Genomic DNA, 55,991 nt, shown 5'->3' on the forward strand with positions numbered 1-55,991 from the left:
GGTCGTTGATGCAGGCCGAGCGCTTCCGCCAAACCGGCAACCGTGACGGCGGCGCCGCTCGCAAGGCGGCTGAAGAGGTCCAACTCGTGCGCGGCGGCCAGAGTCTTGAAGGCCCAGAAACCGGTCGAAAGCGCCATCAGTGGGACAGCGGAAGGAAGCTCTTGCTTGGTGACGATTGGTCGGTCGGCCGCGCGCAGCCCTGTCTCGCCCGGGATCGAACCGGGCTGGTGGGCAAGTGTTGTCGTGCGCGTAGCAGAGCGCTGATGGTTGGGCATGGCACTCTCCCCAAATGTTGACGATTGGTCCGCAGCTTCCGAGCCGCGCGGTGATCTCGACGGCGCGGGTTTCGAAAATGCCGCCGATCGAATGGTCCACCAGCACGCGGCGGCGGCCTTGTGCTCGCAAGGCCGCGCCGATGGGGCGCAATAGGGTCAGCCCTGGCGACCGGCGTAGGATCGGCCCCGTGGTCCGGCAGATCGATGGCATGGACCCGAATGTCCCTCAACAGCTCGGGGGACAAATCCGCGATTGCCCGACCTCTTGAGACGGATAATTGCCAAGTCTTGAGGGCCGCGACTGTGGTTTTCGGCACAGACCAAGGTAGTCGCACGCTCGACGGGTGATGGATTCGAGTCTCCGCTCGAGGCATTTCAGCCTCCCATAGCCGGCCATCCGCTTCTTCCCTTGCCGCCGAAGCAATGGTAAGGAGGCTAGAGGACCGATAGAAGTGCCAATTCATGGATTCTTGGCCAGTCCAATTCCAATTGGCATGACGACACTTGCAAGGCGCTACCGCTAAGCCAGCGCAGGACGCAGGAGGACTGGTGGCAGGCTGAATTCCAGTGCCTGCGTCAGACCAATTCCAGTTGCTGAACAATGACCGCCTTTCACATAAGCCTGGTCGGGCGCAAGAATCTCAGCGGCGAGATTTATCGTCAGATACGGCGCGCCGTTCTGGATCGACGGCTGCGGCCCGGCGACCCTCTGCCGCCTGGCCGCGAACTGGCGCGGACGCTTGCCGTGTCGCGTGCCACCGTGACCGTGGTTTATGAACGGCTCGCCGGAAGGGTTCGTGACATCCCGGCAGGGGTCTGGGACGTTCATCAGCGAATTGGTCGTGCCGGCCGGGCGAGAAAAGACCGGACGCCGATCTACCGGCGTGCTCCAGCCACGCCAGATCTGGGAGGCGATAGCCCCACCACCCGCATTCGAGCCGGTTCGGTTCGACTTTCACGCCGGGTTTTGCGATGCTTCGCTGTTTCCGCACGGGGCGTGGCGGCGGTCGGTGGTTTGGGCGCTGCGTTCGGGCGAAGCGACCGCCGGCACTTACGAGCATCCCGCCGGACATCACGATCTCAGGGTCGCAATCGCCAGGCACATAGGCATCTCCCGAGGGATCGGGGCGGCTGCGGACGACATCATTGTCACAAACGGTACGCAGCAGGCACTGGATGTCCTGGCCCGCGTCCTGCTGGCACCGGGCGATGCAATTGCCATTGAAGACCCGGGCTACGGTCCTCCGAGGCATTTGTTCAAGGCCTTGGGTATTCGTGTGGTCGGTGTACCGGTGGATCGCCAGGGCCTGGTCGTTGATGCGCTACCGCGCGGAGTCCGAGCCGTGTATGTCACGCCGTCTCATCAATTTCCGCTTTCGGTGACGATGACGCTGCCGCGCCGGCAGGCGCTGCTGGCCTGGGCCGAGCGAAATAACGCGGCCATCATCGAAGACGACTACGACAGCGAGTTCCGTTTCGGAGGCCGTCCCCTCGAGCCGTTGCAGACGCTCGACGCAAAAGGCCGGGTCATCTACGTCGGCTCCTTCTCGAAGACAATGCTGCCGACGCTTCGGCTGGGCTTCATATTGACGCCGCCATCGCTGCGAGCGGCCGTGCACAAAGCGAAATTCGTCAGCGACTGGCATTCATCGACCCCGGCGCAAGCAGCGCTCGCGCGTTTCATCGATGAGGGCGCCTTTGCGCGTCACATCCGTCGGGTGAACGCGATCTACCGGGAACGGCACCAGATCATCGCGGACGCCATCGCCAATGATTTTGCCGGGCATCTCGAGCTCATCCCATCGACAACGGGGCTCCATCTCACCGCTCTTGCCCGGAAAATGTCGGCGGACCGGATCGCCGAGGTCGCCCGCCGCGCAGCCGATCGCAGCGTCGCCGTCCAGATCCTGTCACGGTTCGCCGTGAACGCCATACCGCGAGCCGGCATCATGCTGGGGTATGGCGCCATTCCGACGCCCCGCATCGAAGAAGGGTTGCATTTGCTGCGCGCCTGTTTCGACAGTGAACCGCCCTGACCTTCGATTTATCTACGCCACGCGTGGTTGAGCTGGCCTGGGTTTGGCCACGGTGGCGAGTACGATGCCGGTGACGATGAAGGCCGCGCCGACCAGATCGTAATCGTGCAAGCCCTCGCCGAGCAGCAGATAGGCTAACACAGCGACGAACACCGTCTGCAGGTAGAGCAGCATGCTCGCTCGGCTCGCGCCGAGCGTTTCCACGCTTTTGTTGTAGAGATAGTACATCAAGGCGCCGCCCGGACCTGCCAGATAGGCGAGCGCGAGAATGCTGTGGACGTCCATGGCGGAGCGTTCGTCGTTGAACAATTCCCACACATGGAACGGCAAGGCGACCAGCGCACCAGCGCCGAGCAGCAGCACGACCATCGGCAGGAGTTCGATGCCGAATTTGGCACGGCGCAAAAGCACGGTGTACAGGCCCCAGCAGAACGCGCTGCCGACGATCCACAGCTCGCCGGCGTTGAACTTGAGTTGCAGCAGCGCCGTCAGGTTGCCGTGGGCAACGATGAAAATCATCCCGGCGAGCGCAACCAGCGCGCCTAGCGACTTCCACAGCCCGAGCGGCTCGCCAAGCACGAAACGGGCGAGCACCATCGTCATGACAGGCGACAGCGCCATGATGATGCCGGCCGTGGTGGCGTCGGTGTCGTTGAGGCCATGGTAGATCATACCTTGGCACAGGGTGAGGCCGATCGCCCCCACCGCGACGACCTCCACGACGCGCGTTCGCAACAGTCCGATCATCGCGTCGTGATGACGGTGCACGATCGGCAGCAGGATGGCGCAGGCAAGCGTCAGCCGCCAGAAGCAGAGGCCCCAGGGTGGCATTTCAGGCGCCACCCATTTGGCCGCGATATAGACGCCAGCCGAAAGCAGCCAGCACAGGACGGCGGCCGGATAGCCGGTCACGGAGGGCACGACCTCGGGTTGCGCGACGTGATGCGCTATCGGCATTGCCTGCATGTCATGCCCTCCCCTTCGATGACGTCGGCCCCATGCGACAATATAGCCTGCGCGGTTGGGTCGTGCATCCGTTTTGAAGGGCGAAAGGAATCCGCACTCGACCGCACGCCTGATACAGGCCCTGTTCCGATCGTGGGGCGCCCGGTGCTCGCTCCCATCCAGGCGCGGTCGAAATGTGAGCGACAGATAGAACCAGTGCACAATTGCGATAAGATGTTTCACCATTCCGGTTTTCGAGGTCCAATGTCTGAAGTGGACTGGCTCAGCCATCTCTTGCAAATCATCACCGTTACCGGCCAGCTCGAGGTCCGCTGCGCCTACGGTGCGCCGTGGCGCATTGCCTGGAGCAAGGCTGCCGCAAACGAAATTCCCTACCATGTCATCGTCAGGGGCCGGGCCATTTTGGAGGATCCGGACACGAGAGCAGCAAGGGAGCTGGTGAGTGGAGATATTGTGCTGCTGCCTCACGGCGCGGCGCATGTGCTGCACGACGGCAGCGGGCAAATACCAATCCCTACCCAGCAACGGCGGGGGGCTGCCGGATGGATGCTGAGCGAGAATGATGGCCAGGGCGAGCAACTGGATCTGCTGTGTGGGCGATTTTTTATCGCACCACCCCATGATCGGCTGGTCCGCAACTACCTGCCTGCGGATCTGGTGGCGCGGTCCAAGGACGGCGATGAAGAAAACGGCATCGGCTCCGCCTCCAGCCAACTGGCCGGCCTGGTGACGCTGATGCGAATGGAGTCCGCCGGAGACAGAGCCGGAGGACGCGCCATTCTCAACGCGCTTTCTTCGGCCCTGTTCACACTGGTACTGCGCGCGGCGAGCCAATCCGGGAAAGCCCCCGAAGGCTTGTTGGCCCTGGCCGGCAATCCCCGGCTTGCTCCAGCCATTTCCGCGATGTTCGCCGATGCGGCACGGCCCTGGAAACTGCCCGATCTGGCCGAATTGTGCGGGATGTCGCGCGCTACGTTCATGCGCCAGTTCCAGGACAAGCTGGGTCGCTCCGCGCTCGATTTGTTGACCGATCTCCGCATGAGCCTGGCCGCCAACGAGTTGAAGAAGCCGGCGATCAGCACCGAGGCCGTGGCCGAGACCGTCGGGTATCAATCCGTTTCGGCGTTCCGGCGTGTTTTCGCCGAAAGGACGGGGATGACGCCGGGGGAGTGGCGGCGACTGGCGCACAAGGGCGAGTAAGACGCGCGGTCCGGAATCGAGAAAGCGCAATTTGATCCTTTCGCGCATCACATTGAGCTAATTCAGCCTCGAAATAATCATTCTTCCCCGTAGATTAGGCTCCGCAATCACTTGATAAGGGAGCCATCCAATGAACTGCCTCGCCACCACCGGACCCGCAACCCGCGTAGCCGCCCAGATCTTCGCGCAAACCGGGAAGAGCGAAAACGCTTTCGCGACGAATGCCGTCATCGAAACGATCCTAAGCCGCAGCGCCGCCAAGTACTACGATCCCGCTGCCACCCTGAGCGACGACCAAATCCGCGACCTGGTGCGTATCGGCACGTCCGCGCCAACCTCCTTCCACCTGCAGAACTGGCGCTTCATCGCCGTACGCTCGCCGGAAGCCAAGGCACGGCTGCGCCCGATCGCCTGGAATCAGCCGGCGATCACCGATGCGGCCATGACCTTCATCATCATCGGCAGGCTGGCCGATGCCAGCACCGTCCCAGCCCGCCTGGCGCCCGTGGTGGAGGCCGGCATCATGCCGGCGCACCTGGTGCCGGAATGGGAGATCCCCGCTCGCGGTTTGTATGACGATCAGCCGCGGCGCCAGCGCGACGAGGCGGTACGCTCCGCGACCTTTGGCACCGCGGCGATCATCTACACGGCCCGGTCGCTGGGCCTGGGTTCGACGCCGATGATCGGTTTCGACGCCGAGGCCGTGCACCGCGAGTTCGGCCTGGCCGAAGACGAAGTGCCGGTGATGCTGCTGACCGTCGGCCCGGAGCGAGCCGGCAACTGGCCGCAGAAGCCGCGCATGCCGGTGGCCGATGTCCTGGACTTTGCATAATCCCCAGCAACTCCAGATCTTACGGAGACAAGGATGGCAAGAACTGCCGCTCTCGTGGAAGGCGCCGCGCCAATGGCTGATTGCGTGAGAGATCGAAGACCTTCCACGCCCGTAAATTACCCCGAACCAACAAATGTCTGAGGAGACAATTCCCATGAAAGCGATCGTAGTGACGGACCAGGCTGCAGGAACGGCCGGGATGAAGGTGGTGCAGCGGCCCGAGCCGCAGGCGGCGATAAACGATGTCGTCGTCGAGATCCATGCGTCGGGGTTCGTCCCGACCGAGCTGACGTGGCCCTCGACCTGGACCGATCGCGTCGACGGCGACCGGACGCCATCGATCCCCGGGCACGAGCTGGCCGGGGTGGTCACCGCCCTGGGCTACGGTACGACAGGCCTGTCGGTGGGCCAGCGGGTGTTCGGCCTCGCCGACTGGTATCGCGACGGCACCCTGGCGGAGTATATCGCTATCGAGGCCCGCAACCTCGCGCCATTGCCGGGCGATGTCGACTTCACGGTGGGCGCTAGCCTGCCGATCTCGGGCCTGACCGCGTGGCAGGGACTGTTTCAGCACGGCCGTCTTCAGGCGGGGCAGAGCGTCCTTGCGCATGGCGCGGCCGGCGCCGTCGGGTCGATGGTGACGCAGCTCGCACGAGAGGCCGGCGCCTACGTCATTGGCACCGGACGCTCTGCCGACCGCCAGAAGGCGCTCGACTTCGGCGCAAACGAATTCGTCGACCTCGAGAACGACGCCCTCGAAGACGTGCGCGGCGTCGATCTGGTGTTCGATGTCATCGGCGGCGACATCCAGAAGCGGTCCGCGGCGCTGATCCGAGCCGGAGGCACGATGGTGACTGTCGTCGGCCCGGCCGAGGCGAGGCCCGTGGATGGCCTGGCGGTCGACTTCGTCGTCGAAGCCGATCGTGCCCAGCTGAGCGAGATCGTCCAGCGGGTGCGGAACGGACGGCTGCGGACGAACATCGGCAAAGTCGCTCCTCTCGACGAGGCGATCGCCGCCTTCAACTCGACCGAGCGACGCGCGGGGAAAACGGTCATCCGCGTTCGCCCGTGAGGTCTTGGGGGAGAGAGGGACGGTTCCTCTCTCCCCGATTTCGTCCAGACGGGCGGCCCCGGATAGGTTGCGAGCAGCGATATCTCATGTCGGCCCCGCCGGTTTCGGTGTCGCATTCTGTTGGCCCGCCGGGCCGCCGACCGGCAGACATACCCAGAATGTTGATTTCGAGGCGGGACGAAGATGTTCGTCCCGCTATTCGAGATACGGCGCCAGTACATCTTCGATCCATTTCATGAATGCGCGGACGCGGCGCGACAGATTGCTGCGATGTGCTACGACGAAGGACACGGGGATCGCCCGGCGACGCAAATCGGGCATGATCTCCACCAGCGCTCCACTCTTCAAGTATTGGCCAATCCCCAGAAGCGGCGCTTGAATCAGGCCAAGGCCGGCGACGGCGGCAGCGTCGTAGGTCTGCGCGCTGTTGACGTGTAGCGCGCCTGGCAACTGACGCGTCGAGTAGCCGTCGCCGTCCGGATATTCCCATCCATGCGGTCTCGCGCCCAGCATCGTCGAAAAATGAATTGTCCGATGTTCCTGGCGCTGGAGGTCGTCCAGCGACCGAGGGACGCCATAGCGCGCCAGATAAGCGGGACTGGCGGCGTTGACCATGCGCAACAGGCCCAGCGGGCGGGCAATCAGCGTCTCGTCTCCGATGGGACCAAGTCGCAAGACGCAGTCAAACCCCTCTTGAACCAGATCGACTTGCCGGTCGGTACTCGACACCTCCAGCTCCAACTCGGGGTGAGCCGCCATGAACTCCGGCAAGGCCGGCACGATCGTCGTGCGCGCCACTTCGGTCGGAAGATCGACCCGTAAGCGCCCGCGAAGCGCCACGCGATCGCCGGCGAACATCGAGTGCAGATCATCGACTTCAGCCAGCAGATCGCGGGCACGGGCATGAAACGCGCGCCCGTCCTCCGTCAGGCGCACGCTGCGCGTGGTGCGGTGCAGGAGCCTGGCACCGACGTCTTCTTCCAGCTTCCGGACCGCCGTCGAGGCCCTCCCCTTCTGGATGCCCAGGCTATCGGCCGCGCGGGTGAAGCTGCCCATTTCCGCTACCGTTATGAAAATGAGGACGTGCTCGAGATTCTGCATTTTCGTACCTCTATTGTTTTTTATAAAGAGAACAGTTGGTTCATTTTCTCGGTGTTTATCACACTCAGGAGGCACAGTAAGTTTCGGATATGGGATCTCCCCATCGGAGAACGACAAGTGTCCGAAACCATGAACCCGCGTCAGGCAGCCGAAACCGTGACCTTGCATCGCGCCCTGTGGGCCGGCCGGATCATGAGCGCGTTTGTCGTTATCGCTCTGGTGGCAGACGGCACCATTCAGCTTTTCGCGCCGGCACAGATCGCGGGCATGTTGCAGGAAACCGGGTTCGCGATGGACCTGACCCGTGTCATGGGCCCGATCATACTCGCCTGCGCCATTCTTTACGCCATTCCGGCCACCGCCGTCCTCGGCGCGATCCTGGTGACGGGCTTTCTGGGCGGTGCCATCTGCGCCCACGTCCGCATTGGTGAGTTGGGATCGCCGCCGGAGATCATTTCCCTGTTTCTGGGCGCGCTGGCGTGGGGCGGCCTCTATCTGCGCGATCCCCGAGTCCGGGCCATTCTACCGCTCATCCATTGAACCAACCGGGGCAGTGCCCTGTCCCTCGACATCAGGAGAAAACACATGTTTCTAGTACTGGGAATCACGGGAAAAGTTGGCGGCGCAACGGCAGAACATCTGTTGGCGCACCGCAAGGATGTACGCGCGCTCGTCCGCAATCGCGAGAAGGCGGCCAACTGGGCGAACAAGGGCGTGGAGCTGGTGGAGGGCGATTGGAATGATCCGGCAGCCATCGAGCAAGCGCTCGGAGGCGTCGAAGGCGCGTTCGTCATGTTGCCCCCTGTCTGGGCGCCCTCGCCCGATTACAAGGAAGCAAAGGGCGTGATTGCAAACTATGTCGAGGCGCTTACCAAGGCAGCGCCGCCGCGCGTGGTTGCGCTTTCGTCGATGGGCGCGAACCGAACCAGCGGGCACGGGGTGATCACGGCCCTGTCGCTTCTGGAGCAAGGTCTTCGCGACCTGAAATCGCCAATCGCATTTGTGCGCGCCGGCGGGTTCTTCGAAAACTTCCTCTACGGCTTGCAGGTCGCGCAGGGCGGAACGCTACCGGTCTACTACAATCCGACAAACCGGAAATCGACCATGGTCGCGACGAACGACATCGGCGCGGAGGTCGCATCCGTTTTGACCGGGCCGGCGTGGTCAGGGCAGCGCGTCATCGAGGTTGGTTCGATGGTCACCGCCGATGACGTCGCGGGGCAGTTGGGTGAAGTCCTCAATCGCGACGTGAAAGCCTTTGCAATCCCGCGTGCACGCTGGGCGGAAGCCTTCGAGCAATTTGGCATCCCCAAGGGCCGCTCCGGACCTGCCGAAGAAATGTTCGAGGCCGTGAACGCGGGATGGATGGACCTCGGCGCCGCGAGTACGGAGCACGTAGCCGGTACGACGCCCGCACGAGATGTGTTCGAGGCTGCACAGAACGCCGCCAAGGCGTAAGTCCGGGAGAGACGGAGACTTCCCGCTTCTGCACCGCACCTCATGTGGTTCAATTTCGCGCATTTGTTTTCGATCTCACTGCTCCCGCTATCCACTGCTTGGATGGCGGTGAGCGAACTCGAGCCGCAGCCCGTAGCCTTTTACGCAGCCGCCTTCTCTCTGGTGAATGCAACCTACATCGGGCTGATCTGGGAGCTGCTCGATCGGCGAAGCAGCGTCAAGATTTCGCCCAAAGTACGCAGGCTCATGCGCGTCCGATCCTTTACGACCTTGGCCCTCTTCGGCGTGGCTGCAATGATTGCGCTGAAGTACCCCCTTGCGGGCTTGGGTCTCTGCATCTGCTGTCTGCTCGGCTATTTGAATCCCCAACCGCCAATGGCTGAAACGCGGCGAAACTGACAAAAGTAGGCCTAACTCCGCAGCATTTTTGCGATTTCACAGCGCTGCTCGCGCATCACACATCAGGGTGTCCCCGTTCCTGCAGCACCCAAGTGTTGCCATCTGGATCCGAGAAGCCCGCGAAGCTGGCATAGTCTCGGTGGTTGGGGTCGAAACCTGGGGCGAACGCCCCACCCCAGCCGTCGATCGGAGCCTTGTGCTTGAGTTCGCTGACTTCGACTCCGCGTTCGAGCAACCGGCTTCGCGCAGTCTCAATATCCGTAACGACAAGATAGATGTTGCGAAGCGACCCTGCGGGCGCGTCCGTAACGCCTCTGCCGAATTGTATTGAGCAGTGGGAGCCAGGCGGCGTGAGCTGGACCACACGGAAGGTGGTGTTCGGCGCATAGTCGACATCGAGCGCAAAGCCGACCCGGTCCACATAAAACCGGAGCGCACGATCGATATCGCTTATCGGCAGTGTGACAACCTCAAGCGATAATGTTCCGAACGCGGCTGTGCCAGACTTCATAGTCCGTCCCCTTCGATTAGCTTACAAATCGATGACTAGATCACGGGTCGGTTGCGAGCAGCAAATGAGAAGGTTGCCGTCGGCCGGCCTTTCAAGCGGTTCAGGCTCATAGGCGATCGCGCCTGATATCAACCCACTTTCGCAGTTGTGACAAACACCGGTTCGGCATGACCACCGGGAGGGAACGTCACAGGCCTCTGCCAGCTCCAGAATGCTCCGGTACACTGAAGGGTTCCAATGGGCGGCTACACCACTTCGAGCGAAGGAGACCAGCGGACCGGCATCGGTGTCGCCTTCCGGCAGATGTGGCGCGCGCCGCTCGCTGGCAACAACACCGGGGTTCAGCGGCTCGCTCCCGTTGAAGATCTCGATACGAACGCGATCCGGGGCGACGCCCGATGCAGCTAGCGCCTCTTTCATGTCTGCCATGAAGTCGACAGGTCCGCAGAGATAGACGTCGGCGTCCTGCGGGATACTGACACTATTGAAGACCAATGATGATAGGTGGCCGGTTGCATCAAAATCGACGCCGAGTCTGTCGACCGGGTCTGGCCTGCTATAGCAGACATAACTGCGACCATGGGGGAGACTGGCCATCAGACGGCGGACTTCGGCTGCAAAAGGATGGTGCCGTCTGTCGCGAGCCGCGTATAGCCAGAGGACCTGCCGCGTGTCCCGGGCTGCCGCCAGCGCGTATAGTATTGCCAGAAGAGGTGTCGCGCCGATGCCTGCGCTGAGCAGTACCACGGGACTCTGCCCAGGCTGCAATGTAAAGCTTCCGCGCGGCGAGCTTACGTCGACAAGATCGCCTATCCGCACATGATCCCGCAGAAAAAGGCCGGCCGTCCCGTGCGGTTCGATCTTGACGCTGATTCTGTAGCGCTCTTCCGAGAGTGGGCCCGAGAGCGAGTAGCTGCGAAATAGCGCAGCACTGGAACGGGTCGGGCGAAGGCGCAGCACGATATATTGACCAGGTAGAGCGGGCGGGAGCGGCTTTCCATCGGGATGCCGCATCGACAGAGAGACGACGTCCACGGACTCCTGCTCTAGATCAGCCACCGCGAGCGGCTGAAATCCGGGAGCAGCAGGGTGTAACGCGGCTGGCGGAGCGAGCCCGGCATTGCCGCTCTCTACGCCGGTCGATTGGCTGCGCAGCAAAGCCTCAAAAGAACCCCGCCATCCTGGCGAAAGCGCTTTGATCCGCGCCGCGCGCTCCAATTCGACGCGGGGATGTTCCGGTGAATAAAGCAGTGCATTCAGCTCAGCGACGGTTACCCGTTCATTCGCTTCGCCCACCTTGAGGATTTCGTCGCCCGCTCCTACCTCGCCTTCTTGCAGAACTCGGAAGTAGAATCCTGGCCGGCCGCTGGAAGTCAGCAATGCCGGCATTCGGGGCTCGTCCATGCGGATGCCAACCCGGTAGCATGTGACGCGAGGTTGAGTGACCTCGAAAAGCGCGCCTCCAATACGAAATCGATCTCCGATGCAAACTGCATCGTCTGGCAAGCCCTCGACCGTGAAGTTTTCGCCGAACTGACCATAGACGAAGTCGGTCCTGTTCAGGTGCTTCTGCCAGTAGCGATATGATGCGATTTGATAGACGAAGACGGCCCGCTGCTCGCCCCCGTGCCCGGCGAGGTCGCCCTGACCATCACCGTCCAAATTCAATCGGCCAACGCGACAACGTCCGGCTACCGGGTTTTTGAAAATGCCGGTGTATACGGTGCGGTCATTCCAAGAGATGTTGCGCGGAAGCCCCACGTTCACGGACAATAGTCGCGCCATGCTCCGCTCCGTTTAATCGCGACCGGTAGCTAGCCGCCGGCAATCATTTCGGGGCCTCCACCAGGTGCCCGCTCCAACTCGGCCACATCGAGATTTCGATCAGGACCGTGAGGGACGACCGTCTGGCCAGACTCGAGATGAAGCTGAACGTCGTCGAGGAAGACCGAAACTATGTCCGGCTCAAACGACACAAGGTTGGCAATGCGGCGGACTTCGGGATAGGCGTCGGTGTAGGACCATGCCGCCTGACGAGCGTCGCCAATAGAATAATAGCTGCAGAGCCCTTTGTAGGGACAGAACGTCTGAAGCTTTACCGCTGTGAGGGAGGACTCGTGGATGTCATCACGAGGGACATACCAGCGTGGAGCGAACCCGGATTCGTACAGGCCCAATGGATGCCTGGTATCCGCAACGACGCGGTCGTTGTAGCGGACCACGAGGTGACGAGAACTCTGTCGAATATCTATGCGATGGTATGGGTCGGCAGCATGACCCAGGATTCGTTCGTCTTCTTCATAGAAGGCATCCATGGCGCGCCATGCGAACGCCAATCGTCCCTGGAGTTCTGTTGCATGGGCAGGGAGGTTCGTGTGTTGCCACGCTCCTCTGGCCGCCACGTGTTGCTCGCCTACCCGGACAGTGTACCATGAAGTAGACCCAAGATCAGGATGTTGGGTGATCTGCTCTGTCCGCTCCAACACATGTGCTGAAATGTCGGACTCCGGAAAATAAGCTACCGGGTAGCGGGCGGGTTCAAACAGTAGGAGAACGTCGTCGCTTTCGGCAACCCAAACCCCGCCAAACAATACGCGCATGCGCCGGCGCAGCCGTTCCACATATAACATTCTCTTGGGCAACGCTTCGGGGACGAGAAACCGACCGATGGCTCCCGTCGAGAGAGGACCTTGTTGCCAAGACAGTCCCACTGCTCAGTTCCCGATATCGCGGCAGAGCCGCAAATAGCTATTTGCAACGTAAGTCCGAGAAATTGGTTCCACCACCGATCGCAAACTTCCAGAGCGGCTCGCGCGCTCGGAAATTCGCACCCACTTCGCGGAAGACGGCTAGGCGACTGCAAGCCGGCTGAGGGACGGCCGTTCGCACGCTATATGGGTCGATCAAATCGGCGCGGCGCAGCAGCAATCGGCCATTCAACCACCCCAGCGATTGTCCACTTTGGCAGGCGCATTGCCTATAACCTGCCAGTCCGCTTTCGGCCCCGAAATGCGACATTCACACTCGTCTCGGCAACCGCACCTTCCCGCCCCGCGCTCCCCTCACGCGGTCTTCTGCGTCACCAGCCCCAGTTCCTCGACCATCGCCTGGCGCATCAGGAATTTCTGCGGCTTGCCGGTCACCGTCATCGGCAATTCGGCGCGGAAGCGGATGTGGCGCGGAACCTTGTAATGCGCGATCTGGCCGGCGCAGAAGGCCTTGATCTCCTGCTCGGTGGCGATCTGGCCGGGCTTGAGCACAATCCAGGCGCAGAGCTCCTCGCCGTATTTGGCGTCGGGAATGCCGAACACCTGCACCTCCCTGACCTTGGGGTGCCGGTAGAGGAACTCCTCGACCTCGCGCGGATAGACGTTCTCGCCGCCGCGGATGACCATGTCCTTGACCCGGCCGACGATGTTGCAATAGCCCTCGGCATCGATCGTGGCGAGGTCGCCCGTATGCATCCAGCCGTCGGCATCGATCGCCTCGCGGGTCTTGTCCTCGTCGTCCCAATAGCCCTTCATCACGGAATAGCCGCGTGTGCAGAGTTCGCCCGGCGCACCGACGGCAACGGTTGCGCCATCGGCATCGACGGCCTTGACCTCGACATGGGGATGAACGCGCCCGACAGTCGAGACGCGTTTTTCCAAGGGGTCGTCGACGCTGCTCTGGAAGGAGACCGGGCTGGTCTCGGTCATGCCGTAGGCGATGGTCACTTCGGACATATGCATCAGCGACACCACCTTCTTCATCACCTCGATCGGGCATGGCGAGCCGGCCATGATGCCGGTGCGCAGGCTGGACAGGTCGAAGGCGGCGAAATCGGGATGGTCGAGCAGGCCGACGAACATGGTCGGCACGCCGTAGAGGCCGGTGCAGCGCTCCTGCGCCACGGCGTTCAGTGTCGCGCCGGCATCGAAGCCCTCGCCGGGAAAGACCATGGTCGCGCCCTTGGTGACGCAGCCCATCGTGCCCATCGACATGCCAAAGCAATGGTAGAGCGGCACGGGAATGCAGAGCCGGTCGTCCACCGTCAACCTGATCGCCGAGGTGACGAAATTGCCGTTGTTGAGGATGTTGTTGTGGGTCAGCGTCGCGCCCTTGGGTGCGCCCGTGGTGCCGCTGGTGAACTGGATGTTGATGGCGTCGTCCGGCTTCAGCCCCTCGGAGATGCGGTCGAGGCTGTCATGCTCGTCGCGCCCCGCCATCGCCAGCACATCGGCGAAATTGAACATGCCGGGCGAGTTCTCCTCGCCCATGCGGATGACGATCCGGAGCGCCGGCAGTTTCTGTGCCCTGAGCTTGCCGGGCGTGGCCGTCGCGATCTCCGGCGCCAGCGTCTCGATCATGCCGAGATAATCCGAGGTCTTGAAGCTGGCCGCGGTGACCAGAGCCTTGCAGCCGACCTTGTTCAGCGCATAGTCCAGCTCGGTGAGCCGGTAGGCCGGGTTGATGTTGACCAGGATCAGGCCGATGCGGGCGGTGGCGAATTGCGTCACCAGCCATTCCCAGCGGTTGGGCGACCAGATGCCGACGCGATCTCCCTTTTCGAGGCCCAGCGCCAGGAAACCGGCGGCCAGCGCATCCACCGTGTCGGACAGCTCGCTCCAGGTGAAGCGCTTGTCCTGGCCGACGAAGACGGCGGCATCGAGCGTGCCGTATTTGCCGGCCGTGTCGGAGAACAGTGCGGGAATGGTCTTGTCGAGCAGCGGCACGCCACGCTCACCCGAGACGTGCGCCTTGCCGTCGACGGGCGCGACAAAGACGCTGCCGGCGCGCGCCCCGCGTCCGCGCAAACTGGTGGCGTTCTTCAGCTCGTCGAGATTGACCGGCATCGCTCTCTCCTCCCAGAACATCCGAGCCTATCAGCCTGCCGGGACGGTGGAAATCCCGCCGAAGGTAGGGCCAAGCTTCGAAGGCGGACCGCGCCGCCTTCCACGGTCATAAGAATGGCAGGGTCGTGAGAATGGCGCAGAACGAAAAACCCCGCCTCGAAGGGCGGGGGGCGCAAATCATCACCATAGCAAGAACAAAATTTGTCCGCCGCCAGCTATCCCTTCACCGAGGCCATGCTGGCCGCTATGTCGCGCAGCATCGTCTCGTCGGCCGTGGAACGCGTCTTTCGCGATGCGACAAGACACGCCTGCGACCGCAGCACGACGCCGTCGACCAGCACCTTGAGATGGTTGGCGCGCAGCGTCGAGCCGGTGGTGGTGATGTCGACGATGACATCGGCAAGGCCGGCCGCCGGCGCGCCCTCCGTGGCGCCCAGGCTCTCGACGATGCGATAGACCTGGATACCGTGCTTCTGCGAGAAGAATTGCTGGGTCAGCCGCCAGTATTTGGTGGCGATCCTGAGCCGCCTTCCGTGACGCTGGCGGAAATCGGCGGCGACATCATCGAGGTCGGCCATGGTCTCGACGTCGAGCCAGATGTCGGGCACGGCCACCACGACATCGGCATGGCCGAAGCCGAGACGGGCGACGATTTCGGCGCGCGCCTCCCAGTCGGCGAGGTTCTCGCGCACGAGGTCCTCGCCGGTGATGCCGAGATCGACGGCACCTTGCCCGATCTCGCCCGATATTTCGGAGGCGGACAGGAAAACGACCTCGACATTGTCCATGCCTTCGACGCGGGCGTGATATTTGCGCTCGTCACCGGGCAGGCTGATGGCGAGGCCGGCTTTCGCCAGCACCTCCAGCGCCTGCTCCTTCAACCGGCCCTTGGACGGGATCGCCAGCGTGATCATGGCGCGTGCTCCCGCAATGCCTCGATGCGGTCGAGCCAGACCGAGAAGCCGACGCCGGGGATCGGCGTCTTGGCGCCGAGCAGCGTCAGCAGCCGGTCGTAGCGGCCGCCGCCGGCCAGCGGCCTGTCACCATCTTGCGCCGCGATCTCGAAGACGAGGCCCGTGTAATAATCGAGCGGCCGGCCGAAGGCCGCGTCATAGCGGATCTTTTGTGCCGGCAGGCCATTCGCCTCGACGGCCTTGGCGCGCGCCGCGAACTTTTCCAGCGCGGCTCCCAGCGAAAGCCCGGCGGCACCGGCAAAACTCTCGAGCGCCTGGGCCGCGCCGTCGAGCGGCACGTCGATCGCCAGAAAGGTCTTCAGCGCCGCGAAGGCTTCGTTGGACAGCCGCACGCTGCGCAGCTCGGCCTTTTCGATCAGCCGCCGCGCGATATCGGCCGGCGCGCGTCCGGCCGAAGCCGACAGGCCGGCCTGTTCCATGCCGCCGGCTATATGCGCGGAGAGACCGTCCAGGTCACCGTCGAGCACAAGTGCCGCGACCGGGCCGGAGAGCTGGCTGTTGCGCGGCGGGTTGGCGAGATCGGCAAGGGCTGCCTCCAGCATCGGCGCCGAGCCGAAGGCGCGGGCGAGCCGCATGCGCCAGCCGCGCGGCAGGCCGAGAGCCGCCAGCACCGCCTCGAAAATCGCCTGGTCGCCGAGTGTGATCGCGAGCGGCTGGCCCGGCAGCGCCAGGGACAGCAGTGCATGCGCATCGGCCACCGAACGGGCGTCGGCCGCAGCCGTGTCGCGGTCGCCGAGATCCTCGATGCCGGCCTGGAAGAACTCGTTGCCGCCTTCGCGGCGCTGGCGGAACACTTCGCCCAGATAGGAGTAGCGACGCGGCGTACCGGCCTGGCTGGCGATATGATCGAGGCAGACGGGAATGGTGAATTCCGGCCGCAGGCAGAGCGTCTGCCCGGTCTCGCTTTCGGTCAGGAAAATGCGGCGGCGCAAATCCTCGCCGGCCATATCGAGAAACGGATCGGCCGGCTGCAGCACGGCGACCTCCACCGCATGCGTGTCGCGGGTCGCGAAGAGGCCGGCGATGTCGGCCGCGATGGCGGGATAGCGGGAGGTCAATTTGCAAACCTCAGCGCTGTACGACCCTCTGGTCCCAAACCGGAGACGCCAATGATCCAGGTCAAGGCTGGTGCTCTACGGCGCCCCCCTCTGCCCTGCCGGGCATCTCCCCCTCTAGGGGGGAGATTGGCTGCTTCGCAGCTGGTGCCCTTCTTGGAATCCTGAAAATTGGCGAAAGCCATGGTGACAGCCGATCTCCCCCCTTGAGGGGGAGATGTCCGGCAGGACAGAGGGGGGCGCCGTAGAACGCGGCCTCTATTTGCCACGCGCCCTCTCCTCAGCCTGCGCCGCCAGGATCTTTCTCACCTGCGCCACCAGCTCGCTTTCCGCCACCGTGACCTGCGCCGGGCGGGCGGCACGCCATTCGGCGTTATCGGTGATCTCGGCCGACAGGCGCGCGCCTTCGATCAGGTCCTTGATCTGCAATTCGCCCTTGGCGCGCTCGTCGCCGCCCTGGATGATCGCGACCGGGCAGCCGCGACGGTCGGCATATTTGAGCTGCGCCTTCATGCCGGCGCCGCCGAGATACATTTCGGAGCGGATGCCGGCGGCACGCAGCTCGCCCACCATCTTCTGGTAGCGGCCGAGGCTTTCGGTATCCCTGTCCATCACCAGCACGACGACCGGCGCGATCACATCGGCGCTGTCGAGCTTGCCGAGGTTCTTCAGCGCCGTCATCAGCCTGGAAACGCCGATGGAGAAGCCGGTCGCAGGCACCGGCTCGCCGCGGAAGCGCGACACCAGCCCGTCATAGCGCCCGCCGCCGCCGACCGAACCGAAGCGCACGATCTGGCCATCCTCGTTGGGAATCTCGGCCAAGAGCTCGGCTTCGAAGACCGGGCCGGTGTAATATTCGAGGCCGCGGACGACGGAGCGGTCCATAGCGACGCGATCTTCGCCGTATCCCGCCGCCCTGACCAGGGCCTCGATGGTCGCGAGCTCGCCAACGCCCTCCTGGTAGACGGCGTTCCCACTGACGCTGGCATCCTGGCCGGCCTGCGCATTTCGAGCGGTCGCCTGAAGAACCGCCTCGGCTTGCGTATCATTCAGCCCGGCGCCTTTGGCGAAGTCGCCCTCGCCTTCCTTGCCGCCGTCCCAGCGCCCTGGTCCCAAGAGAAGCCGCACGCCTTCCGGCCCGAGCTTGTCCAGCTTGTCGATCGCCCGCAGCACGGTCAGCCGACGACTCGTATTCCCTTCACCTCCGAGGCCGATCGCCTCGAGCACGCCGTCCAGCACCTTGCGGTTGTTGACGCGGATGACGTAGTCGCCGCGCTTGATGCCGAGCGCTTCCATCACATCGGCCATCATCATCGCCATCTCGGCGTCGGCCGCGACGCCCGGCGTGCCGATCGTGTCGGCGTCGAACTGCATGAACTGGCGGAAGCGGCCGGGACCGGGCTTCTCGTTGCGGAACACCCAGCCGGAACGGTAGCTGCGATAGGGTTTTGGCAGGCGCTCGAAATTCTCGGCGACGAAACGCGCCGTCGGCGCGGTCAGGTCGTAGCGCAGCGACAGCCACTGGTCGTCATCGTCCTGGAAGGAGAACACGCCTTCGTTCGGCCGGTCCTGGTCGGGCAGGAATTTTCCGAGCGCATCGGTGTATTCGATCAGCGGCTGGTCGGCGGGTTCGAAACCGTAGAGTTCGTAGACCGAGCGGATGGTCGCCATCATCTTCTCGACGGCGCGGATATCTTCGGCGCTGCGGTCGGCAAAACCGCGCGGCAGCCGCGCTTTCGTCTTTTCCGATTTGTCGGCCATGGATTCGCCCGGTGTTCCGTGTTGCTGAAAACTCAACAGCGTTGCGATTTTCGCAACGGGCGTGTCCTAACCGAACAGGTCCTACCGGGCAAGGCCGGTGGCAGGCGCTGTCTCCATGCATGCGAGAAGGCACGCGGGCGTTCGCCGAAACAAAAACGCACCGAAAATGAAACAATCCCGCCATCGGCGCGGCATCGTGCCGACATAATCGAGGCCGATACAGCGCACCGCAATGGAGGGGTTCGGGACATGATGAGCGCGGTGGAATTTCACGACAACAGGGATGCGGGCGACATGCCGGCACGCCTGCGCGCCGCAGATGTCCAAGCTCCCAGCATGATCGGCCAGCCGGCCGGACCGTTCGAGGTACACGCCGATACCGGACCTTCCCTGCGCGACGCATTGGTGACCGGCCTGCTGGTGATCTATCCAACCGTCGCCACCGTGGTCGCGATCGTCGCCGACCTGTTCCTGGGAAGTGCCAACGGCGCCTGAGGCTATTTCGGCCGTTTGAAAGCCTTCCGTTCTTTCTCGACCTCTTTGCGGCACACACACCCCTCGAGATGATCGTTGACCAGGCCCATCGCCTGCATGAAGGCGTAGACCGTGGTCGGGCCGACGAAGGTCCAGCCGCGCTTCTTCAGATCCTTGGAAATGCGGATCGAGACCGCCGTGGTCGGATTGGCGCGCAGATGGGCGAGGTCGACCACCTGCGGCCGTTCCTCCCTGCCGGGTTCGAACTTCCAGAACCAGGCAGCGAGCGAGCCGAATTCATCGGCCATTTCGCGGGCGCGTTTGGCGTTGTTGATGGTCGAGACGATCTTGCCGCGATGGCGGATGATGCCGGCATCGCCGAGCAGGCGCTCGACGTCCTTGTCGGTGAAGGCGGCGACTTTGTCGAAATCGAATCCGGCGAAAGCGGCGCGAAAATTCTCGCGCTTGCGCAGGATGGTCAGCCAGGACAGGCCCGACTGGAAGCCTTCGAGACAGATCTTCTCGAACAGCCGGCGGTCGTCCGCCACCGGGCGGCCCCATTCATGGTCATGGTAATGCAGGTAGTCGGGCAGATTGCCGTGCCAGAAGCAGCGCGCGACACCGTCGGGTCCGGCGAGAAGGCCGGTTCTTTCCTTGTCCATGGCGAGAATTCCATTCGTTAACGCGCTGGTTGCGCTGCTTTACCTTGGCTTTACCAGATTCCTGAACGCGGCGGTAACCACACCAAAAGGTTTACCGACAGTTCCGCATTTTACACATTCCGATTCATGTTTCGGTTGCTGTTCCCGCGCCAATGATCGCTGAACCGGGAGGTGGTTTCCACCCGGTTTGTCAGACGATCAAGGTGCTTTCCCGATGAAGAGAGTTTTGTTTTCCGTGCTCGGCGCCGTGGCTGCGTTTGCCGCAGGCGTCACACCTTCCACGGCCGGAGACCGCTATGCCGACAGACCGCCGGTGATGGTGAGCCCCGACCTTTCCGCCCCCTGGGTGCTGCAGCTTGGCCAAGCGCCGGGGATCGTGCGGCAGAACCGGCAGGTCGCGCAGCAGCCGCGCCCGCGTTATGCGCAGCCCGACCGCGTGCAAACGGCGGCCGTGCAGGCCCCGGCCAAGCGCATGGTCGCGCGCCCGCAGATCAATCCGATCTACCTGCCGCAGGAAGTCGCCTATGACGGCTCCCAGAAGCCGGGCACCATCGTCATCGATACGACCCAGAACTTCCTCTATCTGGTCGAAAAGAACGGCAAGGCGCGGCGCTATGGCGTCGGCACCGGCAAGCCGGGCTTCGAATGGTCGGGCACGCACAAGATCACCAACAAGCGGGTCTGGCCGGACTGGCGCCCGCCGGCCGCGATGATCAAGCGCGAGGCCGCCAAGGGGCGTTACCTGCCAACCTACCTGGCCGGGGGCATGGAGAACCCGCTCGGCGCGCGCGCGCTCTATCTCGGTAGTACGGAATATCGCATCCACGGCACCAACCAGCCCTGGACGATCGGCGGCGCCGTGTCGTCGGGCTGCATCCGCATGCGCAACGAGGATGTCGTCGACCTTTATGAACGGGTCGATGTCGGAACCACTGTCGAGGTGATATAATAGTTGCTGCGAATCACCCGATCCGGAAGCGCAGCGCTTCCCGGGATCGGAAGGAATAACGGGGGACGGGCCGTATGGGGATGCGGCCGGTCAGAAAGGGCGGCACGGGAAACCGTGCTGCCCTTTCCGTTTCGGACGAAGCACTGCCGCGCCCGCACGTCGCGCAAAAGGCATGACGGTTCGCATTCGTGCTGCCATTGCCGCTGTTCTTTTGCTATGGCAAGGCAACGCTCAGGTCAGAAGAGTCCGATCATGTCACTGTCCGACGACAGCCGCTATCTCAAGGGCGGCCCGGTTGCCCGGCGCATCATCGCCGCCGTGCGCGAGGATGCGGCGATCGCAAGGGCCGAAGGGTTCCCGCCCAAACTGGTGTCGATCACCGTCGGCGATACGGCGGCGGTGGATGTCTATGTACGAAACCAGCGCGCCAAGGCAGAGCTGGCGGACATCGATTTCGACGAACGGCGCTTTCCCGCCACCATCACCGCGGGCGAACTGGAAGCGGCGATCCACGGCCTGAACGCCGATCCGCGCGTTACCGGCATCATCATCCAGCGGCCGGTGCCGGCACATATCCCGATCAGGACGTTGCAGGCGGCGGTGCATCCGCTGAAGGACGTCGAAGGCATGCATCCGGCCTCGATCGGCAACATCGTCTACAACCAGCTCGATCTGGCGCCCTGCACGGCGGCCGCCTCGGTCGAGTTGCTCAAGGAAACCGGCCTCGACCTCAAGGGCCTGGAAGTGGTGATGGTCGGCCACTCCGAGATCGTCGGCAAGCCGATCGCCTTCCTCTTGATGAGCGAAGGCGCGACGGTCACGGTCTGCCACCACATGACGCGCTCGGTCGCCGCGCACGCGCGCCGCGCTGATGCGCTGTTCGTCGCCGTCGGCAAGCCGCGCCTGATCAAGGCCGACATGGTAAAGCCGGGTGCGGCCGTCATCGACATCGGCATCAATTCCGAGACGCTGCCGGACGGTTCCACCCGTATCGTCGGCGACGTCGACACCGACAGCGTGAAGGACGTGGCCTCCTGGATCACTCCGGTGCCGGGCGGCGTCGGTCCGATCACCGTTGCGATCCTGCTGCGCAACACGATGGTGGCGCTCAGCCGCCAGCGCGCGCTCTACGAGGCGACCTACGGCACGATCGACAGGCTGGCGGCCGAATAACGCCGGGGCGGCCCCTACTCAGCGGCGATCAGGCCGGGTTCCGCGACACCTTCCGGCCTCGGCCCGCCATAGGCCCAGTCGAGCAGCTTGATCGTATGCACCACCGGCAGCTTCGCGGCAGACGCGATCTGCGTTATGCAGCCGATATTGCCGGTGGCGACGACCGAAGCGCCGGTAGCCTCGATGTTTTTCACCTTGCGGTCGCGCAGCCTGGCCGAAATCTCCGGCTGCAGGATGTTGTATGTGCCGGCCGAACCGCAGCACAAATGCCCTTCGCGCGGCTCGCGCACGATGAAACCGGCTTTGGCCAGCAATTCCCTAGGCTGGCGGGTGATCTTCTGGCCGTGCTGCATCGAACAGGCCGAATGATAGGCGACGACCGTGCCCGGCTTGCGCACCGGTTCGGGCAGGTCGATGGCGGTCAGGTATTCGGTAATGTCCTTGGCCAGCGCGGAGACACGTGCAGCCTTTTCGGCGTAGGCCGGATCAAGCCGCAGCATGAAACCGTAATCCTTGATGGTCGTGCCGCAGCCCGACGCGGTGATGATGATGGCATCGATCCCGCCTTGTTCAATCGCGCGGGTCCAGGCATCAACATTTTGCCTTGCAGAAGCAAGGGCGGCTTGCTCGCGGCCCATGTGATGGACGAGCGCGCCGCAACAGCCCTCGCCCGGCGGCACCACGACCTCGACGCCAAGCCGCGTCAGCAGTGAAATGGTCGTGTCGTTGATGGCGGGATCGAGCACCGATTGCGCGCAACCGGTGAGGATGGCGACGCGGCCCCTCTTCGCCCCCTGCCCGGTATGGGTGCCCGGCGAAGCCATCGGCGATGCTCCCGGGATCGATTCCGGCGCGAGCTTGAGCATTGCGCCAAGCGGCTTCAATGCCGGGATCTTCTCGAACAGGCCGATGAACGGCTTGCCCAGTTTCGCCAATTTGAGCGCGGCGCGAAAACGCCGGGGATAGGGCAGGACGAAGGCCAGCATGGCGCGGGTCAGGCGATCGAGCAGCGGCCGCCTATAGGTCTGCTGGATATGGGCGCGGGCATGGTCGACCAGATGCATGTAGTTGACGCCAGACGGGCAGGTGGTCATGCAGGCGAGGCAGGAAAGGCAGCGATCGATATGGGTGACGATCTCTTTGTCGGCCGGGCGGCCGTTTTCCAGCATGTCCTTGATCAGGTAGATGCGCCCGCGCGGTGAATCGAGCTCGTTGCCCAGCGTCACATAGGTTGGACAGGTGGCGGTGCAGAAGCCGCAATGCACGCATTTACGCAGGATTTTTTCCGACTCGGCGACATGCGGGTCGGCAAGCTGGGCAAGCGAAAAATTGGTCTGCATCTCTGATGTCCTAGGCCATGCGGCCGGGATTGAGGATGTTCTTGGGGTCGAATTCCTGCTTCAGCCGCTGGCTGAGCGCAGCCAGCGCCGGAGCCTGCGGCTCGAACACCGGCAGAGCGGCGCGATGCGAAGGAGCCGCGCGCACCAATGTCGCATGACCGCCGCCATGTTTTCTCAGAAGTCCGCGCAGCAGCGTCGCTTCCGGGTCACCCTCCTCCATGCGCAGCCACACCAGTCCGCCCTGCCAGTCATAGAAGGCGCTGACGGCAGCCTGCATGCGCAGCGTGAAAACCATCTGGTGCGCCTGGGCAGGCGCCATCGATACGCGCCAGACCGGTTTGTCGCTGTTGTCCGCGAAAGGCCTGCAATCGCGCACGTCACGCCACAAGGCAGCCGACGCTTCGCTGGAAATCTCTTCGAGTGGTCCGGCATTTCCGAGCAACGTCTTCAGCGCGGCGATGCGATAGACGACGGAGGGGCCAAAACCTTCCACCCGCAGCAGCGTGGCCGCATCATTGCCGAGCGCACCTGCGGCAACCCGTGCGGCAATCCGCTCCGGAACGTGCGCGGCGCTCGATACTTCAGCACTGGAGCCGAGCGCCAGGGCCATGGCCGCGGCGGCCGCATCGTCGAGCAGGCCGCGGATGGCGAGCGTAACCTCGGTCTCGGCCGACGGCAGCACCTTGAAGGTGACGTCGGTGAACACGGCCAGCGTGCCCCAACTGTTGGCCATCAGCTTGGACAAGTCATAACCGGTGACGTTCTTCACCACGCGGCCCCCCGATTTGAAGGCCTCGCCGCGCCCGGAAACCACATGGATGCCCAGGATGTGATCGCGCGCCGCCCCCGCTTTCAGCCGGCGCGGGCCGGAGAGGTTCACTGCAAGCGCACCACCAAGCGTGCCCTTGCCCGGCTCGCCGCCGAGCAGCGGGCCGTAGTCCATCGGCTCGAAAGCGAGTTGCTGGCCGTTTTGCGCCAGCAGCGTCTCGATTTCGGCCAGCGGCGTGCCGGCCTTTGCGGACAGCACCAGTTCGGCTGGTTCATAGAGCGTGACCCCGGCGAGCCTCGACAGGTCGAGCGTGTGCTCCGTCTGCAGCGGACGGCCGATGCCGCGCTTGGAGCCGTGACCGAGGATTTCGAGCGGCGAGCCTTCCGCCGCCGCCCAGGCGACGGTGGAGAGGACTTCGGAAGGGGTGATGGGAGTGAAGGTGGTCATGGCGCCGATGCGCAATATGCGGGAATGCCGCGTTCCTTCGCGCCCCCCTCTGTCCTGCCGGACATCTCCCCCTCAAGGGGGGAGATTGGATGCCGGGCCGGGTTTCGCCAATCTCCAGCGTTGGCGGAAGGGCGAAGCGACGAAGCTGCCAATGTCCCCCCTTGAGGGGGAGATGTCCGGCAGGACAGAGGGGGGTGTTCACGCGCCAACATAGATCCCTCAAAACCTCGGAATGTCCGGAAACGCCATCTGTCCGCGATGCACATGCATGCGCCCCAGCTCCGCGCAGCGGCGCAGCTGCGGAAAGACCTTGCCCGGATTGAGCAGATGGTTGGGATCGAAGGCGCATTTGACCCGCATCTGCTGGTCGAGGTCGATCCCGTTGAACATTTCCGGCATCAGGTCGCGTTTCTCGACGCCCACCCCATGCTCGCCGGTCAAGACGCCGCCGACCTTGACGCACAGCCGCAAAATGTCGGCGCCGAAACTCTCGGCTTTGTCGAGTTCGCCCGGCACGTTGGCGTCATAGAGGATCAGCGGGTGCAAATTGCCGTCGCCGGCATGGAAGACATTGGCGACGCCGAGCCCGTATTTTTCGGAGAGCTCGCGCATGCCGGCCAGCACGCGCGGCAGTTCCTTGCGCGGGATGGTGCCGTCCATGCAGTAGTAGTCGGGCGAGATACGGCCGACCGCGGGGAAGGCTGCCTTGCGCCCTGCCCAGAAGCTCAATCGCTCCTGCTCCGACTGCGAAATGCGGCAGGTGGTCGAACCGTTGCGGATGGCGATCGCCTCGACCGCGGTGATGAGATGATCGACCTCGACGCTGGGCCCATCGAGCTCGACGATCAGCAGAGCCTCGACATCCAGGGGATATCCGGCATGGACGAAATCCTCCGCCGCATGAATCGCCGGACGGTCCATCATCTCCATGCCGCCCGGAATGATGCCGGCGCCGATAATGTCGGCGACGCATTGGCCACCCTGCTCGCTGGTCGGGAAGCCGATCAGCAGCGCACGTGCCGTCTCCGGCTTCTTCAAAATGCGCACGATGACTTCGGTGACGACGCCCAGCAGGCCTTCGGAGCCGGTCATGACGCCGAGCAGGTCGTAGCCTTCCGCGTCCAGATGCCTGCCGCCGAGCCGCACCACCTCGCCGCTCATCAGCACCATCTCGATGCCGAGCACATTGTTGGCGGTCAGGCCGTATTTGAGGCAGTGCACGCCGCCGGAATTTTCGGCGACATTGCCGCCGATCGAGCAGGCGATCTGGGAAGATGGGTCGGGGGCGTAGTAAAAACCCTCCTGCTCGACGGCGGTGGTGATGCCGAGATTGGTGACGCCCGGCTGGGCGACGACGATGCGATTGGGGAAATCGATCTCGATAATGCGGTTGAAGCGGCTCATGACCAGGAGCACCGCGTCCTCCAGCGGCAGCGCGCCGCCCGACAGCGAGGTGCCGGAGCCGCGCGGCACGACGCGGATGTTGCGGTCATTGCAGTATTTCAGCACGCGCGAAACCTGTGCCACCGTTTCGGGAAGCACCACGACCAATGGCAATTGCCGGTAGGCGGTCAGGCCATCGCTCTCGAAGGCGCGCATTTCGTTGGCCGCGTCGACCACACCCTCGCCCGGCACGATAATGCGCATGTCGGCGACGATCTCGCCGCGCCGGCGCATCGTGGCGTCGTCTGGCTTGGGCATGGCAAGGCCGGACATCGGCAGCCTCATCTCGCGTGACTGGTCAAAATCTTTTACCAGTGAAGGGCGTCGGTTGCAAACCCCGCTTTGACCGAGAGCGGACACGGACGCAACGGACGCCTTCCGTAGCGGCAATCTGCCGCTGGCGCGCTTTACCCTGTGGGAAGTAAAGGCGCGCCTACTCGCCCGGATGTTTCGTCGGCTCGGAATGCATGCGCCGCACCCGCCGCACGCCCCACCAGACCAGCAGGATGGCGAGCGGCACGCACGCCGCCGTGACCACTTCGGGCGCGAAGGCATGGCCGAAGATCGAGGCGCCCTTGGCGACATAGCCGACGAGGCCGACGACATAGTAGGAAACGGCCGCGACCGACAGGCCTTCGACGGTCTGCTGCAGGCGCAGTTGCAACCGGGCGCGATTGTTCATCGAGGCGAGCAGGTCGCGGTTCTGCTTCTCGACCTCGACATCGACCCAGGTGCGCAGCAGCGTGGTGGCGCGCGTCAGCTTGCGCGACAGGTTGGCCTGACGCTCCTCGACCGAACGGCAGGTGCGCATGGCAGGCGCCATGCGCCGCCGCAGGAACCCCGCCCAGGTGTCATATCCCTGTACGGCTTCTTCCTCGAGCGCTTCCAGCCTTTCGCCGACGATGCCGTCATAGGCACGGCTGGCGCCGAAGCGGTAGAGGCTCGACGCCGCATCGGCTTCCAACTCAGCCGCGAGTTCGGTCAGGTCGGCAAGCAATTTCTGGCTGTCGCGGGTCTCGGCGAGTTTCATCTCCAGCGTGATCTGGGCCAGCCTGTCCTCGATACGGCGGGCGCGACCGGACAAGGCCAGCGCCAACGGCAGGCCGAGCATGGCGAGCGTGCGGTAGGTCTCGATGTCGATCAGCCGCTGCGACAAGGCGCCGGTACTGGCCGGCGTCAGGGCGCGGTCAAGGATCAGCATACGGGTCAGGCCGTCGCCATCCTGGCGGAAATCGGTGACGATTGCTGCATTGCCGCGTTCGACCAGCGAATAGCAGAGGCTGGTCGGATCGAAGCCGGCGATCGACCGCTCGCCCGCCTGCGTCCATTTGCGGATCTCGAGCCGGATGCCTGAAATAACGGTTCCGGGTGGAGAAAATCCGTTGCCGAACGGCGAATCCTCCTGGCCCTTGCCGCCTTCGGCAAGCGGCCCTTCCCACAGATAGGTGGAGAATTCGGTATGCCGCTCCCAGCGCAACGAGCCCTGGCCCCATCTCATGGCGTGATGGCGGGCCTGACGGTCGGGCGCGGCTATGCCGAGCCGGCGCGACAGCTCGGAAAGCACCGAATGATCGACGCCGGCGCCACCCTCGGTCATGAAGGCAAGCTGGATCAGCACACGCGGCTTCTCGACCAGCGGGTGCGGACGGGCATGGACTTCGCCCAGCGCGCCGGGCCGTCCCTCATGCGCCGGAAAGCCGAGCACGCTGCCCTTGGCGCGCGGCTGAAATTCGAGATTGGACGGGTCGTGCGACACGGCTTGTTCCCCGGGTTTCTTTGAACCCTCTTGCAGTTGCGTCCTCTAGAGCCAATAGGCTCCTGACGCAAACAGCAAAGTTTAGCCGAAGACGATATGGGCGCGAGCGGGGAAGCCGACACGCTTCGACCAATTGGATAAATAATTTGACCAGTTGGCGACGCTGGCTTTATCTTGCGTGACACCGGTTCAACACTCCCAGGCATGCCGTTGAGCGACATTTTTTCCAGGATCGAGCACTCGCGAACCGCCGACGAGGTGGTGCAGCAGATCGAAAGCCTCGTCCTCGAAGGCGTGCTGCGCACCGGCGACCGGCTGCCTGGCGAGCGCGAGCTGGCACGCCAGTTCGATGTGTCCCGGCCGATCCTGCGCGACGCGCTGAAGGCGCTCGAGGGACGCGGCCTTTTGACGACGCGGCCGGGCGGCGGCACATATGTAGCCGACATCATCGGCCAGCTGTTCACCAAGCCGGTGGCGGACCTGATCTCGACGCATCGCAAGGCGGTGGCCGATTACCTGGAATATCGCCGCGAGGTGGAGGGGATCGCCGCCGAATATGCGGCGCGGCGCGCCACGCCGGAGGACCTGGCCCTGCTCGACCGCATCATGGCACGCATGGACGAAGCGCACCGCACCGGGGATTTCGACGACGAAGCCGAGATCGACGTCGAATTCCATCATGCGATCTGCGAATGCGCGCACAACATCCTGCTCCTGCATACGCTGCGCTCCTGCTACAGGCTGCTGTCGCAAGGCGTGTTCCAGAACCGGTTGCTGGTGTTCACCGTGCCCGGCGCGCGCGATGCGCTGCTGGCCCAGCACCGGGCGATCCACATCGCGGTCAAGGCCGGCGACCCGGCCGGCGCGCGGCAGGCGGCGATGGACCACATGATCTATGTCGAGCGGTCGATGGCGCAAGCCGAGCGCAGCGGCGACTGGCAGCGCGTATCGCGGCTCAGGCTCAGGCAACGCTCTGAAGCCGGCGGTGCCGAACCGGCGCGCAAACGCTCCTGAACGATATCGATCAAGCGGGGACACGATGAGCGACATTCTCACCATTGCCGACCTCAAGGACCTGGCGCGACGGCGCGTGCCCAGGATGTTCTTCGAGTATGCCGATTCCGGCGCATGGACCGAGAGCACCTACCGGGCCAACGAGGACGACTTCCAGAAAATCAAGTTCCGCCAGCGCGTGCTGGTCGACATGAGCAACCGCTCACTGGAATCGACCATGATCGGCGAGAAGGTGGCCATGCCGGTGGCGCTGGCCCCAACCGGCCTGACCGGCATGCAGCATGCCGACGGCGAGATGCTGGCGGCGCAGGCGGCCGAGGAATTCGGCGTGCCGTTCACGCTGTCGACGATGAGCATCTGCTCGATCGAGGATGTCGCGTCGGTGACGAAGAAGCCGTTCTGGTTCCAGCTTTACGTGCTGCGCGATAAGGACTTCGTGCTCGACCTGATCGACCGGGCAAAAGCGGCGAAATGCTCGGCGTTGGTGCTGACGCTCGACCTGCAGATCCTCGGCCAACGGCACAAGGATGTCCGCAACGGACTTTCGGCGCCGCCCAAGATGACGCTGGCCAACATCGCCAACATCGCGGTCCGTCCGCGCTGGTGGATGGGCATGGCCGGCACGAAGCGCCGCACGTTCCGCAACATCGTCGGCCACGCCAAGGGCGTCGGCGACGTGGCTTCGCTGGCGTCATGGACGACGGAGCAGTTCGACCCGCATCTGTCGTGGAAGGATGTCGCCTGGATCAAGGAACGCTGGGGCGGCAAGCTGATCCTGAAAGGCATTCTCGACAAGGAAGACGCATTGATGGCCGCTGAAACGGGCGCCGACGCGATCGTCGTTTCCAACCATGGCGGGCGTCAGTTGGACGGCGCATCCTCGTCGATCATGGCGCTGGAGGAAATCGCGGACGCGGTCGGCGACAGGATCGAGGTGCACATGGATGGCGGCATCCGCTCCGGCCAGGACGTGCTGAAGGCACTGTGCCTCGGCGCCAGGGGCACCTATATCGGCCGGCCGTTTCTCTACGGCCTGGGCGCGCTCGGCAAGGAAGGCGTTACCAAGGCGCTGGAAATCATCCGTAAGGAGATGGACATCACACTGGCCCTGTGCGGAAAACGTCTGGTGACCGACATGGGCAAGGACCAGATCCGGCGCTAGCCAGGTCGGCGACGGCCTGATCACGGAGACAGCGATACGTTGGCAGAACCCGACATTCATTTCCTGGACGCGCGCGGACCGGACGGCATGCGTCTCTACGCAATCGGCGATGTCCATGGCCGGCTCGATTTGCTGGCCGCCATGCATCAGCGGATCGAGAGCGAGCTCGAATGGAAGCCGGCTCGCGACTGGCGCGTCATCCACCTCGGCGACTATGTCGACCGTGGGCCGGACTCCAAGGACGTCGTCGATTTCCTGATCGAGGCGCGCAAACGCGATCCGCGAAACCTGATGCTTGCCGGCAATCACGATCTCGGATTTCTCGATTTTCTCGATACCCCTGACCCGGACGGGCTTTTCATGCGCTATGGCGGGGTCCAGACGGCGCTATCCTACGGTGTGCCCCTCGCGGCCGACGCCGGCTGGTTCGGCAGGATGGAGACGATGAGACGGGGGCATCAGGCTCTGCTCGAAGCAGTACCGCAACACCATATCGATTTCCTGCGTTCGCTACCCTTCTCAATCAGCTTCGGCGACTTCTTCTTCTGCCATGCCGGCATCCGGCCAGGCGTTGCCCTGGAGAACCAGAATCCGCAGGATCTGATCTGGATCCGCGACGTTTTCCACGATCACGCCGGCCTTTTCCCGAAGATCGTGGTGCACGGCCACACGCCCGTTCCCGAGGCGGAGGTCATGGCCAACCGCGTCAATGTCGATACGCTCGCCTGGCAATCAGGCATGCTGAGCGCGCTCGTTGTCGAGGACGCCGACAAACGCATTCTGACAATGACAATAAGGGAAGCTTGAGTGGCGCGCGTCGCGGAAACGACGCGAACGGTCCGGCTATTCAGCGCAGCGAAGCGGTGACGCCGTAGCCGTCGACGGCGTTGTGGTTGTTGGCGGCATCGGCCGCATAGATGCCGAGACCGCAAATCACGATGGCGGACATCATGGCAAAGGACAGAAGCGCTGCTTTCACGGACGTCATCTCTTGTTGAGCTTCCTGCATCTGTGCACGAGGCGGTTACCAATGCGTTGAAACCGAAAATACGTCTCAAAGTTTCGACGATTTCGCGCTTCTAGGCACGTTCTGTATCGGCGGTGTGTCGCACGGGCCACACAAAGGTCCGTCGCGGTTGCACCGGTGATGCAGAGCGCGCGCCTTCTAGGATGGCGGGCGTACACAAGCCAAGGACGAAACCGGTTTTCCCCAGGCGGATTCACCGCCGCGTGCCAATTATGCCACGCCCTGGTCCGCAGAGATGATGCTCAGATCGTCGCCACCCATGCGCGGGCGATGGCAAGGCCGGCAGCATCGGCATCCGGTCCGTTACGGGCCATTTCGCCCTCGAGCTTGCCGGCCCAGTCGGGGTGGCGCGCTGCAATGATCGGCGCGAAAGAGGTGCTCCAGTCCTTCACCAGCGGCCGATCGGCCTCGAAGTGGAACTGGAAGCCGTAGACGGCGCGGCCGACGCGGAACGCCTGGTTCTCGGCGACATCATTGCCGGCGAGCCGCACGGCGTTTTCAGGCAGCACGAAGGTGTCGTCGTGCCATTGGAAGATCGGGAACTTTTCCGGAAGCTCGGCCAGCACCGGATCGGCCTTGGCGTCCGGCGTCAGCGAAACGCCGCGCCAGCCGAATTCGTTGGCGCCGCCGATGCGGTTCTCGCCGCCGAAGGCGCGGGCAACCAGCTGGCTGCCGAGGCAGATGCCGAGCACCGCGCGGTTCTTGCCGGCGAAATCGCGGGTCAGTTCGAGCAGCGCCGGAAAATAGGGATATTCCTCATCGGCCAGCGCGTTCTGGCCGCCGCCGAGCACCACCATGGCGTCGTGGCCGTTCGCATCATCCGGCAGCGGATCGCCCTTGTAAGGAAGGCGGATGTCGAGATCGGCACCGGCTTCCGCAAGTGCCGCGCCGACCTGGCCGAGGCCGGTGTTGTCGTAGTTCTGGACCACCAGCACCCGCATCGCAAAACCCTGCTGACGTGAAAACGATGCGACGAGCGATATCATGGCGCCGGCATTTCAGCCAAGATGCGGGCGCGCGGAGAAAACTATGCCACTGCAAAACCGGGTCGATCCGTTCGGCGCTATCCACGCCGTGCCCGAGCGCGGCCTGTTCATGGGCAATCGCGGCATCATCCACGATCCCGAGACCAGGACGCTGTTGAAAAAACGCTGGGCGCTTCACGCCTGGATCATCTGCGTCTGCGACTTCGGCGACGTGCGGCGCGAGCCGATGGGCCGCAACCGGCGACGTGATGATCTATCGGGACCCAAGGCGGGCTGGACGGAACTGTTCTTCCTCGACGAGGTGACGGCGCTGGCGGCGGGCCATCGGCCCTGCTTCTTCTGCCGGCGCGAACGGGCCAGGGATTTTGTGGGTCGCTTCGGCGAAGCCTTCGGCATAACGGAGCCGCGCGCGCCGCAGGTCGACAAGCGGCTGCACAAGGAGCGGCTGGCCGCGGGCGGCAAGCCGCCGGTGGTGGAGGCTGACGAGCTTGCAGGCCTGCCCGACGGCACGATGGTCGAGGGTGGAGGCAATGCCTACGCCTTGCGTCGCGGCAAGGCGCTGCGCTGGTCGTTCGCAGGATATTGCGGAGCGCAGGATTTCAACGACCTCGCTCATCGGTCGCTACGGCTGCTGACGCCGCCGACCACGATCGGGGTGCTGAGGCGAGGCTACGAACCCGTCTGGCATCCTTCCGCCAAGGCTTGACGGCAACCGCCGGCTCGCCCATTCCTCGGCCATGCGCGCCAATTACAAGATGCAACGCCTGTTCGTGCCCGACGATCTCGGGCCGGAGATCGAGTTCGACGCCGGCCACCAGCAGAGCCATTATCTTCTGCATGTGCTGCGGCTTGGCGAGGGCGCCGAGATCCTGTTGTTCAACGGCCGCGACGGCGAATGGTCGGCGGCCATCGCGGCCAAATCCAAGAAGGCGGTGAAGCTGAGGGTGCTGGCGCGGCAACGGCCGCAGCCGCCGCTGCCCGATCTCGTCTATTGCTTCGCGCCGCTGAAGCAAGGCCGGCTCGACTATCTGGTGCAAAAGGCTGTCGAAATGGGCGCCGGCGTGCTGCAGCCGGTCATCACCCAGCACACGCAAGTGGCCAAACCCTCCATCGACCGCTTGCGCGCCAATGTCGTCGAGGCGGCCGAGCAGTGCGGCATACTTGCGGTGCCGCAGGTGCGGGAAGCGGAAAAGTTCGAACGCCTGCTGACCGGCTGGGACACGGAGCGGCGGCTGGTCTTCTGCGACGAGGACGCTTCGACCAACAATCCCCTGCCCGCGCTGCAAGCGGTAAGCGAAAGGAAGCTCGGCCTGCTGGTCGGGCCGGAAGGCGGATTTTCCGATGAGGAGCGCAAGCTGTTGCGCGCTCTGCCTTTCGTTACTGCCATTCCGCTCGGCCCGCGCATCCTGCGCGCCGATACGGCCGCCGTGGCCGCACTGGCGGTGATGCAGGCCACAATCGGCGATTGGTGAGGGTTTCTTCCTCCCCTCTTGTGGAGATGGGAAGAGCCGCATCGTTCAATTCCTGTTGACCTCTGGCTCAGGATTTTTCGCTTGATCGGCTACTGACATTTCGTCCATCTAGCGCCGGCGGTCTTCCGGCCGCCCTGCAGTGCCGCGCGTCGACGCGCAAAGGCCGCTGTAGTACTTTGATTTTGGCGCATATCCCGAAAATCGAGGTCGATTTCGGGATCATAGCGCCGCAGGGGCTTGATGATGGCGCGCGACACAACCGATTTCCGGCCGATCGAAGGCATGGACGAACTCGTCGCGCATCTGGCCGAGGGCAACAAGCCGCGGAACAAGTGGCGCATCGGCACCGAGCACGAGAAATTCCCGTTCTACGTCGACGGCAACGGGCCCGTGCCCTATGGCGGCGAGCGCGGCATACGCGCCATCCTCGAAGGCATGCAGTCAAAGCTCGGCTGGGACCCCATCATCGATGACGGCCGCATCATCGGCCTGGTCGAGCCGACCGGCCAGGGCGCGATTTCGCTGGAGCCCGGCGGCCAATTCGAACTCTCCGGCGCGCCGCTGGAGACGATCCACCAGACCTGCCGCGAGGGCAATGCCCACCTGGCGCAGGTGCGCGAGATCGCCGAGCCGATGGGCATCCGCTTCCTTGGCCTTGGCGGCAGCCCGAAATGGTCGCTGGCCGAGACGCCGAAAATGCCGAAGTCGCGCTACGAGATCATGACGCGCTACATGCCCAAGGTCGGCACCAAGGGCCTCGACATGATGTACCGCACCTGCACGATCCAGGTTAATCTCGACTTCGAGAGCGAGGTGGACATGCGGCGCAAGATGCAGGTGTCGCTGAAGCTGCAGCCGCTGTCGACGGCGCTGTTCGCCAATTCGCCCTTCACGGAAAGCCGGCCGAACGGCTTGCAGAGCTGGCGCGGCGACATCTGGCGCGACACCGACAACCAACGCTCGGGCCTGCTCGAATTCTGCTTCTCGCCCGATTTCGGTTTTGCCGACTATGTCGAATGGGCACTCGACGTGCCGATGTATTTCGTCATCCGCGACGGCCAGTACCACGACATGACGCACGTCACCTTCCGTCAGTTCATGGCCGGGGCCGTCCGCAATGAAATCCCGGACGGATTGCCGACGATGGGCGACTGGGCTAACCATCTGTCGACGCTCTTCCCCGACGTGCGGCTGAAGCGCTTTCTCGAGATGCGCGGCGCCGATGGCGGGCCGTGGCGGCGCATCTGCGCCCTTCCGGCCTTCTGGGTCGGGCTGCTTTATGACGAGGCAGCGCTCGATGCGGCGGAGGCGCTGACCTCGAGCTGGACCTACGGGGAAGTGCTGGCGATGCGCAACGCCGTGCCCGAACAAGGCATTTCGGCGCCGTTCCGCAACGCCACGTTGCGCGACATCGCTCGCGACGTGCTTACCATCTCGCGCATGGGGCTGAAGAACCGCGGCAAGAAGAACCGCGACGGCTATGACGAGACCTCGTTCCTCAACACGCTCGACGAGGTCGTGGCGCGCGGCACCACCAGCGCCGAGGAGATGCTGTCGGCCTACCACACACGCTGGGGCGGCTCGATCGAGCCGGTGTTCATGGAATACGCCTATTGACCCTCGGCTTTGAGGCGGCCGAGCTCCTGCAAAAGCCGCTTCAATCGGCGGTGGAAACGAATTAGGCTTCTCCGGCGGGGATTTCCGGAGGAGAGACCAATGCCTTCCTTGTTCGACATGCTGGCACAAGCCCAGAACGGCAGCGGCATGCAGGCGCTTGCCCAACAATACGGGCTCTCGATGCAGCAGACACAATCTGCGGTGGAGGCGTTGCTGCCTGCCTTTTCGCAAGGACTGAGGCGCAACACCGCCGATCCCTATGGGCTCGGCGCCTTCATGACGGCGATGGCGAGCGGCCAGCACGCCAAGTATTTCGAGGACGCGACCCGGGCCTTCTCGCCGCAAGGCATCAATGAGGGCAACGGCATTCTGGGGCATCTGTTCGGCTCGAAGGATCTGTCGCGCGCGGTTGCCGGCCAGGCGGCGCAAGCGACCGGTATCAGCCAGCAGGTGCTGCAACAGATGTTGCCGGCCCTGGCCTCGATGATGATGGGCGGGCTGTTCAAGCAGACCACCAATCAGTTGGCCGGGGGGCAGATGCAGGCGGCCAGCGGCTTCGGCGCCGCCGGCAGCAATCCGCTGGGCGAGATCATCGAGCAGATGATGCGCCAGGGAGGCGGCCTGGGCGGCGCCCAGGCGCCGGCGCCGCAGCCGAGCCCGCCATCGCGAGACCCGATGGACAACCCGCTTGGCAAGGTGCTGCAGGACATGTTCGGCGGCGGCGCGCCACAGCCGCAAAGCCGATCCCAGCCACAACCGCAGCAGACACAGAACCCCTTTGGCGACAATCCGCTCGGCAAGGTGCTGCAGGACATGTTCGGCGGTGGCGCGCAGCCGCCGCAGGACCAGCCTCAGCCGCAGCAGACCCAGAGCCCCTATGGCGACAGTCCGCTAGGCAAGATCTTCGAGGAGATGCTGCGGCAAGATGGCGGTGCATCAGGCGGCGAGCAGCCGGCGCCGCAGCCCCAAGCTCGGCGGCAGCCCCAGGCGCCGCAGCCGCAGGCCAATCCGAGCGGCAGGCCGACGAACCCGTTCGACGATCTGTTTGGCAAGATGTTCGAGACCGGAGCGCAGCAGCGCGACGACTACCAGAAAGGCATGGAGTCGATTTTCGACCAGTTCAAGCGCGGCATGGATCGGCGGTAGCCGTCGCCCAGGTTTTGGCTTTTGCCTCGCGCAAAAAGAAAGCCCGGTCCTTGGGAGGACCGGGCAGCGTGCAGGCAGGCCGGCGGGGGACCGGCAGGGAGTGGGAAGCCTGCATGAACCTTGGTCGCGCTGACTGATGAAAAGGTTCAGCGGGACCGAAATTCAACCGATCAGGCCACCCTGCGGGCGATGTCCTCGATGGTTTCGACGCGATCGCTGGCGATTTCGCGCAGCATCGCCGTCGGATCGCGGCCAAACGGCACGTCGATGGCGACGTGCAGGTCGGCGCGCGTCAGGCCGATATCGGCAAGCTCGGCGTCCGACATCTCGCCGAGGCGATAGAAGGCACGGCGGTTTTTCCAGGCCTGGTAGACATTGGAGACCGCATTGATCGCGCGCGTCGCAACGGCCGGACGCGTGGTGATGCGCGAGGTCTCGGTGGCGAAATCAAACGTAACCATGTCGGTCTCCTTCAGACTCGAACGGGCAAAACCAGGCGATCGGCGCTGGCGACAGCGGCCGTTCCGGCTTCGATTCACATGCCTTCATGTGGACATCAGTAATTTGCCATTGCTCGATTGATTAATCCAACGAATGTTTCTAATCTTAAGCATCAACACTAGTGATGGATCATGCCGATGAAAGCGCCGCTCGATCTAGATCAGTTGCAGACCTTCATCTCGATCGCCGACACTGGCAGTTTCACCCGGGCGGCCGAAGAGGTGCACCGCACCCAGTCGGCGGTGTCGATGCAGATGCGCCGGCTAGAGGAGCGGATCGGCAAGCCGCTGTTCGAAAAGGAAGGGCGCAGCAACAGACTGACGGAGGAAGGCGACAAGCTGCTTTCCTACGCAAGACGGCTGCTCTATCTCAACCGCGAAACGCTGGCCGCCTTCGACGACCGGCGGCTCGAAGGCACGATCCGGATCGGTACGCCGGACGACTACGCCGACCGTTTCCTGCCCGAGATCATGGCGCGCTTCACGCGTTCCAATCCACGCGTCGAACTGACCGTCGTCTGCGAACCGACGCCGGGGCTGGTCGAACACATCAAGCGCGGCAATCTCGACCTGGCGCTGGTGACGCATAACGACGTGCGCGGCCAGTCCGAGGTGGTGCGGCGCGAACCGCTGCTGTGGGTCACCTCGGCCAACCATGCCACGCACGAGCAGGAAACGCTGCCTATGGCCTTTGGCCGGCCAAACTGTATCTGGCGACGCGCCGCCGTCGACGTGCTTGACCAGCAGAACCGCGACTATCGTATCCTGTTCACCAGCTTTTCCGCAACGGTCATCACCGCCGCGGTGTTGTCGGGCCTGGCGATCTCAGTGCTGCCGGAATGCGCGCTCAGGCCCGGCATGCGGGTGCTGGGCGAGGCCGACGGCTTCGGCGCCCTGCCCGACTGCCGTATCGGCATCATGCGCGGCCAAACCTCGCGGCCGGAGATCGTCGATGCACTGGCCCGGCACATTTCCGAAAGCCTGGACAACATCTCGGTGCCGCTTGGCGAAGAGGCGGGAACGTTCGATTTCGCGGCACTCGCCTTCAGCAAGATGCGGCGAACCAAGCCGAACCAGATCCTGCCGGGCTGGTAAGCGATCAGACGCACCTGAACGCCGACCTGAAAACAGCCAGCTTGACGCCGGCGCGCAACCACCCCCCAATCGGCCGATGAGCGAAGCAGCATCCGAATCACGCAGCAACGCCACCGAATATACGGTGAGCGAAATATCAGGCGCCCTGAAGCGCACGGTCGAGGATGCCTTCGGCAATGTGCGGGTGCGCGGTGAAATCTCGGGTTATCGCGGGCCGCACTCCTCCGGCCATGCCTATTTCACGCTGAAGGACGACCGCGCGCGGCTCGACGCCGTGGTGTGGAAGGGCACGATGGGCCGGCTGAAATTCCGCCCCGAAGAAGGAATGGAGGTGATCGCCACCGGCAGGCTCACCACCTATCCCGGCAAATCCAACTACCAGATCGTCATCGACAATCTGGAACCGGCGGGCGCCGGAGCCTTGATGGCGCTGCTGGAGGAGCGCAAGCGCCGGCTGCAGGCCGAAGGACTGTTCGAGGGGGGCCGCAAGCGGTTGCTGCCCTTCATGCCGCGCGTCATCGGCGTCGTCACCTCGCCGACGGGTGCCGTCATCCGCGACATCATCCACCGGATCAAGGATCGTTTTCCGCTGCATGTGCTCGTCTGGCCGGTGCGGGTGCAAGGCGAAACCGCGGGCGCCGAGGTGACCGCCGCCGTCGCCGGTTTCAACGCGCTGGCAAGGGATGGCACCATCGAGCGCCCGGACCTGCTGATCGTGGCGCGCGGCGGCGGCAGCCTCGAGGACTTGTGGGGCTTCAACGACGAGGCGCTGGCCCGCGCCGTCGCCGCCTCCGCCATTCCGGTGATTTCGGCCGTCGGCCACGAAACCGACTGGACGCTGATCGACCTCGTCGCGGATGTGAGAGCGCCGACGCCAACAGGGGCGGCCGAAATCGCCGTCCCGGTGAAGGCCGACCTCGAAGCGACGCTCGCCAGTCTCGGCGCACGGCTCAAGGCTGCGGTTTCGCGCAATTTCGAGCGCAAGCGCCAGTCCGTGCGCGCGGCGGCGCGTGCGCTGCCCTCGCCCGATCAGTTGCTGGCGCTGCCACGTCGTCGCCTCGACGAGGCGGCGAGCCGGCTCGGGCGCGGCCTCATGGTTTCGACCGAACGCAAGCGGGGACGCTTCCTCGCCCTGAAACTGACGCCGGCAATGCTGTCGCAGCGAATCGCCGAGGCGCGGCGGACCAACGAGCGCAATCTCCTGCGGGCACAGGGCGCGTTGCGCACGCTGACGAGAGCCCGGCGCGCGGAGCTCAATCGCGCCGCCGATCAATTGCCGAAATGCGCCCGGGCGTCGCTACAGCGGCACCGGCAGCAATTGGCGGCGCTGCAGGGCCGCATCACCATAGAGCCCACGGCGCGGCGGCAGCGGACCCAAAGGGATTTCCTGACCGCGCTGACGCGGCGCAGCACGCATGCGGCATCGCTGAGGCTGGAGCGGCTGCGCAGTCGCGTCGCCCAGGCCGACCGCTTGCTGGCGACGCTGTCGCACAAGGCCGTGCTGGCACGCGGCTTCGCCCTGGTGAAGGATGCCGACGGCGCCGTCGTCAAGCGTGCGGCGGAATTGTCGGCGGGGATGGCGCTGTCCCTGGAGTTCGCCGACGGGACGGCGGATGCGGTCGCGACCAGCGGCTCGGCGCGGCCACGACCGGCCGCCAAAACCGCGATCAAGGCCAAGGAGCCCGGCAGCCAGGGCTCCCTATTCTGAACCGTGACATGACAGACAATCCGCATCATCACAAAACGCCCTCCGGCAAGCCGCGCGCGCGAAGCTTCGGCATCGGCTTCGACGGCACGCCCGGCCCGTTCAACGCGATCACCGACGTGGCTGGAGTGTCGGTCGGCTATTCCACGCTGATTTCAGGCGACGGCCCGCTCGTCGTAGGCCAGGGACCGGTGCGCACCGGCGTGACCGCGATCCTGCCCAGGCCGCGGGCCGACCTTGCCACACCGGTCTTCGCCGGCATCTTCAGCCAGAACGGCAACGGCGAACTGACCGGCTCGCATATCGTCGAGGAGACCGGCGCCTTCAACTTCCCCATCACCGTCACCAACACGCATTCCTGCGGCGTTTCGCGCGACGGTACGCTGCGCTGGATGAGCAAGGTGCTGCCAGCCGCACTCGACAGCGGCTGGGGACTGCCGGTGGCAGCTGAAACCTATGACGGCTTCCTCAACGACATCAACGGCCACCACGTGACATCAGGGCATGTTGCCGAGGCGCTCGACGGTGCCGCCAGCGGACCGATCGAGGAAGGCAGCGTCGGCGGCGGCACCGGCATGATCGCCTTCGGCTTCAAGGCCGGTTCGGGCACCGCGTCGCGCATCACCGAATGGCAAGGGCGTGCCTATACCGTCGGCGCCTTCGTGCAGGCGAATTTCGGCAAGCGGCGCAATTTCACGCTTCGAGGCCTGCGCGCCGGGCCGGAGCTCGTCGAACCCGCGATCCGCGAAGGCACGCCACGTGCCGAAAAAGGCTCGATCATCGCCGTTATTGCCACCGACGCACCGTTCCTGCCGCATCAGATGAAGCGGCTGGCCCGCCGTGTGCCGCTCGGCGTCGCCATGACCGGCGGCTTCGGCTATCACAGTTCCGGCGACATCTTCCTCGCCTTCTCTACCGCCAATCCCGACGCGGCCCTGGCGCCGCCGGGCCGGATCGCTCGCGCCGAGTTCATCCCCGACAGCGACATCGATCCGTTCTTCGATGCCGTGATCCAGGGCGTCGAGGAAGCCGTCCTCAATGCGATGGTCGCCAACGAGGACATGACCGGCCGCGACGGCAATTTCGTGCCGGCGCTGCCGAAGGCGTGGCTGAAGGAGAAATTCGGCTGAGACAAATACGCGGACCGAATGGTCCGCGTATTCATACAGGATTGCTCCTGAATTATTCCGCAGCCTTGCTCGCGGCCTGCTGGTGCTCGTCGGCCTCGGCCGCTTCCTCGAGCCGGGAGGCGATGAGTTCCTGGATATCGCCGACTTCTTCCTGGATATCCTCCAGCGGTATGCCGACCTCGGCCGCCTTGGCAGCGCATTCCCTGGCCAGCGTCTCGGCCTGCTTCTCGATCCTGGCGTGGGACTGGCAATGGACTTTTTCGCCAATCCATCCCTGCAAGAATTCGATGGCGTGCTCACTCATATTGCTTTTCCCTGGCGGCGAAGCCGGTTGGTAATCATAAACGTCGGCATCCGGTGAAGGATGCATGTCCCCATTCCAGCCGAGTCGCCACCGGACGGCAAGCCGATGTCGTCCAAGGTCCACAGAGCCAAAGGAAATAGAGGATTGAAGAACATTTTCTGTTTCTGGGGGGCGGGTATCGTTTGGCGGGAATCCTGTCCCGCCTCGAGAGGCTGCTTCTACTTGCTTCTTACGGTTTTCAGGTCCGTTTGCATCTCAATGGCTGTCACAACAGCTGCCCGATGACGTTGCCGTTTCCAGGCACAAGCCATCGAAGCCGCCGCTATATAGTGACATCCCCATGCAATGTCGACTCTCTCCGCCGCCTTGCATGGAAGCCCCGCGAAAGCCGCATAGGTCACCGTGCCGATCAGAAGGTCTCGACCCAGGGCCTGAGCTCGAGTTCCCAGGTCCAGGCGCTGCGGTTCTGGCGATGGATGCCGAGATAGGCCTCGGCGATCGCGTCCGGCGATAGCCGTCGATCCTGCGGGTCGGGAGCCTCTCCCGGCACGGTCGAGGCAATGGCACCATCGATGACGAAATGCGCGACATGGATGTTCTTGGGGGCCAGTTCGCGAGCCATGGATTGCGCCAGTCCACGCAAGCCGAATTTGGGCATCGCGAAACCGGCCGAGCCGGCGAATCCCTTGACGCTTGCCGTCGCGCCGGTGAAGAAGATCGAGCCCGAGCCTTGCAAAAGCAGCCGGTTGGCTGCTTGCTGGCCAACCAGGAAGCCGCCATAGGCCCCCACCAGCAAGGCCTGCCTGACAGCCTCTGGATCGAGTTCGGCTATCGGGCCACGGGCGCGTCCGCTGGCATTGAAGACCACGAGCGACAGCGGGCCGGCCTTGTCAGCGACCTCGAACAGGCGCTGCACCGACGCGGCATCGGAGACATCAGTTGCCACGGCTTGGGCGCCGGTCTGCGCCAGCAACGGGTCGAGCTTCTCGACGTTGCGGGCGGCCAGCACGACACGAAAACCTTCCCTTGCGAGAAGGCGCGCAAGCGAGGCGCTCAATCCGGATCCCGCTCCGGCAATGACGGCGACATTGGATGTCATGAGCATCTCTCTTTCGCGGTGGTGACTGGATTGGACAGCGTTGCGCCTTCCCAAGTGGAACGCAAGAGAAAGCATTTCCAAGAAAATGGGGTGTCGTCGTGGCGCGCTTCCCAGGCCGCAAAAACTGTTCCCGGCAAAGAAAAATGGCCGGGCGCGAAGACGGCCCGGCCAGAAAGAAGGTCATAACCTTCAGAGGGGAACACCGTTCGGAGGAATGGGAGGAAACCTCGAACGATAATTTTATCTTGAGCCCATTTTCGCGCGCTGGCGACGAATAGAATTCTAAAATTTTGCCGCCCTACAAAAATTTCTACCTGCCGAATGGCTCAGCCTGCCCGGGTCTCGGCTCAAACAGATCGGCATAATGACGCCGCGCAACGTCGGGATGGGAGCGCAGCCTGCTCTTCAGCACATTGGTTCCGACATCGCGAAACAGCGGATTGTCGGGATCGCTGGCCGGCCCGCGCGCCTGCGCCGCCAGTTCCTCGGGAAGCTCGAGCAGCGGTATCGTGGCATCGAGCTTGGCGCTGAAGAAGAACGGCACCGAGATGCGTTCGACGCCGGCGGGCGGCGTCACGACGCGATGCACGGTGGCTCTCAAATAGCCGTTCGAGGCGAGCTCCAGCAGCTCGCCGATGTTGACGACGAGCGTTCCGGGAATCGGATCCACGTCCACCCAGCTTCCGTCATAGTCTACCTGCAGGCCCTTGTTGTCGTCCTGGAGCAGCAGCGTCAGGAAGCCGCCATCCTTATGCGCGCCGACGCCCTGGTCGCCGCCGGTCGCTTCGCGGCCGGGGTAGCGCACGATCTTCATGCGATGATTGGGTTCGCCGCCATAGATCGGATCGAAAGCGTCCTCGGCCTGGTCGAGCGACAGCGCGAAGGCCTTGAGCAGACGAATGGCCACGGCCGTCGCCTTCGCCTGCCAGGCCAGCAGCGCCGGCTTCAGCTCCGGCAACGCCGACGGCCACTGGTTCGGCCCCTGCAGCCGCGTCCAGGCAGGAATTCCCGGGCCTTGCGCGATGGGCGGGCGCTCGACGCCGATGTCGAGCTGCTCGCGCCAGTCGGCCTTGCCCTTGGTCAGTTCGCCGCCAGCGCGGGTATAACCGCGGAACTGCGAGGAATTGATCATCTCTATCGACAGCTTGTCGGCTTCCGGCAAGGCAAAGAAACGCCGCGAAGCGGCGAGCGTCTCGCTGATGTCGGCCCATGGGATGCCGTGGCCCGCCAAATAGAAAAAACCGATATCGCGCGCGTCGGAGCGCAGATCCGCCAGAAACGTCCGGCGCTCCGACGCGCCTTGTTCGAGACGGCTCAGATCGAGCACGGGCACTATTCTGGGCATGTCAGCTCCTTTCCGGGTTCTTTCCGGGTGCTGCTTGAAAACTTCGCCCGGAAAACCGGGCCCGTGGATGTGCTGCTCCTTTTCCAGCGGCCGAAGCCGCCATCGATGCCCCAAATCTCACGGAGTTCAGTGCGCCGGGAAAGGAACGATCGGCTTTTCGATGCCGCCGGGACGAACAATTTTTCTATTTGGGCGGGCAGCCTGACGATGAGCGCGATCATTGCGCGAAACAGCGGCGTGTCATTTCAGGCACAGCGCGAAGCTGTCATTGGCCCTTGAACGGCCGCGCGGGAGGCGCGTAACATCGTGGCACTTGAATTTGAGTCTGTTTCATTCGTCCGGGCTAAAGTCCGGATCGGTTTGGACAGGTCCTTGAACACGCAAGCAATCGGCAGCGCGGCGGGGCGCGGCAAATCGTTTGCCCATGTGGCGCAAGCCTCCTGGGGCAAGGGCCCTGGCACCTTGCTGCGTATCATGCGCATGACGCTGCGCCACCCTTGGCAGGTCGCCATCACCATCGTCTCGACCTTCATCGCCGCGACGCTGCAGCTTTTCATTCCGCGCCTGCTGGGACACGCCATCGACCAGGCGCAGGGCGTGGTGGCTGCCGGTGCAAATACCGGGCCGAGCAGGCGCTGTGGAATACGGCGCTGACGCTGCTCGTCGTCAGCATCCTGCGCGGCCAAGGCTGAGCGCTCCTACGGTCAGTTCCGTTCGATGGGGCGGGAAGGGTTCCGGCTGTTCCGGATCACCCTGGCATGAAACAGTCGGTTCCTGACGCATCAGCATCCCGATCCGCAAGGCAGTGAAACTGGGCGAGGACAAACCCACGCTTGTTGCGGCGGAGCAATCCTCTTTGTCTCGGTCCTCAAACGATCAGATCGTCAATTCTGATCGGCAAGTCGCGGATCCGCTTGCCGGTCGCGTGGTAGACAGCGCTGGCGACGGCAGCGGCGGTGCCGACATTGCCGAGTTCGCCCAGGCCCTTCACACCAGCCGGATTGACCTCATGGTCGATCTCCGGAACCAGTATGACGTCAAGGTCCCTGACATCGGCATTCACCGGGACCAGATAATCCTGCAGGTCGCGGTTCACATAGCGGGCATAGCGGGTATCGATCTCGGTCGCCTCATGCAGGGCCTGGCCAATGCCCCAGATCATGCCTCCCATCAGCTGGCTGCGCGCGGTGCGCGTGTTCATGATGCGCCCGGCGGCGAACGCACCGACAATGCGCGGCACACGGATTTCGCGCGTGTAGCTGTTGATGTGCACCTCCACGAATTCGGCCCCGAACGCATATTTCACCGAATCCGCGTCGGACTCGCCGCCATGGAATTCCGACTGGCCGGCATAGAGTTTTTTGAGCGCTTCGGGGGTCGAGCCCTTCGGCGCGAATTCGGCATATTCCTCGATGGCGCCTACCTGCATGGCCTTGAATATATCGGCGGTGCTTGCCGACGCCCCGCCCTTGGTGAGGATCCGTCCCTCGTGGAGGTCCAGTTCCTCATTGTGCGAGCCTGCAAGAGGGCCACCCTCCGCGACCGCTGCGGCGAACAATTTCGTGCGCACAGCATCACACGCCTTGAGCACGGCCGAACAGACGCTGGCAGTGGAAATCGAACCTCCCGATACCGGCGCCGGCGGCAAGGCACTGTCGCCCATCTCGACGGCGACCTTGCCGATGTCGACACCGAGACGTTCCGCCGCCATCTGGCCGGCAACGGTTCGCACACCTGTGCCGATTTCATGCGAGCCGCACTGCACGCGCACGTCTCCTTCGGCGGTCAGGCGCACGCGGGCCGCGCATGCCGCGGCAGCGGTCGGGTAGACTGCCGTCGCACAGCCCATGCCGACGAGCCAGTCGCCGTCGCGCATCGAGCCGACTTTCGCATCCCGTCTCGTCCAGCCAAAGGCATCAGCGGCCTGATCGTAGCATTTCATCAGCGACCGGCTGGAGAACGGCTTGCCGCCGATCGGCTCCTTCTGGGGCTCGTTGATCCGGCGAAATTCGATCGGGTCCATGCCGAGTGCGACGGCCATTTCGTCCATGGCGCTCTCGAGGGCATAGACGTAGGGCGTCTCGGGCGGCGAGCGCATATAACCGGGCGTGTTGCGATCCGCCTGCACCAGCGAGACATGCGTCAGCACCGAGCCATAAGCATACATGCGACCGGTGGCCGAAGTCCCGCCGACGACATAGGAATCGGGTCTCGAGGTCACCTCCCAGCCTTCATGGCCGAAAGCAGTGATGCGGCCGTCCTTGCCGGCGCCGATGCGGATGCGGTGCCGGGTTTCGGCCCGATAGGTCTGGGTGCCGAACGCCTGCATGCGGCTGACCACACAGCGCACCGGCCGGCCAAGCCGCCTGGCGGCCACAGCCACGATGGCCGTTCGCGCCGTCATCGGCCCCTTCGAGCCGAATGCGCCGCCTACGTTAGGGCAGACGATGCGCACATTCGCTGGGTCGAGCCTCAATTGCCGCGCCAACTCGACTTTCCAGCCGGTCACGTTCTGAGAGGGCTCGTAAACGGTGAGTTGGTCGCCTTGCCAAACAGCGGTGGTCGAGAACAGCTCTATCGGGTTGTGATGCTGGGTCGGCGTCGAATACCGCGCATCGATCTTCATTGGGGCCGATTCATAGGCGGCATCGAAATCGCCGGCCTTGACGTCCTCTTTGAACAACGGGCTTTTGCCGGCGGCGTCGATGGTCTTTGTCCCCGGCATGTCGAAACTGGCGGTCGGTTTTTCCTCGGCATAGTCCGCGCGGATCCTTTGCGCCGCCTCCTCGGCCGCTTCGAAGGTCTCGGCGACCACCAGCGCAATGATCTGACCGTCATGGAAGATCGCCTTGTCATGCAGCGGCCCGATAGAACTCGCGCCGGTATTTCCGAATTTCGGCGTCTCGACCTTGTCGAGGTCGCCATAGGTGACGATGTCGAGCACGCCGGGCACCGAGCGCGCGTCATCCAGGTAAAGCCTGGCGACCTTGCCCTTGGCGATGCTGCTCGTCGCGAGCACGGCGTGCGCAATGTTGGCGGCCGGGAGATCCGCCGCGTATTCGGCCTGGCCGGTCACTTTCAGCCGCGCATCGATACGCGGCAGCGGCTGTCCCATGTTTTCCTTCGGCTGTGGAGCGGCGACGTTCATGATCACACCTTCATGTCACGGGTTTCGAGCAGCCCCCTGATCAAGGTTCGCTTGCCGAGTTCTATCTTGAATGCGTTGTGCCGACGCGGCTGGGCCTCGGCGAACGCGGCTTCGGCGGCCTCGGCCGCCGCTGCCTCGTCGAGCACCTTGCCGCGCAGGATCTCCTCCGCCGCTCTTGCCCGCCAGGGTACGGTCGCCACGCCGCCAAGCGCGATGCGCGCCTCGTTCACGGTCTCGCCGTCGAGGTCGAGGGCGACCGCGGCCGATGCAAGGGCAAACGCATAGGATTGCCGATCGCGGATCTTGAGATAGCGCGAACGCCTGGTCCATGCGCCGGCGGGCACCTCTATGGCGGTGACGATCTCGTCGGGTGCCAGGTCGGTCTCGATGTGAGGGCTGTCCTCGGGCAGGCGATGCAGGCTGGCAAACGGAATCTTTCGCCGCCCGTTGTGGCCTTGGACATGAACCGTGGCGTCAAGCGCGATCAGGGCCTGGGCAAAGTCACCGTGATAGGTCGCGATGCAGTTCTCACTGGTCCCCAGCACGGCATGCTGGCGGTTGAACCCGTCCATCGCGGCGCAGCCCGAGCCTGGCTCGCGCTTGTTGCATGGCCATGAGGTTTCGCGGAAATATTCGCAGCGGGTCCGCTGCAGGATGTTGCCGGCAAGACTTGCCATGTTGCGCAGCTGGCCGCTTGCCGCCAGTTGCAGGCTCTCCGCGATCACCGGATACCGACGCTTGATCTCGGCATTCTCGGCCGCGTCGCCCATCCGCACAAGAGCGCCAAGGCGCAGACCCTCACCATCGGTCTCGATCCGCCGCAATGCCGGTTCGGAGAGACCGTTCAGATCGAGCAAGCGTTCCGGCCGGGCGACGCCGAGTTTCATATAGTCGGCGAGATTGGTGCCACCGGCAATGAACTGCGCGGGGGCTTGCGTCGGCGGATGCCTGGTGGCCGAGCGCGAGGCGACGGCGACCGCCGCGGAGAGGCTGGCGGGCCTCTCATAGACGAAAGGATGCATCTCAGGCCCTCCTGATCTGGTCGCGGGCCTGGACGATTGCCGCGACGATGTTCGGGTATGCCGCGCATCGGCAAAGGTTGCCGCTCATATATTCGCGAATGTCGTCCTCTGAACCGGCATGTCCTTCGTGGACGCAGCCGATCGCGGACATGATCTGGCCGGGCGTGCAATAGCCGCACTGGAACGCATCGTGATCGATGAAGGCCTGCTGCATCGGATGCAGGCCGCCATCCGTCGACGCCAACCCTTCGACGGTGGTTACCGCCTTGCCCTCGTTCATCACCGCGAAGCTGAGGCAGGAGAGCACGCGATGGCCATCGACCAGCACCGTACAGGCACCGCATTGGCCATGATCGCAACCTTTCTTCGTGCCCGTCAGGCCGACATGGTCGCGCAAGGCGTCGAGCAGGCTGGTTCGGCTGTCGAGCGCCAGATTGTATGGCTGCTTGTTGATGGTCAGTGTTGTCATGACAGGCTCGTTTGGCTTGGCGGCAGCAGCCGGAGGCTCCTCGGACCTGGCTGTCGAGGCCAGAAGCGGAGTCACCGCAGCCGCGGAGACGGTCGCGGTCATAAAGCTTCGTCTGCTGAGACTGGAGGAGTTTGGGGGAACATGCTCGGACATCGCTGGCTCCGTCGCTCGCTATGTCGCGACCAAACCCCTCATCGGGGCCATTGTTCCGGGCCATCCGCGATAAAACGCACAAGGAAGACGGCTCGCAAGGCAAGCCGCCCGATTTGGATGCAAGGATATGACGGTCCGTTCGAGACCGTGCCCGTCCTCCCCTGGCGAATTTGCAGGCGCGCGGCCGATCCCCTAACAAGGCGCGCGGGCCCTCACTGCTGGCGGGCAATTCCGAGAATATCAAGCGCCTGCGCGGCAGAAGCAATCGGGCGCCCCGTGCGGCCAGCGGCTTCGACGATTGCCGCGACCCGTTCGGCATTGTCGCGGGCGAGGCTGCCATCGGCGTGCCAGAGAGAGTTCTCGAAGCCGACCCGCACGTGCCCTCCCGCCGCGATCGCCGCCGTCAGCGCCAAGGTCTCGCCCCGTCCGAAGGCGCAGACCGACCATACGGCGCCTTCAAGACCATGCGCATCGAGCCCTTCAAGGAAGACATCGAGGTCTTCGGGCCGGCTTTCCTGATCGGCGGCATAGCGTCCAAGGACGAACAGCAGCCGGGGGCTTGTGGGCTCCGCCAGAATGCCTCGCCGCCGCAGATCGATGAAACGGTCGAGATCGGTCCGATCATAGAGAATGTGCTGGACCGCGATGCCTTCCCGGCCGGCCCACGCGAAGAAGCGGGCCGGCTCCGCCTCGCCATCGCTGATTATCTCACGCAAGCCGATCGAGACGGAAACCGGATGAAGCGCCCGAACAAGGTCCATCTGTTCGCGTGGCGAATAGAGCCCGATCGCTTCAGTCGTGATCTGGATCGCCATGACGCCCTGCGTCCGCTCCCGGATCGCCGCGATGGCATCCCGGTAAAGCGCGGCGTCAAGCGTGTGCCGGCCTGAAGCATCGCGGACATGCACATGGATGGCGGCGGCGCCGGCAGCGAGACACTGCCTCGCCGTTTCGGCAAGTTCGTCGGCGGTCATCGGCAGAGCCGGATGATCGGCCTTCGTTCTGCGCGCCCCGTTCGGCGCAACCATGATCAGCAACGGCTTCAATTTCATCTCCGGGCCCAATTGGCTCTCCCGCAACGTGGTTTTCCATGCTTCATTTCACCGACTCGCACAGGTAGGACAGCATGAACGCCACCGCCCAAGGGATTTCCGCCTTCGCCACCGCCGCCGAACTCAGCCGCGCGCTCGCCGATGGCAACACATCCTCGACCGAGATCGTCCGGCGCGCGCTGGATCGTGTCGACGTTCATGACAATTCGCTGCATGCGTTCGTCCGGCTGTTTCCTGGGGCTGCGCTCCAGGCCGCCGGCGAAGCCGACGAGCGTCGCAGTCGCGGCGTCTCGAAAGGGCCGCTGGACGGTATCCCTTTCGCGGCCAAGGACCTGCTTGACGTCGAAGGCTATCCGACCCTGGCAGGCTCGAAAGCGCTTGCGGGCGAACTCGCAACCGCCACGGCAACGGCAATCGAACGCCTTGTCGCGGCCGGGATGATCCTGCTGGGCAAGGTGCACACCGTGGAATTTGCTTTTGGCAGTTGGGGGACCAACCCGGTCGCCGGCACGCCCCTGAACCCGCGTGACAACGCCATCCCGCGCGCGCCGGGCGGATCGTCGAGCGGTTCGGGCGTGGCCGTCGCCGCCGGACTGGTGCCGGTCGCGCTCGGCACCGACACTACGGGCTCCATCCGCAATCCGTCCGCCATGTGCGGAATCGTGGGCCTGAAGACGTCCTTCGGCCTTATCGGGCGCGGCGGCTTGCTGCCGCTTGCCATGTCCTTCGACAGCATCGGTCCCATGACCCGGTCGGTGGAGGATGCAGCCCTTCTGCTGGCCGCGCTCGAGGGTCCCGATCCCGGCGATCCGGCCACCTTTGGCGTGGCGCCGACCTCGCCGCTCGACGGGCTCGAGCGGAGCATATCGGGCCTTCGCCTGCGCATCCCCTCGGCCGTGGACCTTGCCGGCGTAGACCCCGGCATCCTGGACCGCTTCGACTCCACCGTCGCTGAACTGGAGGCGCTCGGTGCCAATGTCGATCGGATGCCGATGCCGCAATCTTACGACACCTACAAGGCCCTGGCCGGCGACATCATGGCCGTCGAAGCCTGGCATCATCTCGGCCGTTACGTGGAACCCGCGGACAGCGGCGTCGGCACGGCGATCCGCATGCGGGTTCTCAAGGGCAGGGAAATCGGCCTCGCCGCTTATCACGAGTTGATTGCAAGGCGCCGAGCCGCGCAGATCGAGTTTCATCGCGATCTCGAAGGCGCCGATGCGTTCCTGACGCCAACGGCGCCGATTACCGCGCCGCCATTGGCCGACATCGATGAGACAACGACGCCGCTTGGGACGTTTACCCGCATGGTGAACCTCCTCGACATGGCAGCGCTCAGCGTCCCCATCGGTCTCGTCAATGGTCTGCCCGCAGGATTGCAGATCGCGGTTCGCCGCTTCCAGGATCCGCTGGCGCTGAGGATCGGGCGGGCGCTAGAGATTCGGCGCGACGGCCTGTTCGAACAGCCGCCGGGCTACGCCACGCCGTAAGCTGCCCGTTCATTCACCGCTCGCATACAGCCAACGTGCGACAAGAGCGTCGGTGTCGGCACCGAAATCCGCGCGCGCGCCTTCGGAAAAAACCGTGCCGTTCTTGACCACATAGACGTAGTCGGTGATGGCAAGCGCGGCGCGAATATCCTGGTCGACCAGCAGCACGGCCTTGCCGAGTTCGCGGGCAAGATCGCGGACGATGTCGTAGATCGTCTCGCTGGTCTGCGGATCGACGCCGGCGGTCGGTTCGTCGATCAGGTAGACCGACGGATCGGCCATCAGGCTGCGTGCGATCTCGACCTGCCGCTGCTGGCCTCCCGAGAGCTGGCCGGCAGGCTGCGCGCGTTTCTCGCGAACGACGGGAAACCGCTCATAGACATGTTCCAGTTTCTCGGTCAGCACCGTCTTCTTCGGCCTGGCATGCCAGAGACCGAGTTTCAGGTTCGATTCGACCGAGAGATGAGGAAAGAGGCTCGGCCGCTGCGGCAGGTAGGCCAGGCCAAGGCCCAGCATCCGGAAGGGCGGGTTTCCGGTGATGTCCACGTCTCGCAGAAGCACCCGGCCGGCACTCGGTTTCAGAAAGCCGAACAACGCCTTGAGAAGCGTCGACTTGCCGGTGCCGTTCGGCCCGACCACACAGGAAATGCTGCCAGGCCAGGCCCTGACCGAAACGTCGCGCAATATGTCGATGTCGCGCGTATAGCCGGCGACAAGGTTCTCGCAGGCGATCAGCGGCGGGGTCGATGGCAGGGAAGCGGTTTCCATTATCGTGCTTCTCGATGCGTTGCGCGGGATCCCGTATAGGCGTGCACGACCTCGGGATTGCGCAGCACCTCGGCGACCGCGCCGTCGGCGATCTTGCGCCCTCGCGCCATCACCATGACGCGCGTTACGACCGACTGGATGGCCTCGAGGTTGTGATCGACAACGACGATGGTGTGACCGTCGCGATTGAGGCTCCTTATGTGCTCGATGATCTCCTCCAGCAGGCGCGGGTGGACGCCGGCGAAGGGCTCGTCCAGAAGCAGCAATCTCGGTTTGAGCATCAGCGCCCGGCCGAGTTCCAGCAGCTTCTGCTGGCCGCCGGAAAGCGCTCTTGCATAACTGTCGGCGAGATGGTCGAGCCTCAGGAAAGCAAGGACCCCACGGGCGCGCTCCTCTGCCGCGGCGCGCCGCTCAGCCGGGTCGGAAAGTGCCGGCACGATCAGGTTTTCCAGCACGGTCATGCGGCGGAACAGGCGGGGAACCTGAAAAGTACGGGCAACACCGCGGCGCGCGAAAAGATTAGCCGGCGAGCGCGCCATGTCGATGCCCTCGACGAGGATGGCACCGCCGTCGGGTTTGAGCGCGCCCGTCACCATGTTGATGGTGGTCGTCTTTCCCGAGCCGTTGGGACCGATCAACCCGACAATTTCGCCGCGGGCCAGGGCAAAGGATAAGCCTTCGACGGCATGGATGCCGCCGAAATGCTTGGCAAGACCACTGACCGAGAAAAAAGCGGTGTCCTTCTCAACCGGCATGGGGTTCCTCGGTGGTAGCAGTTGGAACAGGCGCTTGTTCCCGTGGCCGCGCGCGGAAGCGCGCCCAGTTTTCGACCATCGGATACAGGCCGTTCTGCGCGAAGCGTTGCACCAGGATAAGCGCCAGACCCATCAGCACGAAACGCCATTCGCCGTAGGACCGCAGCGTCTCGGAAAGCAGGAAGACGACGACTGCACCGACCACGGCGCCGGGCAGGCTTTCGATGCCGCCGATCACCGCCATCGCGATAACCAGACCCATCTCCGGCAGGATAGCCATGTTGGGCGTCAGGATGCCGATGAAATGGCCGTAATAAATGCCGGCTATCGCCGCGATCACGCTGGTTACCACGAAGACGAGAATCTTGTAGCGCGTGGTATCCACCCCGCTGGCGCGCGCGGCGCCCTCGTCTTCCCGGATGGCACGTAGAAAAAGACCGACGCGGGTCGCCAACAAGGCATTCATTCCCAATACCGCCAGGACGACGAGCGCAAGGCCGAGATAGTAATAAGGCAGGTCCGATCGACCGGAAAAGAGGCCGGGCACCGGCAAGCCCAGCATGCCGCGTGTGATGTCCTCCTCCGCGACCAGCACGAGGCGGAAGATTTCCGAAATGGCAAGCGTGAAGAGGGCCAGATAAGGCCCGGAAAGCCTCAGGACGAGCGCGCCGATCAGGGCGCCGGCCACGACGGCAAGAGCGATGGCGGCAAGAATGGCAAGCGGCAGCGGCATGCCGATCTGGCCAACGAACAAGGCCGAGGCATATCCGCCCAGCGCGGCAAAAGCCACATGGGCGAAGGAGAACTGACCGGCGAAACCGGCAAGCAGCGCCCAGCTCGCGGCAAGCAGCGCATAGTACCAGGCGATGGCGCCGACGTGGGTCCAGTATGGTCCGACGCCGAGCGGCACCAGCAACGCCACCACGAGCAGAATCGCCTGGGCCGATTGCGAGAATGTTGGACGGATCATTGCCGTGCCCCTATTCCAGCCGCAGATGCGAGCGGCCGAACAGGCCGGTCGGCCGGAAGAGCAACGCAATGACGAGCAGCAGCGCTCCGAACGCCTGCGTATAGGCAAGCGCGCGATTGGGATCCGGCAGATAGCCGACACCCAGCCCTTGCACCAGGCCGAGCAGGATGCCGCCGGTAATGCTTCCGCCGACGGAACCCATACCGCCGAGCACGATGATGATGAAGGCCTGCACGGCCGGCAACTCACCCATCGACGGCGACAGGGCGAAGATCGGCGCGATCAACGCCCCTGCCCCGCCGGCAAGCGCCGAGCCGATGCCGAAGGCGATGGTGTACATGCGGCGTGGATCGATACCGATGACCGCGGCGGACTCGCGGCTCTGGCTCACCGCATCGAGCGCCTGGCCAAGTGAGGTGCGCTTCAGGAAAAACGTCAGACCGACAAGCAGGACGACGGCAGCGACCGCAGCGATCAGCCGGTCGTAAGGCAGGATCAACGGACCGAGGATCAGCGCTCCCGTCATGAAGGACGGCGGCGCCTTGGCGAAGGGGCCGAAGACGACAAGGCCGAGATTGGTGATCAGAATGGTGAGGCCGAAGGTGACGATAATGGCGTATTCGTCCTTGCGCTCGACCTTGTCGGTATACATCGGCGCTATGACGAGCCTCTCGAAGAGCACGCCGAAGATGAACAGGGCCACCATCGCGCCGGCGACACCGACAAGCGGCGGCGCATGGAACCAGGCGATGATGTAGTAGGACGCATAGCCGCCCAGCATATAGAGCGATCCATGGCCGAAATTGACGACCTTCAACACCGAGAAGACCAAAGTGAGCCCCGCCGCCGTCAGCGCGAAAATGAGGCCGATGACCAGGCCGTTGACGGCCAGGAGGAGGAAATAGCTCATGGGTTCACATCACCTTGTTGTCGGCCGCCTGTCCAGCGAAGCGGCCGCCGGCGGCCATGGAGCCGCCGGCGTGCCGTTCATTTGCCGGGCATGACCTTGTCGGTGGTGGCCCACTTCTTCGGATAGACGATCGCAGCATCCTCCGGCGCCTGGTTCACGGCCGTGTATTGGATGATCGTGAACGGCACGTCGACGAACTGATGGAAAGCCCAGTCGGGAGATTTGGTGGTCGGGAAGGTGTAGGTGGCGTTCACCCCTTCATATTTGATCTCTTCCAGTGCCTTCACGATCGCCGCGCGGTCAGCCGAGCCTGCCTTCTTGATCGCTTCGACGACGACACCGAACGTGTCATAGGCCTCCATGGCCACGCCGGTCGGTGCCCTGTTGTAGCGTTCGGTGAACGCCTTCACGAATGCTTTGGCCTTGTCGTTCCATTGCGACTTGGGCTGCGCGACGTTGACGATGAGAAGATTGTTGGCGCATTCGCCGTCGACTTCCCACACTTCCTTCTGCAGCAGACCCGAGGAGCCGATGAGGGCCGTTTCGGCAGTCGGTGCGAGGCCGAGCTGGCAGGCCTGCTTGACGAGTTGATACTGCGCCTGTCCGGCGATCACCATCTGGATCGCATCGGGCCTCGGGCTCTGATTCATCAGCCGCAGCAGCGCGGGCGTGAAATCCTGCTGATTGAGGTCGATCGTCGCCAGCGTATAGGGGACGTTCTTGGCCTTCAGCTCATCGGCGATGACCTTGGCCCCGCCCTGGCCGAAGTCCGTGTTTTCGGCGATGATGGCGATGTTCTTGAAACCTTGCTCGACCGTCCAGTCGGCCGCCTTGACGTAAACGAGCGAGTTGGCCGGAGCGAGACGATAGACTTCCGGATACTGCTTGGCCGTGATGGCATCCGCCCATACGTCTGTACCGACCCAGGCGACGCCGTATTTGTGCGCCTCCTCGATTTCTGCGAGGGCGACCGAAGAATGGAATTCGCCGAAGATCGCGGCGACGTTGTCCTTGGTGATGAGTCGAACCGCTGCCGCGCTGCCGTCGGCCGGCTGCCCTTTGGTGTCCTCGTAACTCACCTTCAGCTGACGGCCGAGCACGCCGCCGGCCTTGTTGACCTCGTCAACACCGAGCTGCACCGCCCATTGCATTTCCTGGCCGCCGGAATAGTTGCCGGGCGGCGACAGCGGCCCCACCCAGCCTAGCGCGATTGGATCCTCGGCCAGAGCCGGTGCGGCTGCGAACGGCAAGGAAGCCAGCGCGAGTGCCGCCAGCGCTCCCAAATGACTGGATATGGTCTGTTTCATGCGAATTTCCCCTGTTCTTGTTTTCTGATTGAATGAAACACTACGCTCATTTCTGGCAGATTGAAATATTCATTGCAGCTCGTCAACGGCCGGCGTAAATTCGCGCCATGTTGGAACCCGCCTTCCGCTCGCGCCTGCTCGAGAGTTTCGAGACGATGCCGCGCCAGCTTCGCGCGGCGGCGCAATGGGTGCTCGACAATCCGCGTGACGTTGCCCTCCTGTCGATGCGCGTCCAGGCGCAGCGCGCCGGGGTGACCCCGGCATCGATGACGCGGCTTGCCCAGCGCATGGGCTTCGACGGCTACGATAGCCTGCGCGACCTCTACGCCGAGCAACTTCGCCGCGGCGACAAGGAGTTCTTGGGCAAGGCCGAAGCATTGATGGCGCGGCGCAAGCGCGGAGGAGACGGCGCGCTGGCCTTCGAGCTGGCCGAAACGCTCGAGCGCCATATGGCGAAGCTTTGCGATCCGGCGACGCTGGAGGCGGTGACCCGGGCAGCCTCGGTGCTGGCAGGCGCCAAGCGCATCTATGCGCTGGGCTATCGGTCGAGCTACCCCGTCGCCTGCCATTTCGCCTACGTCTATGGCCTCGCCGGCGGCGCGGTGCGTCTGCTTGACGGCGTCGGCGGAACCGGACCTGATCCTTTGTGGGAAGCGGGAGCGGGCGACGTGCTTTTGGCGATCAGCGTCAAGCCCTATACGCGCGCCGCCGTCGAACTCGTCGATTATGCACGCAGCCGCGCGCTCGAAATCGTGGCGATTACCGACAGCGTGGTCTCGCCGCTCGTCAACCGGGCGGGCGCCGTCATCATCGTGCCGACCGAGAGCCCGTCCTTTTTCCACACGATGGCACCGGCC

At 64.0% G+C, this 55,991-nt stretch carries 54 protein-coding genes (2 of these 54 running past the window's edge); 24 read left to right on the forward strand and 30 right to left on the reverse strand.

The features are described from left to right. On the reverse strand, window positions 1-275 hold the 5' portion of the coding sequence (locus FJ949_RS19290; protein ID WP_224646891.1) for an acetylserotonin O-methyltransferase. It extends 850 nt beyond the left edge of the window; the window shows 275 of its 1,125 coding nt (coding positions 1-275); it begins with the start codon at window positions 273-275; its stop codon lies off the left edge, out of view. A gap of 773 nt (window positions 276-1,048) precedes the next feature. On the opposite strand from FJ949_RS19290, the gene FJ949_RS19300 reads away from it, so the two are divergent. Next, on the forward strand, window positions 1,049-2,311 hold the full coding sequence (locus FJ949_RS19300) for a PLP-dependent aminotransferase family protein (protein ID WP_246680018.1): 1,263 nt from the start codon (window positions 1,049-1,051) through the stop codon (window positions 2,309-2,311). Between the two features lie 12 nt (window positions 2,312-2,323). Here the strand turns inward: FJ949_RS19300 and FJ949_RS19305 are convergent, their stop codons facing one another. Beyond that, window positions 2,324-3,277 carry an EamA family transporter gene (locus tag FJ949_RS19305; RefSeq protein WP_140498350.1) on the reverse strand — a complete coding sequence of 318 codons (954 nt, stop codon included), beginning with the start codon at window positions 3,275-3,277 and terminating at the stop codon, window positions 2,324-2,326. 243 nt (window positions 3,278-3,520) lie between these two features. On the opposite strand from FJ949_RS19305, the gene FJ949_RS19310 reads away from it, so the two are divergent. The 3 genes from FJ949_RS19310 to FJ949_RS19320 all read left to right on the forward strand — a co-directional run bounded on the left by FJ949_RS19310 (window position 3,521) and on the right by FJ949_RS19320 (window position 6,381). Continuing rightward, a complete protein-coding gene (locus tag FJ949_RS19310) occupies window positions 3,521-4,477 on the forward strand; it encodes an AraC family transcriptional regulator (RefSeq protein WP_140498351.1) in 957 nt (318 codons plus the stop codon). A gap of 130 nt (window positions 4,478-4,607) precedes the next feature. Next, window positions 4,608-5,309, forward strand: coding sequence for a nitroreductase family protein (locus FJ949_RS19315; RefSeq protein WP_224519068.1), 702 nt, complete (start codon window positions 4,608-4,610; stop codon window positions 5,307-5,309). A 154-nt stretch (window positions 5,310-5,463) separates the two neighbouring features. Continuing rightward, complete coding sequence (locus FJ949_RS19320; protein ID WP_140498352.1) at window positions 5,464-6,381, forward strand: NADP-dependent oxidoreductase; 918 nt, start codon at window positions 5,464-5,466, stop codon at window positions 6,379-6,381. A 195-nt stretch (window positions 6,382-6,576) separates the two neighbouring features. Here FJ949_RS19320 and FJ949_RS19325 read toward each other — a convergent pair whose 3' ends face one another. After that, a complete protein-coding gene (locus FJ949_RS19325; RefSeq protein WP_140498353.1) occupies window positions 6,577-7,482 on the reverse strand; it encodes a LysR family transcriptional regulator in 906 nt (301 codons plus the stop codon). A 117-nt stretch (window positions 7,483-7,599) separates the two neighbouring features. Here FJ949_RS19325 and FJ949_RS19330 point away from each other — a divergent pair, with 117 nt between their 5' ends. Genes FJ949_RS19330 through FJ949_RS19340 form a run of 3 tightly spaced genes read left to right on the forward strand, consistent with a single transcriptional unit; the run spans window position 7,600 to window position 9,339 of the window. Continuing rightward, window positions 7,600-8,022, forward strand: coding sequence for a DoxX family protein (locus tag FJ949_RS19330; protein ID WP_140498354.1), 423 nt, complete (start codon window positions 7,600-7,602; stop codon window positions 8,020-8,022). A 45-nt stretch (window positions 8,023-8,067) separates the two neighbouring features. Next, entirely contained in the window at window positions 8,068-8,940 is an 873-nt protein-coding gene (locus FJ949_RS19335; RefSeq protein ID WP_140498355.1) for an NmrA family NAD(P)-binding protein, read from the forward strand. A gap of 42 nt (window positions 8,941-8,982) precedes the next feature. Continuing rightward, complete coding sequence (locus FJ949_RS19340) at window positions 8,983-9,339, forward strand: hypothetical protein (protein ID WP_181172105.1); 357 nt, start codon at window positions 8,983-8,985, stop codon at window positions 9,337-9,339. 55 nt (window positions 9,340-9,394) lie between these two features. Here the strand turns inward: FJ949_RS19340 and FJ949_RS19345 are convergent, their stop codons facing one another. From FJ949_RS19345 to hisS, 7 genes are all read right to left on the reverse strand, one after another. Then, window positions 9,395-9,850, reverse strand: a complete 456-nt coding sequence (locus FJ949_RS19345) for a VOC family protein (protein WP_140498356.1) — start codon at window positions 9,848-9,850, stop codon at window positions 9,395-9,397. Window positions 9,851-9,871: 21 nt separating this feature from the next. Next, entirely contained in the window at window positions 9,872-11,635 is a 1,764-nt protein-coding gene (locus FJ949_RS19350) for an MOSC and FAD-binding oxidoreductase domain-containing protein (protein ID WP_140498357.1), read from the reverse strand. A gap of 29 nt (window positions 11,636-11,664) precedes the next feature. Continuing rightward, entirely contained in the window at window positions 11,665-12,480 is an 816-nt protein-coding gene (locus FJ949_RS19355; RefSeq protein ID WP_224646889.1) for a DUF427 domain-containing protein, read from the reverse strand. A gap of 432 nt (window positions 12,481-12,912) precedes the next feature. Beyond that, window positions 12,913-14,685, reverse strand: a complete 1,773-nt coding sequence (locus FJ949_RS19360) for an AMP-binding protein (RefSeq protein ID WP_140498359.1) — start codon at window positions 14,683-14,685, stop codon at window positions 12,913-12,915. Between the two features lie 215 nt (window positions 14,686-14,900). Further along, on the reverse strand, window positions 14,901-15,599 hold the full coding sequence (gene hisG / locus FJ949_RS19365) for an ATP phosphoribosyltransferase (protein WP_140498360.1): 699 nt from the start codon (window positions 15,597-15,599) through the stop codon (window positions 14,901-14,903). Beyond that, entirely contained in the window at window positions 15,596-16,717 is a 1,122-nt protein-coding gene (locus FJ949_RS19370; protein ID WP_140498361.1) for an ATP phosphoribosyltransferase regulatory subunit, read from the reverse strand. The genes hisG and FJ949_RS19370 overlap by 4 nt, the downstream gene beginning before the upstream one ends. A gap of 255 nt (window positions 16,718-16,972) precedes the next feature. After that, complete coding sequence (gene hisS, locus FJ949_RS19380; protein WP_140498362.1) at window positions 16,973-18,475, reverse strand: histidine--tRNA ligase; 1,503 nt, start codon at window positions 18,473-18,475, stop codon at window positions 16,973-16,975. Window positions 18,476-18,724: 249 nt separating this feature from the next. Here hisS and FJ949_RS19385 point away from each other — a divergent pair, with 249 nt between their 5' ends. Next, complete coding sequence (locus FJ949_RS19385; protein ID WP_140498363.1) at window positions 18,725-18,970, forward strand: hypothetical protein; 246 nt, start codon at window positions 18,725-18,727, stop codon at window positions 18,968-18,970. A gap of 2 nt (window positions 18,971-18,972) precedes the next feature. Here the strand turns inward: FJ949_RS19385 and FJ949_RS19390 are convergent, their stop codons facing one another. Next, on the reverse strand, window positions 18,973-19,611 hold the full coding sequence (locus tag FJ949_RS19390) for a DNA-3-methyladenine glycosylase I (RefSeq protein WP_140498364.1): 639 nt from the start codon (window positions 19,609-19,611) through the stop codon (window positions 18,973-18,975). Window positions 19,612-19,825: 214 nt separating this feature from the next. Here FJ949_RS19390 and FJ949_RS19395 point away from each other — a divergent pair, with 214 nt between their 5' ends. Both FJ949_RS19395 and FJ949_RS19400 read left to right on the forward strand, forming a co-directional pair. Next, a complete protein-coding gene (locus FJ949_RS19395; protein WP_140498365.1) occupies window positions 19,826-20,560 on the forward strand; it encodes a L,D-transpeptidase in 735 nt (244 codons plus the stop codon). A gap of 252 nt (window positions 20,561-20,812) precedes the next feature. Beyond that, window positions 20,813-21,733 (forward strand): bifunctional 5,10-methylenetetrahydrofolate dehydrogenase/5,10-methenyltetrahydrofolate cyclohydrolase, encoded by a 921-nt coding sequence (locus tag FJ949_RS19400; RefSeq protein WP_140498366.1) that lies wholly within the window; start codon window positions 20,813-20,815, stop codon window positions 21,731-21,733. 14 nt (window positions 21,734-21,747) lie between these two features. Here the strand turns inward: FJ949_RS19400 and glcF are convergent, their stop codons facing one another. From glcF to FJ949_RS19425, 4 genes are all read right to left on the reverse strand, one after another. Next, a complete protein-coding gene (gene glcF, locus FJ949_RS19405) occupies window positions 21,748-23,073 on the reverse strand; it encodes a glycolate oxidase subunit GlcF (protein WP_140498367.1) in 1,326 nt (441 codons plus the stop codon). A gap of 10 nt (window positions 23,074-23,083) precedes the next feature. Continuing rightward, window positions 23,084-24,289, reverse strand: a complete 1,206-nt coding sequence (gene glcE, locus FJ949_RS19410; protein ID WP_140498368.1) for a glycolate oxidase subunit GlcE — start codon at window positions 24,287-24,289, stop codon at window positions 23,084-23,086. 219 nt (window positions 24,290-24,508) lie between these two features. Continuing rightward, window positions 24,509-26,005 (reverse strand): FAD-linked oxidase C-terminal domain-containing protein, encoded by a 1,497-nt coding sequence (locus tag FJ949_RS19420; RefSeq protein ID WP_140498369.1) that lies wholly within the window; start codon window positions 26,003-26,005, stop codon window positions 24,509-24,511. 160 nt (window positions 26,006-26,165) lie between these two features. Beyond that, complete coding sequence (locus tag FJ949_RS19425) at window positions 26,166-27,488, reverse strand: DUF3422 family protein (RefSeq protein WP_140498370.1); 1,323 nt, start codon at window positions 27,486-27,488, stop codon at window positions 26,166-26,168. Window positions 27,489-27,698: 210 nt separating this feature from the next. On the opposite strand from FJ949_RS19425, the gene FJ949_RS19430 reads away from it, so the two are divergent. From FJ949_RS19430 to FJ949_RS19440, 3 genes are read left to right on the forward strand one after another with little or no spacing between them, the layout of a single operon-like run. Beyond that, complete coding sequence (locus FJ949_RS19430; protein ID WP_140498371.1) at window positions 27,699-28,502, forward strand: FCD domain-containing protein; 804 nt, start codon at window positions 27,699-27,701, stop codon at window positions 28,500-28,502. A 25-nt stretch (window positions 28,503-28,527) separates the two neighbouring features. Next, window positions 28,528-29,664 carry an alpha-hydroxy acid oxidase gene (locus tag FJ949_RS19435; RefSeq protein WP_140498372.1) on the forward strand — a complete coding sequence of 379 codons (1,137 nt, stop codon included), beginning with the start codon at window positions 28,528-28,530 and terminating at the stop codon, window positions 29,662-29,664. A 39-nt stretch (window positions 29,665-29,703) separates the two neighbouring features. After that, complete coding sequence (locus FJ949_RS19440; RefSeq protein ID WP_140498373.1) at window positions 29,704-30,471, forward strand: metallophosphoesterase family protein; 768 nt, start codon at window positions 29,704-29,706, stop codon at window positions 30,469-30,471. Between the two features lie 40 nt (window positions 30,472-30,511). On the opposite strand, the gene FJ949_RS19445 is transcribed toward FJ949_RS19440, so the two are convergent. Both FJ949_RS19445 and FJ949_RS19450 read right to left on the reverse strand, forming a co-directional pair. Next, window positions 30,512-30,652, reverse strand: coding sequence for a hypothetical protein (locus tag FJ949_RS19445; RefSeq protein WP_181165325.1), 141 nt, complete (start codon window positions 30,650-30,652; stop codon window positions 30,512-30,514). Between the two features lie 281 nt (window positions 30,653-30,933). Continuing rightward, window positions 30,934-31,632 (reverse strand): type 1 glutamine amidotransferase, encoded by a 699-nt coding sequence (locus FJ949_RS19450; protein WP_140498543.1) that lies wholly within the window; start codon window positions 31,630-31,632, stop codon window positions 30,934-30,936. A gap of 88 nt (window positions 31,633-31,720) precedes the next feature. Here FJ949_RS19450 and FJ949_RS19455 point away from each other — a divergent pair, with 88 nt between their 5' ends. The 4 genes from FJ949_RS19455 to FJ949_RS19470 all read left to right on the forward strand — a co-directional run bounded on the left by FJ949_RS19455 (window position 31,721) and on the right by FJ949_RS19470 (window position 35,912). Continuing rightward, entirely contained in the window at window positions 31,721-32,383 is a 663-nt protein-coding gene (locus FJ949_RS19455) for a hypothetical protein (RefSeq protein ID WP_140498375.1), read from the forward strand. Window positions 32,384-32,414: 31 nt separating this feature from the next. Continuing rightward, window positions 32,415-33,149: a 16S rRNA (uracil(1498)-N(3))-methyltransferase gene (locus FJ949_RS19460; protein ID WP_140498376.1), complete on the forward strand. Its 735-nt coding sequence runs from the start codon at window positions 32,415-32,417 to the stop codon at window positions 33,147-33,149. Between the two features lie 243 nt (window positions 33,150-33,392). After that, on the forward strand, window positions 33,393-34,766 hold the full coding sequence (locus FJ949_RS19465) for a glutamate--cysteine ligase (protein ID WP_140498377.1): 1,374 nt from the start codon (window positions 33,393-33,395) through the stop codon (window positions 34,764-34,766). Window positions 34,767-34,865: 99 nt separating this feature from the next. Next, on the forward strand, window positions 34,866-35,912 hold the full coding sequence (locus tag FJ949_RS19470) for a DUF937 domain-containing protein (RefSeq protein ID WP_140498378.1): 1,047 nt from the start codon (window positions 34,866-34,868) through the stop codon (window positions 35,910-35,912). Between the two features lie 170 nt (window positions 35,913-36,082). Here FJ949_RS19470 and FJ949_RS19475 read toward each other — a convergent pair whose 3' ends face one another. Next, complete coding sequence (locus tag FJ949_RS19475) at window positions 36,083-36,373, reverse strand: DUF1127 domain-containing protein (protein ID WP_140498379.1); 291 nt, start codon at window positions 36,371-36,373, stop codon at window positions 36,083-36,085. Window positions 36,374-36,550: 177 nt separating this feature from the next. Between FJ949_RS19475 and FJ949_RS19480 the strand changes: the two genes are divergently transcribed. The 3 genes from FJ949_RS19480 to FJ949_RS19490 all read left to right on the forward strand — a co-directional run bounded on the left by FJ949_RS19480 (window position 36,551) and on the right by FJ949_RS19490 (window position 40,342). After that, window positions 36,551-37,507: a LysR substrate-binding domain-containing protein gene (locus tag FJ949_RS19480; protein ID WP_140498380.1), complete on the forward strand. Its 957-nt coding sequence runs from the start codon at window positions 36,551-36,553 to the stop codon at window positions 37,505-37,507. Window positions 37,508-37,583: 76 nt separating this feature from the next. Continuing rightward, entirely contained in the window at window positions 37,584-39,215 is a 1,632-nt protein-coding gene (gene xseA, locus FJ949_RS19485; protein ID WP_140498381.1) for an exodeoxyribonuclease VII large subunit, read from the forward strand. An 8-nt stretch (window positions 39,216-39,223) separates the two neighbouring features. Continuing rightward, the gene (locus FJ949_RS19490; RefSeq protein WP_140498382.1) at window positions 39,224-40,342 is read left to right on the forward strand and encodes a P1 family peptidase; all 1,119 of its coding nucleotides are present in this window, start codon (window positions 39,224-39,226) and stop codon (window positions 40,340-40,342) included. 52 nt (window positions 40,343-40,394) lie between these two features. On the opposite strand, the gene FJ949_RS19495 is transcribed toward FJ949_RS19490, so the two are convergent. From FJ949_RS19495 to FJ949_RS19505, 3 genes are all read right to left on the reverse strand, one after another. After that, entirely contained in the window at window positions 40,395-40,646 is a 252-nt protein-coding gene (locus FJ949_RS19495; RefSeq protein WP_140498383.1) for a DUF768 domain-containing protein, read from the reverse strand. A gap of 409 nt (window positions 40,647-41,055) precedes the next feature. Continuing rightward, on the reverse strand, window positions 41,056-41,745 hold the full coding sequence (locus tag FJ949_RS19500) for an SDR family NAD(P)-dependent oxidoreductase (RefSeq protein ID WP_140498384.1): 690 nt from the start codon (window positions 41,743-41,745) through the stop codon (window positions 41,056-41,058). Between the two features lie 310 nt (window positions 41,746-42,055). Then, the gene (locus FJ949_RS19505; RefSeq protein ID WP_140498385.1) at window positions 42,056-43,090 is read right to left on the reverse strand and encodes an isopenicillin N synthase family oxygenase; all 1,035 of its coding nucleotides are present in this window, start codon (window positions 43,088-43,090) and stop codon (window positions 42,056-42,058) included. 63 nt (window positions 43,091-43,153) lie between these two features. Here FJ949_RS19505 and FJ949_RS19510 point away from each other — a divergent pair, with 63 nt between their 5' ends. Beyond that, window positions 43,154-43,369, forward strand: coding sequence for a hypothetical protein (locus FJ949_RS19510; RefSeq protein WP_140498386.1), 216 nt, complete (start codon window positions 43,154-43,156; stop codon window positions 43,367-43,369). Between the two features lie 93 nt (window positions 43,370-43,462). Next, on the forward strand, window positions 43,463-43,744 hold the full coding sequence (locus FJ949_RS19515; RefSeq protein ID WP_224619155.1) for a hypothetical protein: 282 nt from the start codon (window positions 43,463-43,465) through the stop codon (window positions 43,742-43,744). 214 nt (window positions 43,745-43,958) lie between these two features. Here the strand turns inward: FJ949_RS19515 and FJ949_RS19520 are convergent, their stop codons facing one another. The 4 genes from FJ949_RS19520 to FJ949_RS19535 all read right to left on the reverse strand — a co-directional run bounded on the left by FJ949_RS19520 (window position 43,959) and on the right by FJ949_RS19535 (window position 48,928). Then, window positions 43,959-46,238, reverse strand: coding sequence for a xanthine dehydrogenase family protein molybdopterin-binding subunit (locus FJ949_RS19520; RefSeq protein WP_140498387.1), 2,280 nt, complete (start codon window positions 46,236-46,238; stop codon window positions 43,959-43,961). A 2-nt stretch (window positions 46,239-46,240) separates the two neighbouring features. Next, window positions 46,241-47,260 carry a xanthine dehydrogenase family protein subunit M gene (locus FJ949_RS19525; RefSeq protein ID WP_140498388.1) on the reverse strand — a complete coding sequence of 340 codons (1,020 nt, stop codon included), beginning with the start codon at window positions 47,258-47,260 and terminating at the stop codon, window positions 46,241-46,243. Window position 47,261: 1 nt separating this feature from the next. Continuing rightward, window positions 47,262-47,882 (reverse strand): (2Fe-2S)-binding protein, encoded by a 621-nt coding sequence (locus tag FJ949_RS19530; protein WP_140498389.1) that lies wholly within the window; start codon window positions 47,880-47,882, stop codon window positions 47,262-47,264. Window positions 47,883-48,094: 212 nt separating this feature from the next. Beyond that, window positions 48,095-48,928, reverse strand: a complete 834-nt coding sequence (locus tag FJ949_RS19535) for a 3-keto-5-aminohexanoate cleavage protein (protein WP_210242146.1) — start codon at window positions 48,926-48,928, stop codon at window positions 48,095-48,097. 80 nt (window positions 48,929-49,008) lie between these two features. Here FJ949_RS19535 and FJ949_RS19540 point away from each other — a divergent pair, with 80 nt between their 5' ends. Next, window positions 49,009-50,424, forward strand: coding sequence for an amidase (locus FJ949_RS19540; RefSeq protein ID WP_140498391.1), 1,416 nt, complete (start codon window positions 49,009-49,011; stop codon window positions 50,422-50,424). Between the two features lie 9 nt (window positions 50,425-50,433). On the opposite strand, the gene FJ949_RS19545 is transcribed toward FJ949_RS19540, so the two are convergent. The 5 genes from FJ949_RS19545 to FJ949_RS19565 form a co-directional block, all read right to left on the reverse strand. After that, on the reverse strand, window positions 50,434-51,192 hold the full coding sequence (locus tag FJ949_RS19545) for an ABC transporter ATP-binding protein (RefSeq protein ID WP_140498392.1): 759 nt from the start codon (window positions 51,190-51,192) through the stop codon (window positions 50,434-50,436). Continuing rightward, window positions 51,192-51,947 carry an ATP-binding cassette domain-containing protein gene (locus FJ949_RS19550; protein WP_140498393.1) on the reverse strand — a complete coding sequence of 252 codons (756 nt, stop codon included), beginning with the start codon at window positions 51,945-51,947 and terminating at the stop codon, window positions 51,192-51,194. The genes FJ949_RS19545 and FJ949_RS19550 overlap by 1 nt, the downstream gene beginning before the upstream one ends. After that, window positions 51,937-52,917 carry a branched-chain amino acid ABC transporter permease gene (locus tag FJ949_RS19555; RefSeq protein ID WP_140498394.1) on the reverse strand — a complete coding sequence of 327 codons (981 nt, stop codon included), beginning with the start codon at window positions 52,915-52,917 and terminating at the stop codon, window positions 51,937-51,939. Before FJ949_RS19555 ends, FJ949_RS19550 begins: the two co-directional genes overlap by 11 nt. A 10-nt stretch (window positions 52,918-52,927) precedes the next feature. Further along, window positions 52,928-53,827: a branched-chain amino acid ABC transporter permease gene (locus FJ949_RS19560; protein ID WP_140498395.1), complete on the reverse strand. Its 900-nt coding sequence runs from the start codon at window positions 53,825-53,827 to the stop codon at window positions 52,928-52,930. A 77-nt stretch (window positions 53,828-53,904) separates the two neighbouring features. Further along, window positions 53,905-55,134, reverse strand: a complete 1,230-nt coding sequence (locus FJ949_RS19565; protein ID WP_140498396.1) for an ABC transporter substrate-binding protein — start codon at window positions 55,132-55,134, stop codon at window positions 53,905-53,907. Between the two features lie 107 nt (window positions 55,135-55,241). On the opposite strand from FJ949_RS19565, the gene FJ949_RS19570 reads away from it, so the two are divergent. After that, window positions 55,242-55,991, forward strand: partial view of a MurR/RpiR family transcriptional regulator gene (locus FJ949_RS19570; protein WP_140498397.1) — the 5' portion only. The gene runs 135 nt beyond the window's last position; the window shows 750 of its 885 coding nt (coding positions 1-750); the start codon lies at window positions 55,242-55,244; its stop codon lies beyond the right edge, outside the window.

Origin of the sequence: Mesorhizobium sp. B2-4-1 (assembly GCF_006442185.1) — a bacterium.
Taxonomy (GTDB): Bacteria; Pseudomonadota; Alphaproteobacteria; order Rhizobiales; family Rhizobiaceae; genus Mesorhizobium.

Bases quoted from the DNA above. Each gene is read 5' to 3' on its own strand.
- FJ949_RS19460 (WP_140498376.1), top strand. From the start codon at position 32,415: ATGCGCGCCAATTACAAGATGCAACGCCTGTTCGTGCCCGACGATCTC.
- FJ949_RS19340 (WP_181172105.1), top strand. From the start codon at position 8,983: ATGTGGTTCAATTTCGCGCATTTGTTTTCGATCTCACTGCTCCCGCTA.
- FJ949_RS19455 (WP_140498375.1), top strand. From the start codon at position 31,721: ATGCCACTGCAAAACCGGGTCGATCCGTTCGGCGCTATCCACGCCGTG.
- FJ949_RS19565 (WP_140498396.1), bottom strand. From the start codon at position 55,134: ATGAAACAGACCATATCCAGTCATTTGGGAGCGCTGGCGGCACTCGCG.
- FJ949_RS19325 (WP_140498353.1), bottom strand. From the start codon at position 7,482: ATGCAGAATCTCGAGCACGTCCTCATTTTCATAACGGTAGCGGAAATG.
- hisS (WP_140498362.1), bottom strand. From the start codon at position 18,475: ATGGCCGACAAATCGGAAAAGACGAAAGCGCGGCTGCCGCGCGGTTTT.
- FJ949_RS19315 (WP_224519068.1), top strand. From the start codon at position 4,608: ATGAACTGCCTCGCCACCACCGGACCCGCAACCCGCGTAGCCGCCCAG.
- FJ949_RS19480 (WP_140498380.1), top strand. From the start codon at position 36,551: ATGAAAGCGCCGCTCGATCTAGATCAGTTGCAGACCTTCATCTCGATC.
- FJ949_RS19350 (WP_140498357.1), bottom strand. From the start codon at position 11,635: ATGGCGCGACTATTGTCCGTGAACGTGGGGCTTCCGCGCAACATCTCT.
- FJ949_RS19385 (WP_140498363.1), top strand. From the start codon at position 18,725: ATGATGAGCGCGGTGGAATTTCACGACAACAGGGATGCGGGCGACATG.
- FJ949_RS19420 (WP_140498369.1), bottom strand. From the start codon at position 26,005: ATGTCCGGCCTTGCCATGCCCAAGCCAGACGACGCCACGATGCGCCGG.
- FJ949_RS19520 (WP_140498387.1), bottom strand. From the start codon at position 46,238: ATGAACGTCGCCGCTCCACAGCCGAAGGAAAACATGGGACAGCCGCTG.
- FJ949_RS19555 (WP_140498394.1), bottom strand. From the start codon at position 52,917: ATGATCCGTCCAACATTCTCGCAATCGGCCCAGGCGATTCTGCTCGTG.
- FJ949_RS19540 (WP_140498391.1), top strand. From the start codon at position 49,009: ATGAACGCCACCGCCCAAGGGATTTCCGCCTTCGCCACCGCCGCCGAA.
- FJ949_RS19335 (WP_140498355.1), top strand. From the start codon at position 8,068: ATGTTTCTAGTACTGGGAATCACGGGAAAAGTTGGCGGCGCAACGGCA.
- xseA (WP_140498381.1), top strand. From the start codon at position 37,584: ATGAGCGAAGCAGCATCCGAATCACGCAGCAACGCCACCGAATATACG.
- FJ949_RS19545 (WP_140498392.1), bottom strand. From the start codon at position 51,192: ATGGAAACCGCTTCCCTGCCATCGACCCCGCCGCTGATCGCCTGCGAG.
- FJ949_RS19475 (WP_140498379.1), bottom strand. From the start codon at position 36,373: ATGGTTACGTTTGATTTCGCCACCGAGACCTCGCGCATCACCACGCGT.
- FJ949_RS19560 (WP_140498395.1), bottom strand. From the start codon at position 53,827: ATGAGCTATTTCCTCCTCCTGGCCGTCAACGGCCTGGTCATCGGCCTC.
- FJ949_RS19355 (WP_224646889.1), bottom strand. From the start codon at position 12,480: ATGTTATATGTGGAACGGCTGCGCCGGCGCATGCGCGTATTGTTTGGC.
- FJ949_RS19345 (WP_140498356.1), bottom strand. From the start codon at position 9,850: ATGAAGTCTGGCACAGCCGCGTTCGGAACATTATCGCTTGAGGTTGTC.
- FJ949_RS19450 (WP_140498543.1), bottom strand. From the start codon at position 31,632: ATGCGGGTGCTGGTGGTCCAGAACTACGACAACACCGGCCTCGGCCAG.
- FJ949_RS19530 (WP_140498389.1), bottom strand. From the start codon at position 47,882: ATGTCCGAGCATGTTCCCCCAAACTCCTCCAGTCTCAGCAGACGAAGC.
- FJ949_RS19360 (WP_140498359.1), bottom strand. From the start codon at position 14,685: ATGCCGGTCAATCTCGACGAGCTGAAGAACGCCACCAGTTTGCGCGGA.
- FJ949_RS19550 (WP_140498393.1), bottom strand. From the start codon at position 51,947: ATGCCGGTTGAGAAGGACACCGCTTTTTTCTCGGTCAGTGGTCTTGCC.
- glcF (WP_140498367.1), bottom strand. From the start codon at position 23,073: ATGCAGACCAATTTTTCGCTTGCCCAGCTTGCCGACCCGCATGTCGCC.
- FJ949_RS19435 (WP_140498372.1), top strand. From the start codon at position 28,528: ATGAGCGACATTCTCACCATTGCCGACCTCAAGGACCTGGCGCGACGG.
- FJ949_RS19305 (WP_140498350.1), bottom strand. From the start codon at position 3,277: ATGCAGGCAATGCCGATAGCGCATCACGTCGCGCAACCCGAGGTCGTG.
- FJ949_RS19525 (WP_140498388.1), bottom strand. From the start codon at position 47,260: ATGCATCCTTTCGTCTATGAGAGGCCCGCCAGCCTCTCCGCGGCGGTC.
- FJ949_RS19445 (WP_181165325.1), bottom strand. From the start codon at position 30,652: ATGACGTCCGTGAAAGCAGCGCTTCTGTCCTTTGCCATGATGTCCGCC.
- FJ949_RS19505 (WP_140498385.1), bottom strand. From the start codon at position 43,090: ATGCCCAGAATAGTGCCCGTGCTCGATCTGAGCCGTCTCGAACAAGGC.
- FJ949_RS19320 (WP_140498352.1), top strand. From the start codon at position 5,464: ATGAAAGCGATCGTAGTGACGGACCAGGCTGCAGGAACGGCCGGGATG.
- FJ949_RS19465 (WP_140498377.1), top strand. From the start codon at position 33,393: ATGGCGCGCGACACAACCGATTTCCGGCCGATCGAAGGCATGGACGAA.
- FJ949_RS19390 (WP_140498364.1), bottom strand. From the start codon at position 19,611: ATGGACAAGGAAAGAACCGGCCTTCTCGCCGGACCCGACGGTGTCGCG.
- hisG (WP_140498360.1), bottom strand. From the start codon at position 15,599: ATGATCACGCTGGCGATCCCGTCCAAGGGCCGGTTGAAGGAGCAGGCG.
- FJ949_RS19500 (WP_140498384.1), bottom strand. From the start codon at position 41,745: ATGACATCCAATGTCGCCGTCATTGCCGGAGCGGGATCCGGATTGAGC.
- FJ949_RS19400 (WP_140498366.1), top strand. From the start codon at position 20,813: ATGTCACTGTCCGACGACAGCCGCTATCTCAAGGGCGGCCCGGTTGCC.
- FJ949_RS19310 (WP_140498351.1), top strand. From the start codon at position 3,521: ATGTCTGAAGTGGACTGGCTCAGCCATCTCTTGCAAATCATCACCGTT.
- FJ949_RS19395 (WP_140498365.1), top strand. From the start codon at position 19,826: ATGAAGAGAGTTTTGTTTTCCGTGCTCGGCGCCGTGGCTGCGTTTGCC.
- FJ949_RS19495 (WP_140498383.1), bottom strand. From the start codon at position 40,646: ATGAGTGAGCACGCCATCGAATTCTTGCAGGGATGGATTGGCGAAAAA.
- FJ949_RS19470 (WP_140498378.1), top strand. From the start codon at position 34,866: ATGCCTTCCTTGTTCGACATGCTGGCACAAGCCCAGAACGGCAGCGGC.
- FJ949_RS19300 (WP_246680018.1), top strand. From the start codon at position 1,049: ATGAACGGCTCGCCGGAAGGGTTCGTGACATCCCGGCAGGGGTCTGGG.
- glcE (WP_140498368.1), bottom strand. From the start codon at position 24,289: ATGACCACCTTCACTCCCATCACCCCTTCCGAAGTCCTCTCCACCGTC.
- FJ949_RS19490 (WP_140498382.1), top strand. From the start codon at position 39,224: ATGACAGACAATCCGCATCATCACAAAACGCCCTCCGGCAAGCCGCGC.